A 53,920-nucleotide genomic window follows, 5' to 3' on the forward strand; every position below is an offset into this window, starting at 1 on the left:
GTCCCCTATTGTTTTGGCACGAACCATTATGGCGGCCTTGTCTTGGCCGTAGAAGACCTCAACGAGACCGTCGGATTCCAGCTCCTTCACGGTCCTGAAGACCGCGGGTGCGGGTGTTTCAAGTTCGGCGCTCAAGCTCTGGAGGGCGACGGCCCTCTTTTTTGTGGCGAGTACCTTATACACAGCATCCTTACGCCTGCCGAACATCCGGTGGCACCATTACTAGTTACGTCAACGAACTAAATAAACCTTCCGTGAGCATGGTTGGCAGGTATCCAAGGGCAGGTTTATAAAGCGTATCGGGGAGGGGGGAGTATGCGGGGAATCGTTGAGAGGCTCGATCATGAGGGACTGGGCGTTGTACGCGTCGGGAAGAGGGAAATCCACGTTCCTTTCACGGCACCCGGCGACGTTGTTGAAGTGAGGAAATGGCGGAAGAGAAAGCGAAAGCTAATTGCCACCGATTTTGAGGTCGTGGAGCCCTCCACCGGCAGAGTGGACCCTGTGTGTCCCAGCTTTGGGGTCTGCGGTGGGTGCCTTCTCCAGCACATCCCCTACGAGAGACAGGTTGAGTTCAAGGCTGAGAAGCTCTCGGCCCTTCTTGGTATGGACGTCGAAGTTATTCCCTCGCCCGTGATTTACGGTCATAGAAACCGCATCGATGTTGTCGTTTCGACAAACGGAATTGGGTTCAGGAGGCGCGGCACGTGGTGGGACGCGGTTGACATCGGGTGGTGCCCCGTCTTCGGCGAATCCAGCCGGAGGGTTCTCCGCTCCCTGAGGGAGTTTATAGAGGACCATGCGCCCAGTCTGTACGAGATACGGAAGAACGAAGGTTTTCTGCGCTACATCGTCATCCGCGAGGGCAAGTTCACGGGCGAGCTGATGGTGAACCTCGTCACTTCGGAGGGCAGTCTCCCCGACTCCTTCCCCGACTATTTTGACTACGCGGACTCGGTGTACTGGAGTGTGAACAGGACCCCGAGCGACGTCTCCTACGGGGAGATAGAGCGCTTCTGGGGCAGCGAGTTCATACGGGAGCGGCTCGACGACGTTACCTACCTGATACATCCAAACAGCTTCTTCCAGACGAACAGCCATCAGGCGGTCACCCTGGTGCGCAGGGTGGCGGAGCTCGTTGACGGGGAGAGGGTTCTTGACCTCTACTCCGGCGTGGGAACCTTCGGCATCTACCTGGCCAAGAGGGGATTCTCCGTTGAGGGAATCGAGGTAAATCCCTTCGCGGTGGGGATGGCCAACAGAAACGCCGAGCTCAACGGCGTTGACGCCGCGTTCAAGGTGGGGCAGGACAAGGATGTCGAAAATCTTTCGGAATACGATACGGTAATAGTTGATCCGCCAAGGGCGGGATTGCATCCCAAACTGATAAGGAAAATCTTAAAAGACAAACCGCAAAGCATCGTTTACGTCTCCTGCAATCCGAAGACCCTCCGGGCCAACCTCGACGAACTGGCAGGGGTTTACTCTCTAGAGACCGCGGTGGGAATCGATATGTTCCCACACACACCCCACGTGGAGACGGTTGTCAAACTTAAACTTGGGGTTTAGTTTTAGAACCCCTGGGTTCAAAAACTTAATATACTTGGTCAGCATAGAGGTAAACAGAGGTGGTAAAAATGCTTGACGAGAGAGATAACATCATAATCGAGATGCTCACCAAGGATGCCCGCACTCCGTTCACGGAGATAGCGAAGGTTCTGGGCATTAGTGAGACCGCAGTAAGGAAGCGCGTAAAGGCCCTGGAGGAGGCGGGGGTTATAAAGCAGTACACCGTCGTCGTTGACCCATCGAAGCTGGGCTACAACCTGGTCAGCCTCACGGGCGTTGACACGCTGCCCGAGAAGATATTTGACGTTGCCGAGAAGCTCAAGGAGTTCGATTTCGTGAGGGAGGTTTACCTGACCAGCGGCGACCACATGATAATGGCCGAGGTCTGGGCCAGGGACGGGGAGGACCTGTCCGACATAATCTCCAACAAGATAGGCAGGCTTGATGGCGTCACCAAGGTCTGCCCCGCGATAATCTTGGAGAAGCTTAAGTGAGCACGCCCCCGGCGTGCATTCCTCTGATTTTTGCTGGTTTTTTATGGGATTCGGTCGAAAAAGCTAGTTCTTGGTGGGAACGTCTTTGACTGCAGAGTTTTCTCCAAATCGGCGTCCGAAGGTGCTCAAAAACAAAAAACACTCCCAAAAACAGGCAAGTTAAAAGTGCAAACCTCACCCGAAACGCCCTCTCAAAAAGCATGCACTCTACGACAAAAGCCCGGGAGAACAGTCAGAAACATTCCGCCAGAAAAGTTTTAATGGTGGGGGCACGGGGATTTGAACCCCGGTCCGCGGGTTTCTCCGGGTCAGAGCTCCAAAGGCTCATCCCCAAATCAGCAAACCCGCAAGTCCTCATACCTCTGGAGCCCGCGATGATGGACCAGGCTACACCATGCCCCCGTCCAGCTTAACCTTAGCGGGAGTAGGTTTATAAGTTTTATGATTGGCGGAAGTTTTATTAACTTTGGCTTACAAAAATATTACGGTGATTGCCATGGAGGAGCCAGTGGTTATTGGAAAGGATAAGTTCAAGATAAGCGACGACGAGACAGCCAGGAGGGAGCTCCGCATAATCAAGGTCAGCGACGACGTGATTCAGGTTCAGGAAGAGGTTCACGGCATCATAGCCCTCGTCGGGGCGAGCTCCAGCGTCAACATCAAGAAGGAGGAGCTCAAGAACCTCATCAAGGTGGCCAGGGAGGAGTTCGGCTGGACCGATATCTGCGAGTGAGTCCCTTTCGTTTTGCTCCCGCGCCCTTAGACTCCCCGAATTTTGACTCCTTTTTGTGTATCATCGACGGTGATATTAACGTTTTATAAGCATAAAAGTGGTTAAAGCTATCGGTGGTTGCCAATGGCAGTTGGAGAAAAGATAACCCTCAGCGTGATCAAGGCAGACATCGGCGGCTGGCCGGGGCACTCGAGGGTGCACCCGCAGCTCGTCGAGACGGCCGAGGAAGTCCTCTCAAAGGCCGTCGAGGACGGAACCATCATCGACTTCTACGTCGCCACCTGCGGCGATGACCTTCAGCTCATCATGACCCACAGGAAGGGCGTTGACAGCTCCGAGATACACGGCCTGGCCTGGAAGGCCTTCGAGGAGGCCACCAAGGTTGCCAAGGAGCTCGGCCTCTACGGTGCCGGTCAGGACCTCCTCAAGGACGCCTTCAGCGGCAACATCCGTGGAATGGGTCCCGGAATAGCCGAGATGGAGATAACCCTCAGGAAGAGCGAGCCCGTTGTCACGTTCCACATGGACAAGACCGAGCCTGGGGCATTCAACCTGCCGATATTCAGGATGTTTGCCGACCCGTTCAACACCGCTGGCCTCGTCATCGACCCGAACATGCACATGGGCTTCCGCTTCGAGGTCTGGGACATAAAGGAGCACAAGCGCGTGATCCTCAACACCCCGGAGGAAGTCTACGACCTCCTCGCCCTCATCGGTGCCAAGAGCCGCTATGTCATCAAGCGCGTCTTCCCGAAGGAGGGCCACAAGATATCCAAGGACGAGCCGGTCGCGGTTGTGAGCACCGAGAAGCTCTTCGAGATAGCCGGTGAGTACATCGGAAAGGACGACCCAGTCGCGATAGTCCGCGCCCAGAGCGGACTGCCTGCCCTCGGTGAGGTCCTCGAGCCCTTCGCCTTCCCGCACCTGGTCAGCGGCTGGATGAGGGGTTCCCACAACGGCCCGATAATGCCGGTTCCGATGCACCAGGCCAACCCGACCAGGTTCGACGGTCCTCCAAGGGTCGTTGCCCTCGGCTGGCAGATAAGCCCAGAAGGAAAGCTCGTTGGCCCGGTTGACCTCTTCGACGACCCGGCCTTCGACGGCGCCAGGCAGAAGGCCGTTGAGGTCGCCGAGTACATGCGCAGGCACGGTCCGTTCGAGCCCCACAGGCTCCCGATGGAGGATATGGAGTACACCACCCTTCCGGGCGTCCTCAAGAGGCTCGAGGAGAGGTTCGAGAAGATCGAGTGATCCCCCGTCTTCTTTTTCTCCTTTGGTTTCCGCAGCGTTCCTTGCAATGGGATTGCTAAAGGTTTTTATAACCTCCCGCCCAACTTTCTTGATATGCCCATCGGAAGCCTTAAATATTCTTCAGCCCAAAACTAACACTCGGAGTGATACAAAGGGGTGGGAGTCATGAAGTTCACAGTTCTCAGGCTCAATCTGGACGAGAAGAAGGTGGAGAGTGAGGAGCTGGAGAGGAACGGGATATACGGGGTCATAGACTACGGCATAGAGATTCACGAGAACCTCGAAACCTACAAGGTTGAGCCATACGACCCCAAGAACGTCGTTATCATGGGTATGGGGCCCTTCTCAGGCTCGACCCTGCCCGGGGCCCACAGGCTCATGTTCTTCTTCCGCTCACCGCTCTACGGAACGCTCTTCCCCTCCGCAATGGGCGGTGCCGCTTATGCCTTCAAGAACGTCGGCGTTGATTTCGTGACCTTCGAGGGCAAGGCCGAGAAGCCCGTCGTGGTTCTCCTCTACAACGACGGCGAGAGCGTAAGGGTTGAACTCCACGAGATCGAGCTTGAGAAGGTCGTTGAAATCTGGAGGGGCTACAAGGATGAGGAAGGAGTCTATGCCCTCACGCAGTACCTCATCGATACATTTGGCGATAAGTTCGACTTCGAGTACCGCATAGCAGTCGTCGGCCCCTCCGCCCTAAACACCAACTACGGCGCAATATTCTCCCAGGCCCTCAGGAAGGGAGAGAGGCTCGTAGGCAGCGAGGACTGGGCCGCCCGCGGAGGCTCAGGAAGCGTTCTCCTCCGTGCCCACAACGTCGTTGGAATTATCTTCGGCGGAAAGCCGAGGAGGAGAACCTTCCCGGGCGAGGACATCTCATCGTTTAGAACCGCCAAGGGCATCGTCGAGGGCGTCCACAAGAAGCCCTACAACGAGATAATAGCCGAGAAGACGACCAAATACCGCTTCAACCCCAAGCTCAACACCGGCGGAACCTTCGGCGGCAACTACCCGGCCGAGGGGGACTTCGTTCCGATACTCAACTGGCAGATGCCCTACATTCCGAAGGAGGAGCGCATAAGGATTCACGAGAACATAATGAAGCACTACTGGGAGCCCTTCAACGAAGAGGCTATAAAGCCGAAGAACTGGACGACCTGCGGCGAGCCGTGCCCGGTGGTCTGCAAGAAGTACCGTCGCGGCCACCACGTCGAGTACGAGCCCTACGAGGCCAACGGTCCGCTCAGCGGGAGCATAAGTCTGAGGGCCAGCGACGTAAGCGTTCACGCCGCCGATGCGATGGGCTTCGACGCCATAGAGTTCGGTGGAACCGCAGCGTGGGTCCTTGAGCTCGTCCACCGCGGTCTGCTCAAGCCGGAGGAAGTGGGCATAAGTGGAAAGCCCGAGTTCACGAAGGAGGCACTCCTCGAGAGGCCGGTGGAGGCGAGCGAGGTCAACGCGAAGCTCGTGGCGGAGCTGGCCCACCGCGTCGCCTTCGGCGAGAACGAGATAGCAAGGATAATCGGCCTCGGCAAGAGGAAGGCGAGCGTAATCTTCGACGAGCGCTTTAAGGACAGGCTCAAGTACGGCGAGAGCTTCAAGGATTACGGCGTCTTCGTTCCGCTCGGCGAGAACGGCGAGATGACGCCGACGATGTACTGGGCGATAGGCAACTACATACCGCTCCCGATTCAGGGAAGATACTGGACGTTCTACCAGTTCGGCGTCTTCCTTGAGCCGGAGGAGCTCGCGCAGAAGATAATCGCCTCGGCCCTCTGGGAGTTCTGGTACGACAACGTCGGCTGGTGCCGCTTCCACAGGGGATGGATGAAGCCCGTCCTCAGGGCGCTCTTCATGGACACCTACGGGGAGAACGTTGACATGGAGGAGCACGCCAGGAAGCAGCTCAAGAGGCTCATCGAGTACGCGAGAAAGGCCGGCTACGCCCCGGCATTCTGGGACTCGATGCGCGTTATAGACCTCGTCGCCGCCGGAAGCGAGGAGTTCGGCAACGAGCGCTGGGCCGAGAGGTTCAGGGTCGACAAGGTCGGAACGGCAAAGGAGTACCTTAGCAGGGTCTTGGAGGCCTACAGCGAGATTCTGGGAGTGGAGTGGAGGCTGTGAGTTTTTTCTTCCTTCTGGGAACAACCCTTATATTCTCCTCTTTCCTCAGGTTCTCAGGTGAGAAAAATGAGGGCGGTTGTAATAGGCTCCGGAATCGGCGGCCTTCTGACGGCCTCGTTCCTGGCCAAAAACGGTTACGATGTCACCGTCATCGAAAGGTCGCCATACATCGGCGGCCGCTTCACGAATCTGGAGTACGGGGGCTTTGGCCTCTCGACGGGCGCCTTTCATATGCTCCCCCACGGTGAGGACGGGCCTCTGGCTTACCTCCTCAAGCTTCTCGGCGCAAACGTCCAGATAGTGAACTCAGACCCCAAGGGAATGATATTCTACGGAGGAAAGACCTTCCACTACCGCGATGGCTGGAAGTACCTGAGCTTCACGGAGAAGGCAAAGGCCACAAAGTTGCTACTCGATGTAAAGCGCGGAAAACTCCCGAAAGGTGAAGAGGCCGAGATGAGCGGCCGCGAGTGGATAAAGGAAAGGATAGGCGACAACGAGTTTGCTGACCTCTTCATCAAGAGCTTCCTCGGCTGGGCCGACAGCGTCTTGGACGTCCCTGCCGGAGAGCTGGCGAGGGAGATAAAGGCGGCCCTGAGGTGGGGCGGGCCCGGGCTTGTTAAGGGTGGCTGCAGGGCGATTCCCGAGGCGCTGAGCTCGATAATCCTCGGCAACGGCGGAAGGATAATCAAGAGGAAGAGGGCCGTTGAAATCGACGTCGAGGAAAAGAAAGTCATCACCGCTGACGGCGATGATCTGAATTACGACGTTCTCATCTCCAACGTTGGAATAAAGGAAACCGTCGAGCTCATAGGCAGGGACAACTTCGACCGCGATTACCTGAAGAGGGTGGATTCCCTAAAGCCGAGCGAGGGCATAAAGTACAACGTGGCGCTGAAGGGTGGGCCGAGGATAGGCAACACCGTCGTCTTCACCCTCGACACCGAGAGGATAAACGGCTACAACGAGCCTTCATCGCTGAGCCCGGAGCTCGCCAGGGAAGGCCACACCCTGATAATGCTCCACCACGCCCTCCAGAGCAGGAACGTCAAGGCAGAGCAGAGGAAGGGGATAGAGGACATATACCGCATCTTCCCGAACCTCGACGAGGAAGGGGAAATCCTGCTGATACAGACCTACCTCGATGGGAATCCCGTTAACAGGGTTGCCAGCGGCCAGACCGTTGAGGACTTCCCGATGGGCGATGTTTACATCGTCGGCGATGCGTACAAGCCGCCCGGAGGGATAGAGGTTGAGGGCATCGCCCTCGGCGTCATGAGAACCCTTGAGAGGCTCGGACTGGGAAGCTTCTCCGAGTGGTATCTCTGAGGGGAGCCCCTTCTTGGGCTGCTACTCTTTACCTTTGCCAACTTATTTTCCCGCCCCCCGAACCTTTTTCCAGTGAACAGCCCTGGCTCCTAACGAACGTTTTTATCCTCCCCCGCGTATCTATCCATCCCGGAGGTGATGCTCATGAAGAGGGTTGTAATAGCCTTGGGCGGTAACGCTATTCTTCAGCGAGGCCAGAAGGGAACCTACGAGGAGCAGATGGCCAACGTCATGAAGACGGCCAAACAGATAGTGGATATAATCCTAGACGGCGATTACGAGGTTGTAATCACCCACGGTAACGGTCCCCAGGTCGGTGCTTTGCTTCTCCACATGGACGCCGGTCAGGCCACCCACGGCATTCCGGCCCAGCCGATGGACGTTGCCGGCGCGATGACCCAGGGGCAGATAGGGTACATGATACAGCAGGCGATAAGGAACGAGCTGAAGAGGCGCGGAATAGACAGGCCTGTGGCGACGATAGTCACCCAAACCATCGTTGACAAGAACGATCCCGCCTTCCAGCACCCGAGCAAGCCGGTTGGGCCGTTCTACGACGAGGAGACCGCCAAAAAGCTCGCGGAGGAGAAGGGCTGGGTCGTCGTGGAGGACTCCGGCAGGGGCTGGAGGAGGGTTGTGCCGAGCCCGGACCCGATAGGGCACGTCGAGGCGGAGATCATCCAGGACCTCGTTGAGAAGGGCTTCATAGTGATCACCAGCGGTGGCGGTGGAGTCCCCGTCATCGAGGAGGACGGAAAGCTTAGGGGCGTTGAGGCGGTAATAGACAAGGATCTGGCCGGGGAGAGGCTGGCGGAGGAAGTCAAGGCGGATATATTCATGATCCTGACCGACGTAAACGGCGCGGCGGTGAACTTCGGCAAACCCGACGAGCGCTGGCTCGGAAAGGTCGCCGTCGAGGAGCTCAGGAAGTACTACGAGGAGGGCCACTTCAAGAAGGGCAGTATGGGACCGAAGGTTCTCGCCGCGATAAGGTTCGTCGAGTGGGGCGGCGAGAGGGCGGTCATAGCGGCGCTCGACAGGGCAGTTGAGGCCCTCGAAGGAAAGACCGGAACGCAGGTTATAAAGGGCTGAACCAAATTCTATAAATATCCTCCCTCCCTTCTTTCTCCGGTGATAACATGGGAGAGGCCGCTACCGGATTCTTCGGTTCACTGCTGTGGTGGCTGTTCTTCATGTACATCCTGTTGTGGCCCCAGATGCAGTACAGGAGCCTGCAGCTGGCCAGGGCCAAACTGCTCAAGAGGCTCTCGGAAAAGCGAAAATCAACGGTAATAACCATGATCCACAGGCAGGAGAGTATAGGACTCTTCGGAATACCGTTCTACAAGTTCATAAGCGTCGAGGACAGCGAGGAGGTCCTCAGGGCCATCCGCTCGGCCCCAAAGGACAAGCCGATTGATTTGATAATCCACACCCCAGGAGGCCTAGTACTTGCCGCGACGCAGATAGCGAAGGCGCTCCACGACCATCCTGCTGAAACGCGCGTCATAGTCCCCCACTACGCCATGAGCGGCGGAACTCTGATAGCACTCGCGGCCGACAAGATAATCATGGACCCGCACGCGGTTTTGGGGCCGGTTGACCCCCAGCTTGGCCAGTACCCTGGACCGAGCATCGTCAGGGCCGTCGAGAGGAAGGGCGTTGACAAGGTGGACGACCAGACCCTTATCCTGGCGGACGTTGCGGAGAAGGCCATCAACCAGGTCCGCGACTTCGTTTACAACCTGCTGAAGGACCGCTACGGCGATGAGAAGGCCAGGGAGCTTGCCCAGGTGCTCACCGAGGGCAGGTGGACGCACGACTACCCGATCACATACGAGCAGGCCAGGGAGCTGGGCCTTCACGTCAGCACGGACGTTCCGGAGGAGGTTTACGCCCTGATGGAGCTCTACAAGCAGCCGACGAAGCAGAGGGGCACGGTAGAGTTCATGCCGTACACGCAGGGGGGTGAGGTCGGCAAGTGAGGTCTTTTCCCTTTTGTGTTTCCATTTTTCTCCGGTTGAGGGAATTTTGGCCAAAAAGTTTTTATTTGCTCATTCCTTTTTGAGTCCAGAAATGTTTGAGCAGGTCAGCTGTTCTAAAAAGGGAGAGGGGTAAGAGCGATGCAGACGAAAGTGGACCCAGAGGAGATTAAGAGGATCAAGAGGGAGATAGAGGCCCTTGAAAAGGAGAGAAACGAGATAAGGGCCAAACTGGATGAGCTTGAAAAGGAGCTTCAAATCTGGATCCAGAAGAGGGACGAGAAGAACAACGAGGTCAAGGGACTCCGCCAGAAGGGCAGGGAGTACAAGGCCAAGCGCGATGAAATCAACGCGCAGATACAGGAGCTGAAGAAGAACCGTGAGGAGATAAACGCGAAGCTCGACCTCCTCTATCAGGAGATACTCGAGTACCGCACCAAGAGGGACGAGTACAACCAGCTCCGCAGGCTCAAGATGCCGCCGGCGAAGATCCAGGAGAGGATAGAGAAGCTCGAGTGGGAGCTCCAGACCAACCCGAACATAACCCCCGACAGGGAGAAGCAGATCGTAGACCAGATACAGGTTCTCGCCACCGAGCTTGAGATACTCCAGCAGGCCGAGCGCTTCCACAAGAAGCTCGTCGAGTCCAGGAAGAAGGTCGATCAGCTCAAGAAGGCCAGGAGGAACATCAGCCTCGAGATACAGAAGCTCGCCAACCAGAGCCAGCAGTTCCACGAGCAGATGATAGCGGCGTTCAACCAGGCCGACGAGGTCAAGAAGGAGGCCGACGAGTACCACGCCAAGGTCGTCGAGCTCCGCGACAAGATCAGGGAGGTCAGGAAGGAGCTCCGCAGCATCGAGAAGAAGATACGCGAGTACGACGAGAAGCACAAGGAGCTCATCGCCTACAGGCTCGTTGCCAGGATGCACGCCAAGAAGGACGCCAGCTTCGAGAAGGCCGTCGAGGCCCTTGAGAAGTTCAAGAAGGGCGAGAAGCTCACCCTCGACGAGCTGCTCCTCCTCCAGAGGTACAACCTTGTCTGAGGCCTGGCTATGGAAGTCATCAGGCACGAGGGGCCCGGGAGACTGGGTCTCGTCAGGACAGGGGAGCGCTCTTTCACGACCCCGGCACTGGCAGGGGTAGACTTTACGCTCTCCCCGTTCAACTCCTTCTTCCATCCCGTGGGGCAGGGGGGGTACGACTTCAACCTCGCCCCCGCGATACCCCTCGGCTTCTACACGCCGGACGAGGTTATAGAGAAGGCCCTCGGAAGGCTCTGGAGCGTGAACTACGAGGGCTTCAACGCCTTCTACCTGCCGGCTTTGAGGAGGACCTCCTACCTGGGTGAGTTCTTCAAGATAATCGAGCGCTACAACTTCGATGCCGTCTACCTCGGCAACTCCAAAATCCTCGTGAGGGAGTACCGCTACTTCGTGAGAATCCTGCGCGAGCTGCGCGAGAGGTTCCCCAACGTCATGATAATCGCCGATCTGGAACCGTTCTTCTATCCGCTCGCCGTTTACCTCGGCGTCGATGCCTTCGACACCCGCTCCCTCAAGCTCTACGACTTCGAGGGGAAGGGCTTCACCGGGTACAGTCCGTTCCTCTGGAAGGAAGAGGCCAACTCCCTCGACTTCGCCCGTGAGACGATCGCACTGGTCAGGAAGGCCCTCAAGGAGGGTAAACTCCGCTACCTCGTCGAGAACTTCTTCAACACTCAGTACCACGCGGGAATACTCCGCATAGCGGATTTGGAGCATCCCGACTACCTCGAGAAATACACGCCGATCCAGAAGGAGACGGTTTACTTCATCAGCGACGCCTCGATTAGAAGGCCTGAGGTCAGGAGATGGCATTCGAGGGTTGCCGAGCGCTTCGTTCCTCCGAAGAACACCGAGCTGGTTCTCCTCTTCCCGTGCTCCGCCAAGAAGCCCTACTCCTTCTCGAGGAGCCACACACTTTACAGGAGGGCGGTCAAGGAAGCCCTCGGCTCCGGAATAACCAAAGTCCACGAGCTCATCCTCACGTCCCCCTTCGGCGTTGTCCCAAGGGAGTGGGAGTGGCTTGCCAAGTACGATATAGTGGTCACCGGCCACTGGGGCGAGGAGGAGATTAAACCTGCGGCCGAACTCCTCGCCAAGACTCTCGAGAAGTACCCGAAGGACGTTCCGGTTATAGCTCACCTCGACGAGGCCTACGTTGAGATAGCTAAACTCGCTTCCGAGCTCTCGGGAAGGGAAATAACCTTCACCCGCGTGGAGAACGGCACCACGAGCAGGGAGAGCCTGAAGTCCCTCACCGAGACCCTGAGGGAGTTCGAGCTTGAAGCGACCAAGGAGGACAGGACCTACCGCTACTTCGAGAACATCAGGAAGGTCTTTGACTTCTACTTTGGCGCCGGCGCCGGGGAGGCCGTCCTTCCGGAGAACGGAAAGGTCAAGGGTTCAAAGATGCTCCGCCTCTTCGTTGATAATCAGCAGACCGGAACCTTCAAGGACGGCGTGATAAGCGTCACGCCCTATGGAATGCAGAGGATATACGATGCCCTCAATGCCTACTGTGTGAAGGTGGACTTCGAGCTCCGCGGCGACGTCTTCGCTGTCGGTGTTGACGAGGCCGATCCTGCAATAAGGCCGGACGACATAGTGGGCATAGTGAGGGACGGAAAGGTAATAGGCGTCGGTAAGGCGGTTTTGGCTGGAGAGGAGATGGTTAGAGTCAGGAAGGGCGTTGCGGTTAAGGTCAGGAAGAGGGCATGAGTATGAGAAGGGTTCTTGGCCTTCTCCTGGTTCTCCACGTTCTCCTCCTTTCTCTGCCATCGGGTTCCGCGGACTACCTCGGGGCAGAAAGCCTGGACTTTTACGTCGTTGCCACCTACGGGGACGCGGCGGTGCTGTCGCTTGAATACACCACCTACTCGCCCTCCATGAGCGGCGCACTCGTGCCATCTGCCTGCTGCGTTCACTACAACTTCTACATAAACTCCAGCGGGGCGTATTTCATGGGTAGGTCCTGGGAGGCCCCGGTGGTTTACCAGTACCGGGGGTTCTACTACCTGTTCGTGGCCTCGATGGACGGCTCGATTCGGGTTTACCGCATGGGGCGGGACTGCTTTGAGCCGGTCACTGCGGTGAAGTCAAACACCGATGGGGAGCCCAACTTCGCCGTTGCGGTCCCGTACCTCGTGGTCCAGACCGGGGAGAACGAACTGGTCGCGGTTAACGTCGCCAGGAACATTACCGCTGGGGTTCTCGACCTGAGGGAGGCCGAGAGCGGCACCTACTTCAAGGGGGTAACCGTTGTTAAAGGGGAGCACGGCGTTAGACTGACGGGGGATGCCCCCGAAGAGATGCCCAGGGGAGTGAGCGTTAGCGTGTCCGGGGGGCGGCTTATGGTTCCCGGGGCTGGCCTCGAACTGCCCCTGGATGCTGTGACTGCGCACCTTTGGGCCGCGGAGGAGGCGGGGCATCTCCAGGCGTACGAACTCGAGAACGCGGTTCTCCTGGTGCCCCCCAGCATCATGCACTACTTTGCCCCGGACTCCAACTCAAGCGGGGAGCTTCTGGAGTTTGGAAACGAGAGCGTTGGGATCCGGGGGATTTCCAGCCTCTCCGTTCTCTACTGCGACGGTGGGCTGAAAGCCTTTCCCCTGGGACAGCCCGTAGGAAGCGAGTTCAGGGTAACCTCGGAGAACGTGACCTACACAGAATGCACAGTACCGCGGGTCTACGCTCTTGAATTCTGGGCGGCGGTCGTTCTCCTGGCTCTAATAGGGTTCACCTGGTTCTTCATGGTCCGGCGGTGAGAAAACCCTAAAAAGCGCCGCTTCCCTTCTTAGACCATGCCCAGGCACTTCAAGAGAGGCGTCAAGAGGGAACACCACTTCCTGAAGGGCCTTGAGAAGCCCCTGGAGATGATAGCGGCTATACCAGGGGTCAAAAAGGTAATCCCCGGAAGGATATACGCGAGCGATTCAAGGGGCTTCGAGATAAAGGTCTCGAGGGAAACCAAGACGGGTCTCAAGCTCGTTGCCAAGAGCGATGGGAGCGTTCAGGACGTTTTTCTTGTGGTTGATAAAGCCGACAGGGAGAGGGTCTGGAGGGAAGTTGAGAGGCTAGTGGGGGAGTGGAGAGGTTAGATCTCCTCGATTTTTGGCACCACCTCCTCCGGGGTTCCCGTCATCACAACCTTTCCTGCGGCTATCACGACGATTCTGTCAGCGAACTCAACCAGCGGGCGCCAGATGTGAGAAACCACCACCATGTTGGTTCCCTTTTGGGCCTGCTCTCCGATTACCCTCGCCACTTCCTTTATTCCCTCCAGGTCAAGGTTTGCCAGGGGTTCGTCAAGGAGCACCAGCTCCGGCTTTCCGAGGAACGCCTGGGTGAGGCTGATTCTCTTGAGCATTCCGGCAGAGTACTCCCCCATCTTCCTGTCGAGGTAATTCACCGCAGAGAACAGCTCCGCGGCGTTGGTTACTTCTTCCTCCCTCAGACCCTTGACCTCCGCTATGTAACCGAGCCATTCCCTGGCCGTCCTGTGCTTCGGAAGAGCCGGCGGGTCGAAGGAGACCCCAATCCTTTTCCTCAGCCCATCGTTGCTCCAGGGGTTCTCCCCGAGGACCTTGATTTCCCCTTTGCTTGGCCGGTAGAGGCCGGCGCAGAGGTTCAGGAAGGTGCTCTTTCCTCCGCCGTTGGGACCGAGTATAAGCGTTAGTCCTCCGTCTATTTCAAGATTCACCGAATCCAGAGCCACGAGCTTTCCAAACCTCTTCGTGAGGTTTCTCGCGGTTATCATTTCTTCCTCCCCTCCACCAGCAGGATTGCCGCCAGAAGCAGGGCGCTCACTCCGCCCAGGCCGTACCTGATGTTGAGGACCGTTACGGAGGGGTACCTGTTTATGACCCTGACCGCCATCGTCACTGGTGCCATGGTCTGAACCGAGAAGTAGTAGGGGCCGGAGTGCTCCAGCATAACCCTTCCCCTGAAGCTCCCGGTCACGTTCCTCTCGAGGACCGCCCTCCCGGTTTCTGGATCGAAGACCCTAACGGCGTATTCGGTTCCCTCGTCGGCGCTGGAGCTAAGCATGACCATCCCCGAGGAAGGCACGATGATTCCCTGTCCCATAAGAACGACCTCGGAAATCGGCTGGGTCAGCGCGTTCTTCTCTATCGGAAACACCAGAACGGTCATGATTACCATAGACAGCAATATCGCCTTCAGGAGCCTCATGAGACGTCCCTCCACTCGCTGAGTATAAGGGCCATCCCCAGCATCGCCACCGGAAGGAGAAGCCCCACGTTGAAGGAACCGTCAAGAAACGCCGCTATCCTGTCGGAGGAGTAAAACTGGGTTGTGTAGGCCTTGAAGAACGCGTCGTCAATCACCGCGGGGGGAAGGCTCCTCAGTTTGAGCACGAGTGGCACGTAGAGGAGGGTGATGCTCCCCAGGAGGGAAGCGAAGGTGTTGGGTGAAAGCATCGCCACCAGGGCTGAGAGGGACACCACGTAGAGCACCATCATAGCCCAGTACAGGAGGTAGCCTACCAAAAAGCCCTCGTCGAAGAGTGCCCTTCCGATGAGGCCCGGTATGTCACCGTGAATGTATATGAAAGCCAGGAACGCAGGCAGGATTGAGGCGAGGAAGAGCAGTACCATCGCGGAGAGCGCCTTAGAGAGTACCACCGAGTGGTTCCTGACGGGCAGGCTGTAGACGCTCTTGGCAACCCTCGTATCCCTGTCGTACCTGAGCATCAGAGAAACCAGCAACGCTCCAGTGAGGGCAAATATCGTGTACTCCTCGACTCCCAGTCTCGGAAGGGTGAGGCCAATGTTCTTGGCCGATTCGGAGACTATTACACTGTCCGGTCCTGCTATCATGAACACCGTATCGTTGCTCGTCAGGCCGGAAAAGAAGGTGATGCCGAGCATGATGAAGCCAAAGATGAATACGATGAGGTTGTAGGGGTCCTCAAGCTCCCACTTTATCTGTGCCCTCATTCCCTCACCTCCCCAGTCTCAGGGCCAGGTAAACGGCCGCGACAACCCCGGCCAGGATAGCCAGCTTGACCCACAGGGAGCCGTTGTCCCTTCCTGGTGAGCCGGGAACATCACCTACAGAAGGTGCAGGGAGCGTCTGGGTGTCGTCGGGGGTGTCTTTCTCGTTGGTCTCGCTCATCTCCCCAGATTTTACGTCGTCCGCTCCGCTCGAGGGAGGTGAGATGACGATTTTCGAGTCCTCAGTTGCGAGCTTCTTCTCCAGGCTTATCTCGACGGTCTTTGACTCGTTAGGGGCCAGGATTACCTCCAGGCTCTTCGTTAGGTAGCCGGGAGCCTTTGCCGTGATGTTGTAGCGTCCGGGACTGAGGGTGAGGTTTTTGGCATTGACCTTCTCGCCGTTGATGAGCACCGTCGCGTTGGCCGGATACGTCACGACGTGGAGGGTCGCGCTGGCCGGGGAGAGCTTCAGGAAGACACTCGCGCTCTCCGCCAGAACCACGGATTCTCTGGCCGAAAGGTTGCCCCTTGAGGCTATGACCGTGTAGTTCCCGGGCGGAAGGAACAGCGTCGCCGGCGTGGTGGCGAAGGCTCTCAGAACCCCGTCGGTAACCACTATGGAAGCGTTGCCCGGCTCTGAATCTACTTCAAGGGGAACCGCTCTCACATCCTCCCTCTCCACAGTCAGCGCGGACTTCACCTTTTCCATGTCCACGTTGATGTGATGCATCTCGTGGGGGGCAACCTTCACGACGCTTTCTACGAGATAGTGATTCTCCGCTATCCCAACGACATGGGTATCGAGCCTGTGAATTACCGGAATCCGTATCTTTCCGTAGTAACCGGCGGCGGTGGCGTTGTAGACGTCGTGGGGGATTGCGGGGACGTAGAGGCCCATAGGAGTATAGAAGACGTACCTATTGTGGCCCCCGTTGATGTAGAACGTTAGACCCTCGGGAACAGAGGTTATCTCCAGCCGCGCCCAGGGGACGAGGTAAGTGGCGTTCCTGACGCTCTCCTGTCGTTCGCTTCCCCCTGGGTACACTTCGACGTAGAAAATACAGGGTTTCCCGTCATCGTCTCCAATGTGCATGAAGGTTCCATTGAGGGTTATGTACACCTCGTCCCTTCCCCGCACTGCGAGACCCATTGGGTAGGGATTCGATACGTTGAGATACCCGGAGTTGCTTCCACATCCCCCTGGAAATGCAAACGGATTAAAGGGCGGGTTGAGCTTTTCCCGGCTGTAATTGGCGCTCTCGTTGAAGATTGCCCTTACCGACGCGATTCCCTCCCCTGAAACTGCCTCTTTAATCTCCTCGAGGTTCACGCGAATTATTGTAGCCGTCTCGGCCACCACCGAAACCCGGGCAACCACCGTGACGTTTCCGGTTATCCTGACTGTGTAGTTCCCCGGCTTGAGCACCAGGCCAATGGGAGTGGCGTAAGAGCCTACCTCTCCTATCTCGGCCACGTTTCCAGGTGCCTCAACGAACAGATAGCCGGGCCTCTCCATCGTGTTTTCCCCGGTCGAATACGCGGGGGGAACGAGCAGACCGGCCATCAAAAACGCCAGAAAAATGAGCTTCCACCTCACCGCTTCCACCTCCTTTCCGTCCACAAAGCTGTCATAGCGAGAACAACGAGCGAGAGGACGAAGAAGTACTTAACCGGCGTCGAAGGTGAATGTCCGCTTCCATAGTCTGGGAGCTTGATGTTGGTGTCGTAGAGGTTGAACCCCTGTGCCCACCACTCCCTGTCGTCCTTTCCTTCCTTGAGGAGTCTCTCAAGTTTCCGGGAGTTTACCCGATCCAGGGGAGATGAGTCAATGACTCCGAGGCTGATGAGTTCCGGGGTTACATCGCAGAACAGCGTCGTTATTAAAATTCCAGTATCGATATCGTAGACCAGTTGGGTTATGGTTTCCACTCTGCCCCCTGTGCTCAGGTCGTAGACTAGGTACTTGCTTCTGCCCTCAACGTAGAGGTAAGGCGGCAGAAAGTCCCTATAGTGAGTGTGGAGGATTTTGTCCTCCATCCACGTGAACGAGACGTTAGTTAGGACGATATCATCTCCCAGCAGGCGATATTTTTTCATGAATGCTCTGGAAAGAATTTGTTCCCCTTTTCTTGGAGGGTTGGTGGGGTCTATGAAGAAGGTTGGGGGACCTATGGGGGTTCCATCTTCTTCATAGTAGGTCATATCGCTCAGATTGAGGTGGAGAACTTTCGAAAGAACCAGACGGGGAAGGGTTTCCTCGGGGCTCACGCTCACGTTGTTCATTTCAAGCGTAACCCTCACGAGAGCCGTTTCGTTGGTAACGTTGAGGATTTCAAAAGTCAGGTACGAATCTCCCCGCACTAACAGGGGCACTATGGAGTTGTTATCCATTTTAACCAGGCCCGAAGTTCCCTCGTAGGCCTCTTTTATCTTAGCGTATGCATCCTTCGGGAGAAGTAGTGGCCATACTGGGAATACGTTAACTTCGTGCTTACCTGGGTGTTCCGGCATTTTTGTGACGTATTTGATGTGGGTTCCTTCTTTGAGCCAGTACGGGAGCGAGTGAACGGGGTGTGTGGTTGCTGAGACTGTCAGGAGTGCCAGGATAAGGGCGACGGTTTTTCTCATTCCCTCTTCCACCTCCAGTTGAGAACTGCAGTGATGACCAGGAGTGCAAGTGAAGCTGCAAAGAAGTACTTCATTCCTGTGATCGGAGTTTTTGATGACGACGTTTCAGGGAATTTGATGTTAGTATCGTAGAGATTGAAGCCAGGTTCCCACCACTCCCTATCAGCTTTGCCCTCATCGAAAAGTTCCTTCATTCTTCTGCCGGCAAGGTAGTCGTAGCTGTCTCCGTTTATAATTCCAATTGTAAGCAACTCGGGAGAAAGCCCCATCAGTGGAGCCGTAAGCATGACTCCCGTATCTGAATCATAAACCCTACTTGAAGCAACTGAGACCCATATCCCACCTCCCTCTCGCGACCATATCAGAGGTACCTCGTTGCTCTCAACAAGGATATATGGCGGATTAAAATCTCCATAGTAAGTGTGAAGAATCTTTTTGTCCATCCAGGTGAACGAGACGTTATTTACCCTTAAGTCGGAAGTCCTGAAATTGGACTCTCTGAGGATACTCAAACGAACGAGCAGGGCTCCTTTGTCTGGTAATTTGGCGGGATCCATGAAGAAAGCGGGCATTCCCAGAGCCCTGCCGTTTTGATAGTACATCATGTCCGTCAGGTTGAGGTGTATTGTTCTCGAGAGGATTAACCTGTTGAGGGGTTTGTGAAAGTTGACCAGCACTTTGCTCATATCTAAAGTGACCCTGATTGAGGCAGTATCGTCGGAAATATCAACGATTTCAAAGGTTAAGAAGACGTTCCCCTTCACCACCAGGGTTATGAAGGAGCCATTATCGATTTTCTCCACGGTGGATATGTTCTTATAAGCATCTTTCGGGAGAAGTCCTGGCCATACTTGAAACGCGTTCCATTCATGTTCGTCGTTATTCTTCGGCATCAGAAGAGCGTATCTAACGTAGGTTCCCTCCTTGAACCAGTACGGGAGAGAGTATATGGGAGGGGTTAAAAGAAGTAAAAAAAGGAAGGATATGAAAATGTGTCTGTAGTTCACTGTTTGTCCCCCCCAGTTTATGCTGGGTCACCTAAAGTAGTTGGGTATCAGGGCCTTAGCACGTCCTTTCTCCCCATTGTATCTCCTGTAATAAACGTAGGAATAGGCATACATACCATGTGGATCCGTTATAATGCCCTTGTCTAGTATCTTAACTCCTTTACCCTCAGTAGTGCCCCAGACTGTGTCAGTGAGAACCTTCTGGAATTTTCCGTTGCAGACTAAGACCTGTCCGTGTATGCCGGCCCAGACCCACTCGTCCTGACTCCACTCTCTAACGTCGCTGTTGTGGTCCCAGGGCGTCCAGCAGCTTTGGGTGGAAACGCTACCTGCCGCGTTCACAAGACCTACAAACAACCCCCCAACTAGGAGGACTCCAAGTAATATCCTATGCTTCATGGTAGCACCCCTCAGGAGGCATTAATAATAACATGTCAGGTCTTATAAGTCTTACGTTTTGAAATTGTGCTTAATACACTTGGTTCAGCGAATTTAAAAACAGCCAATACATGTTATATAATAATAAATCCAGAATTAAGTAACAACGCGTCTGATTTCCAAAAAGTCCTGGATTAAACCGTCAATTAACTCAAAATGTTAAAGTGGGAGTGACTCTAAATCTCCCCCTTCCCCTCGAAAAACGCCTCAAGCTCCTCGTCGCTTATCTCGTCGTCGGCTTCCGTGTAGCCGAGTTCCCTCTTCTGGAGTTCTATCAGTCCTGGTGTGAGGAGAAGCCTCCCATCCAGCTTCGGCACGGCGTAGTGGAGGGTTATCTCGCTGAACTCGTCCAGCTTTATCGTGGGGTTCAGCTCGTACTCAATCTCGTCAAGCCTCTTCCCCTCCGCGATGAGCTTCGCCACTATCGCCGAGCCGTCTATGGAGAACTGCACGCTCCCTATGTGCCTGGCCTTCGCCCCTTCGATCTTCTCGGTTATGAACTTCTTGGTCTTCCCTGTGAACTCGAAGTCGCCGAGGATTCCGCCGACGACTATTATGCTGTCCTCCTCGATGTCCTCGGGCTTCAGCTCCTCTTCCGCGAAGGGGTCGAGGATTATCAGCTTTGAGCGGTCGAAGGGGAACTCCGTAACGCTCTGGGCCAAAACGCTCCCCAGCTTCGCCAGCTCTTCCCTCTCGTGCGGCTCCACGTTGGTGAATATCAGCTTTTCTCCCCACCACTCGCTCGCGTGCCTGTACTCGAGCAGAACCCAGTCGCGCAGTTCCTCCAGGTGTTCTATGAGCAGGTACGGCATGAGCATCACCGGGTCGGCTTTGGACTGAGACCTTAAAAGCCTGCCGACTTCCCGGAACTGCCCAGTTAGAGTTTTAACGGAAAAGGCCAACCTTGGAGTATGGGCTTCAGGGAGAAGTACGCGAGGCTTGGAGAGCGCTACAACGACCTGGAAAAGCCGCTGGACAGGTTTTTCTGTCCGCTCAGGGAAAAGGCCGCAGAGTTCGTCCGGGGAAAAGTCCTCGAGGTCGGTGTGGGCGTCGGGAAGATGCTCCCCTACTACCCGCCCAGCGTTGAGCTGCACGCCGTTGATGCGGTCCCAGAGATGGTCGAGATAGCCAGAAGGAGGGCCGATGAACTGGGTCTAAACGTCCGCTTTTACGTCATGGACGCAGAGGACCTGGAGTTTCCGGACGGGAGCTTCGACACCGTGGTCTCGGCCTTCGTCTTCTGCACCGTTCCCAACCCGGAGAGGGCGATGGAGGAAATTCACCGCGTCCTCAAGCCCGGTGGAATGCTGGTCCTTCTGGAGCACACGAGGAGCGACTGCCGGCTTTTGAACTGGCTTTTCCTGAAGCCCCTCGACGTTCTCCTCGGCCTTTTGCTGGATGACAACACGCTGAGGGAGACGCACCTTTTGGCCAGAAAGTACTTCGAAATCGAGCACGAGGAGAGCCACTACCGTGGAATAGTGCGGTTGATTGTGGGCAGGAAGGTGTAATAACGTCCGTGAGAAGAAGGTGGTGCGGTGGCCGGGATTCGAACCCGGGTTACCGGCTTGGGAGGCCGGTGTCCTGGACCAGGCTAGACTACCACCGCGCTGGCCCGCTATAATTAAGCCGTTCCCCATTTAAAAGCTTTATTGTTCCCTTCCGAGGATTATGCCCCCTACTATCATCGCCAGCCCCAGGACGGTCGCCGTTGCGATGCCCTCCCCTACAATGGCCGAGATAAAGAACAGGCTCAGGAAAGGCACCAGGTAGGCCAGGTTTGATGCAAACGCCATGTCCCCCTCAACCGCCCTGTACCAGAGGAGGAAAGTAACCCCCATCTCGAAGAGGCCGACGTAGATTGCCCCTGCCAGGCCTTCCACGGGAGGAACTGCGAAGTTACCGGTGGCGACGACGGCGATTGAAACGTAGGCGAAGCCGAAGAGGAAGTTCCAGAACATCTTTTCGACGAGGGGCCTCCCATCCCGGAGGTTCAGCAGCCAGTAGCTCGCCCAGATGACCGCGCTTCCAAGGCCGAGGGCCACTCCTAGGGGATCTGTGAAGTTCAAACCCGCAACGTCGCCTTTCGTGGCAACGACAATGGCCCCGAGGAATCCGAGGAACAGGCCGAGCACAGTTCTCGCACTGGGTCTCTTTCCGAGGAGGGGAATCGAGAGGAGAACGAGCATCAGAGGCCAGGTGTAGTTGAGCGCCTGAGCCTCCTGGGCGGGTAAGCGGTCGTAGGCCGAGAAGAGCACTGTGTAGTAGAGGAGCGGATTTATTAGGCCGAGGTATGCCGAGCGGAGGTTTTCCCTTCTGGGGCTGAACTCCTGGGCGTAGAGGATTCCGAAGAGGACGAGCGAGGTTAGGGAGGCGTAGAACAGAAGCTGAAGAGGGCTCATGTAGCGGAGCGAGAGCTTGAAGGCACTCGCGACGGTTGACCACAGGAGAACTGCACCGATAGCGTGCTTGCGGGGCATGACTCCAACTCATTTTTTGGGAATATAAATTCAGCGATTTTGGCTCTCCGAATAAAATTTGGTTCTGCCCCCGTTACCGGGTAACGCCCCCATTACCTAAAAGGTTTTTGGAGAAAAGAAGAGGAAGGATCACTCCTCCCTGAAGGCTCCGTACTTCTTGGGGTCGTAGAAGGGCGGAGCAACGGTCACGGCCTTCTTGGGCTTGCCCCTTATCTCTATCTCCAGCTCGACGCCTGGCTTGGCATACTCCTCCTTAACGAAGGCTATTCCGATGCCGATTCCGAGGAGCGGGGAGCTGGTTCCGCTGGTGACCTCTCCTATGAGCTCACCGTCCGCGTAGACCTTGTAGCCCTCCCTCGGGATGCCCTTGTCGACCATCTTGAAGTGCACCATCTTCCTGCCGAGACCGCGCTCCCTCTGCTTGAGGAGTGCCTCCTTGCCGATGAACTCCTTGTCCCAGAAGATGGCGAAGTCGAGGTTGGCCTGGAGCGGGGTAACCTCGTCGATGTCGGTGCTGAGGAGCTGGAGCTCCTTGGTCTCGTTGCCGTAGAGCGTGTAGCCCGCCTCAAGCCTGAGGGTGTCCCTCGCTCCGAGTCCGGCCGGCTTTATGCCGTACTTCTCGCCGGCCTCGAGGATTCTCTCCCAGACGTGGAGGGCCTTCTCCGGCTCTCCGCGCTTGCTCTCGTCCGGGTGGTACGGGTTGGCGTCCTCAAAGTAGACCTCCCAGCCGTTCTCGCCGGTGTAGCCGCTCCTCGAGAGGAGCATCTTGATTCCGTCGAGTTCAACCTCCTTGGCCTGGAACCACCAGAGCTCGTTGATGTCGATGCCGAAGAGGTCCTTGGCAAGGTCCCTGGCCTTTGGACCCTGGATTGAGAACATGACCATATCGTAGGTCTTGTTTTCAATTTCGAGGTCGAGCTCACCGAACTTCTCGATTCCGCGCTTTATCGCGTTGAACCAGGCCTCGAGCTTCTCGAAGGCATCTGAATCGCAGACCATCATGTAGGTGTCGTTCCCCATGTTGAAGACCAGCGTCTCGTCCTTAACAGCTCCCCTCTCGTTGAGGACGAGGGTGTAGGTTCCGCTTATGGCGGGGGGCTTGCTTATGTCGTTGGTGGTCACGTACTGGAGGAACTCGAGGGCGTCCTTACCGCGGAAGATGAACTCGCCCATGTGGGAGACGTCGAAGATTGCGACGCCGTTTCTAACAGCCAGGTGCTCCTCCTTTATGCTGGAGTACCAGATTGGCATCTCCCAGCCCGCGAACTCCTCAACCTTCTTGGCGTGCTCCTTATGCCAGTCGAAAATGTGGACCCTCTTGACCATAGCTATCACCGTTCAAACTTCAATCGGGGCGTTATAACCCTTTCCAATACATGGGCAACGATAATAAACATCGACGTACAAATTAATACTGAGGTGTTCGAGATGTTTGAGAAGGTGTTGTACCCGACCGACTTTTCGGACGTGTCCATACACGCCCTGCGCACCTGCATCCCCAAGCTCATCCCCATGGGTGTTAGGGAGCTCTACCTCATCCACGTCGTCGATATCACCATAGCCGAGTTCGAGGCCTTTGAACTCGAGGACGTGTATCGCGAGAGGCTGGAGGGGCTGGCTGAGGGGCTCAGAGCGGACGGTGTGAAGGTTGAGGCGATCGTGAGGATAGGAATCCCCTCGATGGAGATAGCCGAGGCCGCCGAGGAGAAAGGAGTGGATCTGGTGGTCATCCCCAGCATGGGGGAGAACATATGGAGGACGATGTTCGTAGGAAGCACCGCCTCGAACCTTGCGAGGGCCACGAAGCGCCCGGTCCTGCTCCTCAAGTACATCAACAGGGACGGTAAATTTGAGCTGTCAGGAGACTGTTCCGAGGTCTTCAGACGCCCGCTGGTGACTTTGGACTTCTCAAACTGCTCTATAAAGGTCCTCAAGACCGTCCGGAAGTTTGAGGAGCTGGTGGAGAGCGGGCTCCTTCTGCACTCGGTTGACTACGGGGGCATGGATGAGCTGGAGCACAACATAGAGCTGGCGAAGAAGAACCTCGAGAAGTCCGTGAGGGGACTGAGGGCGAGGTTCGAGGCCGAGGTGATGGTGGGCTCGGCGAGCCAGGCGATAATAGGGACGTCGCTCGCCAAGAACTCCACCCTCATAGTCATCGGCAAGAAGGGAAGGAGCTTCATCAAGGACCTGCTCATCGGCAGCACTGCGGAGCGGGTCATAAGGGACTCAAAAGTTCCTGTGCTGCTGGTTCCGTGCGATTGACCTCAGTCTGGAACGGCTTCCACATCAGGATTCGGTAGCTACCCTGTTGCCATCATCGGTCGTTCTTTTCTCCAATTTTCGCCTTATAAACCTACTCCCTCTTGCTCTCGCCCGTCATCACCGCGGAGGCTATCATGTGCGCCAGCCGGAGGGGTTCGGGGGTTAGGCCGGTTCTCGTGGTGGCCCGGATTATCTCGACCGCGGTCTTCTCGTTCACACCCGTGGCCTGGAAGTAGAGCTTTTCTGGTATCATCTCAACCAGCGGGGGCGCCTTTTTAAGAAGCCTGAGCCTCTCCTCCGCATCGAGGAAGTGCTTCCTGAGCGCGACCTCCATTGCCCTCAGGTCAGGCATTTTCCTCACGACTACGATGACTGGGAGGCCGGTCTCATGGTGGAGCCTCTCCAGGTCAACGACGTTGAAGCCGGCGTAGGTTATTCCTTTCAGCATTATCACGCGCAGATCTTTGAATCTGGAGGTGTTGACAGCGTCTATCATGGCCTCCGTGGCGTCGTTTCCGTCGATGGTTATCCAGCGCGAGAGAACGCCGACGACCTCCTGGGAGCCCTTCATGACGACGCCTATCAGAATCGTTTTCTCCCGCTGGAGTTTTGAAGAGAAGGAGAACGTCCCGTCGTCAAATCCAACAGCACGTATCTGGGGCTTGACCTTCCGTATCATCCGAACAGCACCCGGGCCATCCATTCAGAATACTCGCGATTGAGCTTGTCGAGGTCTATCCTGGCTATCATCGGTATCTCATGGGGGTGAAGCTCCTTTATGGTCTCCCTGAGCTCCTTCCACTTGCCCACCTCGGTTTTCAAGAGTGCCCCGACCTCGGTGCCTTCCTCTATCTTCTCATCCCACCAGTACATGGCCTGATGTTCCCTGAGGTTGGCACAGACTATGAGCTTTCTTTCCAGGAGCTCCCTGACTATTCTCTTGGCGCTCTCCCAGTCCGGGAACGTTGTGTAAACGAAGATTGCCTCCATACTCTCACCATTCGGACTTCGATGGATAAGCTTAAATCGGTTGCGGGAGTAGTAGGGACGGGATGTGGTATGGAACGGGTGAGGGCGCACCTTAGAATCCACGGGCGCGTTCAGGGGGTTGGTTTCCGCTGGAGCATGCAGCGGGAGGCGAGGAAGCTCGGCGTCAGCGGGTGGGTGAGGAACCTGCCCGACGGCACCGTTGAGGCCGTTGTGGAGGGAGAGGAGGAGAGGGTCGAGGCCCTGATAGGATGGGCGCACCAGGGGCCGGCCCTCGCGAGGGTAACCCGTGTGGAGGTAAAATGGGAAGAACCGGAGGGGCTTGAGGGGTTCAGGGTCACTGGGTAGAGGCGAGGCGCTCCATCAGGACCCTCTTGGGGCAGTACTTGACCTCGCAGTAGTTGCAGACGTACTTCTCCTTATCCTTCTCGGGCGTGTGGAGTATGAGTTTCTTGAAGCCCTCCATCTCCTTGATCCTCACGAAGACCTCGACTGGGAGCGTTCCGTCGATGACTATGTAGAGCTTCGTCGGCTCCTCGCGCAGGTTCCTGCTGAAGACCTCCATGACCGGAACCCCGTTCTGGTGGAGGAGCCCGAGCACCTGGGAGAACCCCTGGAGGTACTTCTCCTTGTCCAGCTCTATCTCGAGGACTTCCCATCCCATCAGCGGGGCAACGTCGATGAGGCTCGGCAGCGGGTTGAGCTTCTCGAATATCAGCTTGAGGGGGTAGGTCTTCTCTATGTATTCGATGGTGTGGTAGACTATCTTCCTGTTGACCCCGATTATCCTGGCGAGCTCGCTTATTGGAACCTCGACGTTCCGGAGGTATATCTTACCGTTCTTTACGCTGAGGCCGTTCTCGAACAGGAACTCGGCCACCTTTCTCCTGGCGGGGTAGTTCTTGAAGTAGGCCTCGAGTATGAGCATCATTTTTGTTCACCTCTTACCCATATATGAGTAGGAATGGATATTTAAATCTTTCCCCCTCGGCGCAAGGTTATTAACGGATGCCCCGTAGCTTCCACCGCAGGGGTGAGAGGATGGCGGAGTTCGATGTGGTGGGAATCGGCAACCTTAACTACGACATCATAATGCTCATCGAGCGTTTTCCGGAATTCCACGAGAAGATCAACGCGGAGGAAGCTTTCTTCGGCCTCGGCGGCGCCGCCGCGAATACCATAAGCTGGCTCGCGCACTTCGGCCTGAGAACCGGTTACGTAGGCGCCGTCGGGAGAGACGAGATAGGTGAGGCGCACCTCTCGTACTTCAGGAGGATAGGCGTTGATACGGGCGGGATAAGGGTCGTCGATGTCCCATCGGGTGTGGCCATAGCTATGATACGCGGGGAGGACAAGAGGATAGTGAAGTACCCCGGTGCGAACCTCCTCAAGGAGGTCGATTTTGACTACCTCTCCAGGGCGCGGCACGTTCACCTCTCGTCGAACCCGATGGAGACGATAGAGAGGGTGGTGGAGTTCGCGAACGAGGGGGGGATAACCGTTTCCCTGGACATAGGGGAGGCCCCGCTGTCGAGGGAAATCGAGGAGAAGGTCGATTACCTGATGATGAACGAGGACGAGTACCGGAGGAAGTTCGGTTCCCTCGACCTTTCCCTTTCCGGGGCCAAAAACCTCGTGGTCACCCTGAACGGGGGAGGGGCGCTGGTCAGGGACGCCTCCGGAAACGTTCACGAAATCCGAGGGCTCAGCGCGGAGGTCGTTGATTCCACCGGCGCGGGTGACTCGTTTGACGCGGGCGTTATCTACGGAGTCCTCAACGGATGGGGGCTGGACGACGCCGCGAGGCTCGGGATGCTCCTGGCGTACCTCACCGTCCAGAAGGTTGGGGCCAGAAGCGCGGTGATGTCCCTTGCAGAGGTCATAGCCGTTGCCCGCGAGGTGGGTCTCAGCCTGCCCTTCGGCAGGGACTGAGCGGGCTCTTTTTCCTCCCATGGGCGGGGCCGTTTCATAACGTTTAAATACCTGTCGATGTACTCCTTTTAAGCTTCCTGTTAAGAAACCCTTAAAAATCCGTGCCCTAAAAGTCTTAGAGGGGCCAAAAGTCCTTAGAGTGGAGGTGGCGCGCTTGGAAATCATAATCGACAACTTCAAGCCCAAGATCACCCGCCCGTTCAAGAGGAAGAACGAGTACTGGGTCAAGCTCATTCTCTCTGAGGGAGAGGAGTACATAATGAAGTTCAAGACTCCCCTGGAGGCGGAGGATGCCATATACGGCATGCTTGATGACCTTCAGGTTTACGGCGGGAAGGTCAGGCTTCAGCTCCGCGAGGGAAACGTCATAGAACACATAGAGGTTATAGAGCTCTACAAGCCCTCGGCGAAGGAGCTCCTCAACGAGTACTTCACCGAGTGACCCCTCATCTGATGTTCTTTTCTGTTCATTGTGGTTGGAAATATGACAAAAACCTATATATAGTCCAGCCCACATAGTTTAATATTGGACAGCTCTGTGGGCGTGAAGTCAGGGGATCGAATATTCTCTGGAGGTCGTTACTGTGGCAAGGCGGAAGAACAAGGAGCTCCTCGAACTTGCAATGGACATGGGCGGCGAGGAGGCCGTTGAGGTAATCAAAGCCCTAGAGAAGAAGAAGGAAGCCACGGACGAGGAACTCGCGGAGATGACGGAGATACGCGTTAATACCGTGAGAAAAGTTCTCTACATGCTCTACGACCAGGGGCTGGCTGAGTTCAAGCGCATCCGCGACAAGGAGACCGGCTGGTATTACTACTACTGGCGCCTCGAGACCAAGCGCCTCCCCGAGATAATCCGCTCCAAGAAGATGGCGGAGCTCAAGAAGCTCAGGGAGATGCTGGAGGAGGAGACCAGCGAGATATACTACCACTGCGGCACGCCGGGTCATCCAAAGCTTACCTTCGACGAGGCCATGGAGTACGAGTTCCAGTGCCCGATATGCGGGGCCATGCTCATGCAGTACGACAACACCGAGGTCGTGGAGGAGCTCAAGAGACGCATCGAGGAGCTCGAGATAGAACTCGGCCTCAGGAAGAAGCCTAGAAAGAAGTCCAACTGAATGGCTTTCCTTTAATGAACTTCGGGGATGGTGAGGATGGAAGAAGTGGTTATTCTGGAGAAAGTTTACGGTGACAGGAGCGGTTTTCTTAAACTCGACAGGAGGCTGAAGGCCCTTCTGGGCGATCTGGAAGTTGAGTGGAAGCTCTCCGCCGTCAAGAAGAACTGGGTGAAGGTCTCCATTACCGGAGAGGACGAGGAGATAAGCGCGAACCTGGTGCGCGATGAGTTCGGCGAGGTTCCGTACAGGCTGAGCGCGGTTACGGAGGGAGAGACCTACCGCGGCCGCTTCATAGACCTGGGGAAGGTTGGTTACGGGGCCTACGTTGACATTGGAATCTTCAGCCCGAGGCCGAAGGACGCCCTCCTGCCCCTCTACTACCTGAAGGAGACCTTCGGTGAGATTCCGGTTCGGGAGATGATAAGGGACTTCGGCTGGGTGGACAACCTCCCCGTCGAGGTGACCGTCAGGGATGTGGAGTTCGGTGCCCGGGAGGTTGAGCTGGCCTTCAGCGACTCCCAGCTGAAGCGCATCAAGCGCTGGCTCGAGGACGGCCACGACAAGCTCTTCATAACCGGGACGGTTAGCGAGAACGTTGAGAAGGCCCTCATCCAGACCGGCCACGGCAGGGACGTGAAGCGCATAGAGGAGCTGGGCCTCATGGAGACGCTCCTCATACTCAAGAAGGGCACCCAGGCGCCGGGCATAATCAAGGAGATAGGGCCACACCTGAAGGGAACCCTCATTGGCGCCATCAAGTTCGAGGAGTGAGTCCGTGGATCAGGCGGACCGCGAGGGCCGCCAGCAGGACGAAGCAGTAGGGGAACATGGCCGGCACGAAGAGCGCCACGGGGATGTAGACCAGGGTCATCAGGAGCAGAAATGCGGTCTGTCCCTTCATTCTTATGCTCTTTTCTCTTTCGGCTATTGCATAAACGGCAGTTGCGAGGGTGAGGGAGCCGTTCAGCAGGAAGTCCCTGAGGTGTGCGGGCGCGTTGGGGTCCATGTTCGATGGTATTCCCGACGGCAGTCCAAAGGCCTCATAGAGCAGGAAGACGCCGATTCCCGTTATGAGGAGGTACGCGTAGTTTCTGAGGTGCCTCTTGGGGAAGGCTATCACGAATATCAGCGGCATCAGGGCGAGGTAGGGGTTTATCGCCACTGCCAGGAGGGTGAACAGGGACAGCACGCCCGTCTGGAGGAGCGCCTTCCACCTCTCGGGCGAGAACGTCACGTTGCTCACTATCGCGAGGGCTATCATGAAACCCGCGAGGCCCAGGGCACCGCCGCTTACCTCACTGAAGCTCTCCCTGAACATCGGGGCGACGAAGGTCAGCCCGAAGACCAGAAAGCCCAGCTCGCGGGACCTCCTCGGCGCCAGGTAGAACGCGAAGGACATTATCAGGAGTACGAGGAGCCAGTGGACGAAGATTATGTTCTCCTCGATGGGGGGCACCGTTCTGAAGACCGCCCCCATAATGGCGCTCAGGGGGGAGTCGGGGGAGCCGCCGACCGCGAATTTTAAGGCGGACGAGAGGTATGCCAGAAACCCGTCGGTGAGTCCCGGCCTTTCCGCCGTGAGGTACCAGAGGATGAAGAGGGAAGCCGCCAGGGCGTAGAACCTTCCTGCGTGGCTGTCGTCGCTGCTGAGGAGGACGAGGAACACGGTGATTATGGTGAGCACCAGTGTCAGAAATGTGGCCACGGAGCCGCGGGGAGGGTTCCACAGCCCCTCAAATGCCCTCTCGGTGAGGTATATACTGTTCTCCGAACCCGTTATGAGAACGGTGCCGTTGAGGACGACGATGGAGGGGAGAAGGGAGGCGTTCTCGGGGAGTCCCGTCCGGTTCCAGACGGAGGCCATGAGCCCGTTGTTGTAAACGTTGCCGACGAGAACCAGGGTGTCGTTTCCGTGACGCTTGACTGTGTAGAGCTTTTCGTCCACGTAGTACGCCCATCCCCTCGCCCATGTCTCGTTGCCCGGGACGACGGTGTATGTGGAATTTGAGCTCAGAAACGCCTGGAACGCCTCGGGGTTTGGATAATATGCCAGCTCGCCGGCAGAAACGAATGGAACCGCCAGCAGGAGGATGAGCGCGATTAGAACGGGAACCCTCTTCATGCTCTCCCTCCCGATGAGATACCCGGAGGTGGTTAAAAAGTTAATGCAGGGAAACCCAATAAAGAAGGAGGGGATAACAGGGGGATTACTCCTCCTTGGATTCGTTCGGGGCTTCCTTCCCGCCCCTCATCTCTTCGAGCTTCTCGACGAGCTTGTCCACTATCTCCATGAAGGCCTTGGCGGCAACAGTGTCCTCGTAGAGGACTATGGGTATGCCGGCGTCGCTTGCCTCCCTGGCCTTGAGGTCTATGGGTATGCCGCCGAGGAAGTCAACGCCCTCCTTCTCGGCGAGCTTCTTTCCGCCGCCCTTGCCGAAGATGTCTATCTCGCCGCCGCAGTGCGGGCAGATGAGGTAGCTCATGTTCTCAACGACCGCAACGTAGGGCACTTCCATCTTCTTCATCATGTTGACCGCCTTGCCCGTGTCGAGCAAAGCGACCTCCTGCGGGGTGGTGACGATAACCGCGGCGTCGAGCTTGAGGGTCTGGGTGACGGTCAGTATCTCGTCGCCGGTTCCGGGCGGGAAGTCGATTATCATGAAGTCGAGGGAACCCCAGTTGACGTCGCCGAGGAGCTGCTTGATGGCCTTGGTCACGAGGGCCCCGCGCCAGATTATCGGCTGGTCGTCCGGAACGAGGAAGCCCATGCTCATAACCTTTATCGGGGTCGTCTGGCCGAGGAAGTCGTTCATCGGTGGTATCATCTCGAACCTGCCGTCCTCCATCTTCTCGGCCAGAACCTCTGCCCTGTCAACGCCGAGCATCTTGGCGACGTTCGGTCCGTGTATGTCCGCGTCGAGTATTCCAACGAAGTAGCCCTTCTTTGCCAGGGCGGCGGCGATGTTGACCGCGACGGTACTCTTTCCAACGCCGCCCTTGCCGCTCAGGACGGCTATCTTGTACGTCCACTTCTCCTGCTTCTCGTTTATCCTCTGGGTGAGCGGGTCAGCGCCCAGTCCACCTATGTTGAGTGTGGGAGCCTTGATCGTCATCTCATCCACCTCCGGCTTAGGTTGCCCTAAGGAGCTTAAAAGTTTTGTCCAAAACTTTGACAGTATTACCCAGGTTTGGGTACTCTAGAGGGGGACGACGGCGGGTATGCCCCGTATCTCTCCAATCTCAACGTCCACGCCGTAAACCTCTCTGAAGAGCCCACCGTCGAGAACCTCAAGACCCCCGTCCGCCACAACCATACCCCCCTTCATGAAGATGAACCTCTTCGCGAAGCGCAGCGCCAGATTGACGTCGTGCATCACAACTATCGCGGTTCCACCCTCCCTGGAGAACTTCCTGGCGAGTCTCATAACCTCAAGCTGGCTTCTTATGTCCAGGTTGTTCGTTGGCTCGTCCATGATGAGTATTCTGGGCTCCTGGGCGAGGGCCCGGGCTATCCCCACCTTCTGAAGCTCGCCGCCGCTCAGTCTGTTCGTGGTTTTGGCGGCCAGGCTCTCTATCCCGAGCGTCCTCAGGGCCGTTCTAACGGCTTCTATGTCCCTCTTTGATGGTCTCAGCCCCATGTGGGGCCTTCTCCCAAGGAGCACCGTGTCGAAGACCGTCATGAACCCGGGCTCTGTTCTCTGCGGGACGTAGGCGATGATGCGCGCGAGCTCGTCCCTCGAGTACTCGCGGAGGGGCCGTCCAAAGGCTTCCACTCCCCCGCAGTTAAGTATCCCCGCCAGGCACTTCACGAGGGTGCTCTTGCCGGCACCGTTGGGCCCGAGCACCGCCACGAACTCGCCCTCCTTAATGTCCAGGTTGATTCCCCTGAGCACCTCGGAACCGTTGTACGAGAACCGCAGGTTTCTGGCGCTCAGGACGATCTTTTCGGATGACGGCTTCATCTCCTTCCCTCCATCCTCACCAGCAGGTAGATGAACGTCGGCGCGCCGAGGAAGGACGTCACTATGCCAACCGGGAGTATCATCGGCGACAGGATGAGCCTCGCGATGGTGTCAGCAGTTACAAGGAGGAGCGCCCCCGCCAGCGCCGATAGGGGAATCAGGAAGCGGTGGTCCCCGCCCGCCACCAGCCTCACCGCATGGGGGGCTATCAGGCCGACGAAGCCGATGACTCCGACGAAGGCAACACTGACTGCGGTTATCAGGGCCGCGAGGAACGTGGAGATCAGCCTCACCCGCTCAACATCAACGCCAACGCTCTTCGCCACCTCGTCGCCCATGGCTGCGGCGTTCAGGTCCCAGCGCTTGACGATGAAGTACCCGAGGACCGGGATGAAGAGGGCCGCCATTATGGCGTCTTCCCTCCATGTGGCCCTGCCGAGGTCCCCAAAGCTCCAGTAAACCATGGCGGCGAGCTGTAGCTCGTCGGCGAAGTACTGGGCGAGGGTTGTCAGGGCCACGAACAGGGAGCTCATGGCGACGCCCGCTAGGATTATTGCCTCAGGGCTCAGTCCCCTAAGCTTCGCGAGGAGCAGTATCACCGCCGTGGCGCTTATGGCCCCCACGAAGGCGAAGAGTACGACCACGTAGGGGTTGTCGAGGGATATCCTGCCGGAGCTCTCGGCGTAGCCGGCTCCGAGGAGTATCGCGAGGGAGGCCCCGAACATCGCACCGTGGGAAACCCCCATCGTGAAGGGCGTGGCCAGCGGGTTCCTGAGGAAGCCCTGCATGACGGCGCCGGCCACCGCCAGGGTGGCCCCCACGAGGAGGCCCGCGGCTATGCGGGGGAGCCTGACTTTCCAGACGACGAGACCAGCGCCCTCGCTCCCTCCCCCGAGGAGCGCCTCCAGAACCTCGCGGGGCGTGAGTTCATACGAGCCGTGGGAGAGGGAGTACAGGCTAACCAAGACGGTGAGGAGAAAGAGGAAAAGACCAATGGAGAGCTTTTTGGCGGTGTACCTCTCGTAGTCCATGGTGATCACGGCGACGTCGGTAGTGAGTGCTTCACGGTTCCGTTGGAGAGGTCTACCCTCCCGAAACCTCCGAACTGGTCCGCCATGACGGCGTAAACTGGCTTTCCGAGGAGGAACCGGTATATCTCGTCCGCCTTCTCGGCCGGGTCTACGTCTTTAAAGCGCTCGGGATAGAGGACTTTTCCTATGAAGTAGGCATCCGCCAGGGCCGTGCCTATGTTGGTGGTGTAGAAGTTGTACGGCAGTATGCCGTAAACGTTGCCCTCCTTCACGGCGCTGAGGGAGTTGTAGAAGTCGGGGTTCTTTTTATAGTCGTCGAGGACGAGTTTTAGGCCGCCTTCGTCTATGAAGATGTACTCTGGCTGCCATTCGAGGAGCTTCTCCACGTCGATGGATTTGTGGCCGCTCCCCAGCTCATTGGCGACGTTCTTTGCATGAACCGCCGCAAACGGCGGATACCCTGCCTCCGTACTCTCTATCCCGTGGGCGCCCTTGTAGCCGATGCCACCCACGTATGCGCTCTTCGGCTCGACGCCTTCCGTGCGCTTCAGGAGGTCCTCCTGCGCGGATTTGAGGAAGGCTATGACCTCCCCGGCGCGCTCCTCCCTGTTGAGAATCTTGCCCGCCAGCTCGAGCGATTTGAACAGCTCCTCGTTATCGAAAGTTGCCAGCTCCCCGTAGCTGAGCACGACGACAGGTATTCCCGTCTTCTCCTCTACCTCGTCCGCGGTCTTGACATCGACATAGGTGATGAACATCACGTCCGGTTCGAGCTTTATCAGGGCCTCGAAATCCGGCAGCTTTCCGGGGCCGCCAGGACCTATACTGGGAAGCTCTTTAAGCTCCGGATGGGCGATGATGTACGGCCTCCCGAAACTGTAGCGCTTTTCGAAGTCCTCCACCCCAACGACCATGTCGCTTGCGTTGAGGTAGACGACCAGCCTGAGCGCACCCGGCCCCGCCGCAACGACCCTTTCAACGTGGGCCGGAACCTCTACTGTCCTTCCCAGCGCATCGGTGACGGTTATGGTTCCAGTCGCGGTTTCTGATCCGCTTTTCTCGGCGGTATTTCCAATGCACCCGCTCAGAGAGACGGTCAGCAGTATGAGGAAAACCGCGAGCAGCCGTTTCATAGCTTTCCCCATGTCAGCACCCCCTTGGAGCGGTTTGGTTGATCTCCACTATGCCCTTACCGATGACCCCCAGGTACGCCTCGCCGGCGCAGCGGAGGCAGAAGGGTTCGCCGTTTATGTAAACCGCCTTCGACTCCATTAACAGCTCGCCGCACTTCGAGCAGCGGACGCTCTCAACTATTGGCGCCTGTTCTATGGGAGGAATCTTTACGCCCTCGATTTTGAATTCTTCCTTGGGGAGGTGGAGCATGGTTCTCGCCGCCCTCTCCCACAGCTCCCACAGGCGCTTTCTCTCATCCTCGGTTCCCCTCCGCTCCCTGACGACTTTGTTGAACAGCTCGAGGGCCCCGGGTGGGTAGTACCTCCTCAGCTTTTCTCCGTCTGCGTAAACCCTGACGCCCTCCCATGTGGAGCGCTTTACGAGTGTCAGGGCGGTTTTTCCAAGGTCGATGTACACCAGCGAATTGTTGCCGAGGGTGCAGCCCGTGGCTACTTGAACGCCGTCTGTGAAGCAGCTGTTGATCTCGACTATCGCGAGTATGGACTCATCGACGCTGCCCGAGTAGTCGAGCCTCCCAACCCCGAGCTCCTCCATCGCTATCAGCGACGCTCTTATTCCCAGCGCGAGGTAGGGGCAAACGTGGCCGTGGAACTCTCTCGCGTGTTCCAGTATCGCATCAGCGTTTCCCTCCGCCACCAACCTGTTGAGCTCAAGCATTGTATCACCAATTTTGGGTTGAGTGGCACGATTTTTAACACTTTTTTGATATTAGTGTTATGAACAAAAGGTTGAATAGCCGGGTTTCCGGCAAGAGGCAGGACACCGGGGTCTAAACGTTTCTCCCCTTCAGCTTTCCAACGTCCCCGCGGGTGTTCACGTTGAAGAAGCTCTCCCGCCATTCCTCCGGCAGTTCCTCGATGTCCACGTAACAGGCGTCGCTTTCCCGCACGGCCCTGTTTATAGCGTAGTTTCCCGCCTCAATCTTTTCCCAGAGAAGCGGGAGGAACTCCTGAGAATACGCCGCATGGAGCGGTTCGAGGTAGCCGTTGCTCCAGCGCGGCACGCAGGCGATTTTTCCACTCTTCCTGAATTTAGAGACGATGAAATCAACGAACTCGGGGACGATGAGAGGCATGTCCCCGGCCACCACGAAGGCATCGCCGAGGCCCAGCGCGGTGTAGATGCCGCCTATCGGGCCGATCATGAGTGTATCGACGAGGACGTCGTAGCCGAGCGCTCGAATCCTGTCGGCGTTCTCCCTGGATGGAATTACGACTATCCCATCTATTCCCCTCGCCAGCTCAAGCCTCTCAATCGTGTGGAGGATGAGGGGCTTCCCGTCGATTCTGACCAGGAGCTTGTCGCCCCCGAAGCGCCTGCTCCTGCCCCCAGCCAGAACCGCCGCGATCACGCCTCGCACCTCGGAACGGGCTGCTTTGAGGATACCTCACTAAAAGAACCGCCGGCTGACGTTGCATCTCTTTTAACTGCATCAAAATGGGGAAACAAAAGGGGAGGAGCTCACTCCTCCGGCTTCGGGAGGGTGACCTCGACGCCGATGGTCCTCCACATGGCCTTGATCTGCTCGCGCATGACGTCTATAGCCTCGGGCTGCTTGAAGAGGTGCTTGAACCTGCCCTGGAGCTTGAGGTACTCCTCGATGGGCTTCTTGAACTCGATGGCAACAACCCTGCCGCCCTCGCGCTTGACCTTGGCGCCTCCTCCCGGAGCCTGTATCTTGATGTTCCAGATGTCGCCGTTCTCGATCTCGAAGAGCGGCCAGACACCGGTCTCGATGGCGAGCCTGGCTATCTCGACACCCTTCTCGAGCGGGCTCTTCCATCCGGTCGGGCAGGTACACTGGACCTGGACGAAGGCCGGGCCGTCCACCTTGGCGGCCTTCTTCATCTTCTTGACGAAGTCGAACGGGTTGCCTATGCTGGCGGTCGCGACATAGGGAACCTGGTGGGCGGCGGCGATGAGGGCGACCCACTTCTTGGGCTTGTCCTCACCGATGGAGTACTTGCCCGGCGGGCTGGTGGTGGTCCAGGCACCGTAGGGGGTGGAGCTTGACCTCTGGATTCCGGTGTTCATGTAGGCCTCGTTGTCGTACATGAGGTAAACGACGTTGTGCCAGCGCTCGAGCATACCGCTGAGGGCCTGCATACCGATGTCAGCTGTACCGCCGTCACCGCCTATGGCGAGTATCTTGCCCTTCCTGCCGAGCTTCTTCCAGGCGGCCTCGACACCGCTGGCTGCAGCAGCGGCGTTCTCGAAGGCGACGTGGACCCACGGGGCCTTCCAAGCGGTGTACGGGAAGACGGCTGAAACGACCTCCATACATCCGGTGGCCTGGGCTATGGCAAAGGCGTTCGGGTCGCCGTACTTCTCCTCCATGGCCTCGCTGAAGGCCTTGGTTGCAAGCCTGAGAGCGGTGGCACAGCCACAGCCGGCACAGGCGGCGTGACCGGGTGCCCAGTACTCGCGAGTGGTAATCGGGGGTTTTCTAACGGCCATCTTCATCACCTCACAGAATCTCCTTCCTCAGGCCGATCCAGTTGACCTCATCAACGGCCTCTCCGTTGAGGGCCTTCTGGGCAATCGCGAGGGCCTCGTCGAGGTCCTTGAAGGTGACGTCCCTTCCTCCAAGGCCGAGGATGAAGTCAACGATCTTCGGCTTCTCGCTCTCGTTGATGAGCGCCCTGCTGAAGTCCTGGAAGAGGGCTCCACCGACGCTGAAGGTGACATTCTTCTCGAGGAGCGCGAGAACCTTCGCCTTCTTGGCGAGCGCGCGAACCTCCTCGATCGGGAACGGTCTGTAAACGGTCATCTTGGCCGCGCCGACCTTGATGCCCTGCTCGCGGAGGTGGTCGACGTACTCCTTAACGGTTCCGGCGAGTGAACCCATGGTGACAAAGATTATCTCGGCGTCCTCGGTCCTGTACTCCTCTATCTTCTGGTACTTCCTGCCGAACTTCTTCTCGAACTCCGCGAACGCCTCGTCTATGACCTTCCTGGCGTTCTCGTTGGCCTCCCAGACGGTGTACCTGGCCTCCATGTAGTGGGCCGGGAAGGCGAGGGTGCCCTGGGTTATCGGCCTGGCCGGGTCGAGGTAGGCGTACTTCGGCTCGTACTCGCCGAGGAACTCGTCGACGAGCTCCTGGTCCGGTATCTCGACCGGCTCAACGGTGTGGGTCAGGATGAAGGCGTCGAATCCAACCATCGCCGGAAGAAGGACCTTCTCGTTCTCGGCGACCTTGTATGCGATGAGTATGAGGTCAAGGGCCTCCTGGTTGTTCTCGGCGTAGAACTGAAGCCAGCCGGTGTCGCGCTCGCTGATGGTGTCCTGCCAGTCGTTCCAGATGTTGATCGGAGCGCTCAGGGAGCGGTTTCCGACGGCGATGACTATCGGAAGCCTCATGCCTGCGGCTATGAAGAGTATCTCGTGCATGAGTGCCAGACCCTGGGAAGCGGTCGCGGTGAAGGTTCTGACTCCAGCCGCTGATGCACCGACACAGGCTGAAATCGCCGAGTGCTCGCTCTCGACCTTGATGAACTCGGCGTCGAGCTCTCCGTCGGCGACGAACTCACTGATCTTCTCCGGAACGAGCGTTGACGGGGTAATCGGGAACGCCGCTATGACCTTCGGCTTGGCGAGCTTGGCCGCCCAGGCGGCAGCCTCGTTGGCCTTCATAACCTTTCTTATCGGCATCTTTCACCACCTCACTTGCTCTCCCTAACCATTATGATAGCGTCGGTCGGGCACTCGTTCGCGCAAACTCCACAGCCCTTACAGTAGTCGTAGTCGAAGACCGGGTAGTTCTCCTCGTCGAGGTAGATAGCCGGCTCCGGGCAGTAGATGTAGCAGAGGTAGCAGCGGACGCACTTGTCCCGGTTGAACTCGGGCATGAAAACACGCCAGGAACCGGTCTTGTTTATGACGCTGCTCCCAGGGATGGTGGCTATCGCTCCAGGGGTCATCTTTTCGCTATACTCCTTCTGAACCCTCTCTATGTCGGCCTTAAACGGACTCTCGGCCATGCTTATCACCTCGGGTGAATTATCAGATGGAAACTTAAACCTTGGGGTAAAGATGGAAAGCTCAGCCGAAGATCTCGGCGAGCTTCTTGAGCTTCTCCCACTCGTGGTTGACCCACTGCTGGAGGATCTCAATGTCCTCCTTGGTCATGTACTTGAACCTGCCCTGGTACTTGAGGAACTCCTCTATCGGCTTCGGCTCCTTCTTCGGTGAGGGCATGTTGATCTTGTACTTTCCGTTCTCGTACTCGAAGAGCGGGAAGTATGCGGTCTGAACGGCGAGCCTCGCGAGCTCGATGCTCTTGTCGGTCGGTGAGCGCCAGCCCGTTGGGCATGGACTGAAGAGCTGTATGAAGCTCGGTCCCGGGGTGTCCCTGGCCTTCTTGAGCTTCCTTATGAAGTCCTCCGGATAGGCGACGCTTGCGGTGGCAGCGTAGGGTATCTCGTGGGCGATGACGATGTCGATGACCTTCTTCTTGTGCCTCTTCTCGAGGAAGTGCTTCTTTCCGCCAGGGGTGTTGGTGGTCCAGGCACCGTAGGGAGTCGAACCGGACCTCTGGATTCCGGTGTTCATGTAGGCCTCGTTGTCGTACATGATGTAGAGCGCGTCGTGGCCCCTCTCGAGGAATCCGCTGAGGGCCTGGAGACCTATGTCCGCGGTACCGCCGTCGCCGGCCCAGCCGACGACCATGACGCCGTCCTCACCTTTAACCTTGTAGCCCTTGACCTTGAGGGCCGCCTCGATACCGCTCATAACCGCACCGGTGGTCTCAAAGGCCGTGTGGAAGAGCGGGGCGTCGAGGGTTGAGTACGGCCACGCACCGGCTATGATGGTCGAACAGCACGCGGGGATTGTGAAGATGGTCTTCTTGCCGTAGGTCTTGAGCACGTAGCGAAGACCCAGGGAAGCGCCACATCCCTGGCAGGCGGTGTGGCCTGCGTAAAAGTGCTCATCAGCTGGAATGCTCAACCTCTTCTTAACGTTCTCGGGAATCTCCATCTTTCTCACCTCTTAAGGTGGTACCAGTCCACCTCTACATCAAGCTCTCCCTTATCGATGATTGCCTTCATGTTCTCGGCGATCTTCCTGACGTCGTTTACGGTGAAGTCCCTTCCTCCAAGGCCGACGATGTAGTTCTTCATGAGCGGCTTTGCGTCGGTGTTGTAGAGCACTCCCTTGGCCTCGTTGAAGAGTATGCCCTCCTGGCCGAAGGAGAAGTTCCTGTCGAGGACCGCTATGGCCTGGACGTCCTTGGCGAGCTCGTAGAGCTCCTCGCTCGGGAACGGCCTGAACCAGCGCACCTTGGCCGCGCCGACCTTGTAGCCCTCCTCGCGGAGAACATCGACGGCCTGCTTGACGGTTCCCATGAGCGAGCCCATACCCATGAAGACGAAGTCGGCATCCTCTGTCCTGTAGAGCTCGATCATCTGGCTGTAGTCCCTTCCAAAGCGCTCGCCGAACTCCTTGCCGACCTCGTGGATGACCTTCTTGGCGTCTTCCATGGCCTTGGCGAGCTTGTAGCGGAACTCGTAGTAGTCGTTCGGGGTTCCGAGGGCACCCACTGATATCGGGTTGTCGAAGTCGGTGAGGGTGTAGAGCGGCTTCCTTGGCGGGAGGAACTCATCAACGAGCTCCTGGGGAATCATCTCGACGACGTCGTAGGTGTGGCTCAGTATGAAGGCGCTCTCGATGACCATGGCCGGGAGGTTGACGGTCTCGGCTATCTTGAAGGCCATCAGAACGCCGTCGTAAACCTCCTGGTTGTTCTCGGCGTAGAACTGCATCCAGCCGGTGTCTCTCTGGGAGAGGCTGTCGGTCTGGTCATCCCAGACGCTCCACGGCGGGGCCATGGCACGGTTGACGTCGACCATGACTATCGGGAGCCTCGCGCCGGCGGCCCAGTGGAGCATCTCGTGCATGAGTGCCAGACCCTGGGCGGAGGTTGCCGTGAACGCCCTTGCGCCGGTTGCGGAGGCGCCTATGCTGGCCGCCATGGCGGAGTGCTCGCTCTCGACGGGGACGTACTGGATGTTGTCAATCTCTCCGTTGGCTATGAACTCGGCTATCTTCTCAATGATGCTGGTCTGAGGGGTGATCGGGTAAGCCGCGACGACCTCAACGCGCGCGTGCTTAACGGCGTAAGCGGCCGCGTAGTTACCGCTCACGACCTTCCTAACGGGTTTGTACTCCATAACCAACACCTCACTTCTCCTCTTTCTCCATGGTTATTGCCTTGGTCGGGCACTCGTTCGCACAGATGCCGCAGCCCTTACAGTAGTCGTAATCAACTCCCACGTAGCCGTCCTCGCGGATGAATATGGCCGGCTCCGGGCAGAACTTCCAGCAGATGTAGCACTTGACGCACTTGTCGTCATCGATGACCGGGATGAATGTCCTCCAGTCTCCAGTGAAGTTGCTGAGGGTTGTTCCCAGACTCACCGGGGCCTCTGGATACTCGTCCACGCTCTTGAGGACGATCTTGGTGGCCCCTTCTTTCTTTTCACCGAACAGCGTGTTCAACCTTATCACCACCTTGTTTGGGTTAAGGGTAAGGAAAGAAGATCAGAGCTCGTAGATGACGGTCTTGTTAAAGGCTTCCTCTGCGGCCTTGGCGTTCTTCTCTCCGAGGGCGCCGGAGAAGACGTCCTGGATGGCCTTCTGGACGTGCTCGAGGCTGACGACACCGGTGGCCTTGGAGACCGCACCGAGGATCGAGGTGTTGGTGATCGGCAGTCCAAGGACGTCGAGGGCTATGGTGGTGGCGTCAACGAGCGCGAGCTTGGCCGGCTTCTTCTTGAGCTTCTCAAGGACTTCCTCCTTGCTCTTCTCTGTGTTGATGATGACTATTCCGCCGTCCTTGAGACCGGCGGTGACATCGACGGTGTCGAGAAGGCTCGGGTCGAGGACGACCACGATGTCCGGCTCGTAGATCTGGGTCTTGATCCTTATCGGCTTCTCGTCGATCCTGGTGAAAGCGGTAACTGGCGCTCCACGCCTCTCAACACCGAAGAACGGGAACGCCTGGACGTACTTGCCCTCAAGGAAAGCAGCCGAGGCTAGTATGTTGGCAGCGGTAACGGCACCCTGTCCACCTCTACCGTGAAAACGAATCTCGATCATCTTCTCTGCCTCCTTAAATTTGTCAAAGTTTATTCATCCAATGCATTTATTTAAGTTTCGGTATTGGCTTAAGCTCCCTTCGGCAGCTGTCTTTGGGTAGGCGTGAACGTTGTCAGTCGTCAATGGTAAAAAGCGGTCATCGTTTCCCGAAAAAAGTTCGCCCGCTAAATTTTTAAATCCATAAACTACAGGCTGGTATATAGACTATATAGCGGTGGTTAAAATGGATGGCCTGGCGGTAGCGGCGATAGCAGTAGCGTTTTACATTGCATGGAACATAGGCTCCAACGATTCGGCCAACGCCATGGGCACCGCGGTTGGGGCCGGAATACTGAGCTTCCGCCAGGCCACGCTCACGATAGCGATTTTCGTCCTCATGGGGGCCTACCTCAGGGGATACAAGGTCATGAAGACCGTCGGGAAGGGCATAGTGCCCGAGGGCTACCTCACGATGGAGATGGCGGTTATAGCGCTCCTCGCTGCGGGGGTCTGGGTCACGATAGCGACGGTCAAGGGGCTTCCCGTTTCCACGACCCAGGCCATAGTTGGAGGCGTCATCGGAGTTGGCCTGGCCACCCACGCCCCCGTGAACTGGTACACCCTCACCAAAATCGCCGCCGCATGGGTTGTTTCTCCCGTGCTCTCGGGCCTGCTTGCGATAGTCCTGTACAGGTTCTACTCCCTCGTGGTGTCGAGAATCGGCAGAGTCTCTACCATCGAATCCCTCTACAAGGCCCTGGCGATACTCGGCGGTTCGTACATGGCCTTCAACTTCGGAACCAACGAGGTGGCCAACGCCTCCGGACCCCTCGTCGGCGCGGGCTTCATGGAGCCGAAGGTGGCCGGAATCTTCGGGGCGATAGCGCTCTCCCTCGGCGCCCTCACCTTCAGCTACGCGGTGATGCACACCGTCGGGAAGAAGATAACTGCCCTCGGCCCGATCTCGGCCTTCGCGGCCCAGTTCGGCTCGGCCATCGCCGTCAGCCTCGCCAACTTCTTCGGCCTCCCTGTAAGCTCGAGCCAGTCCATAGTCGGGGGCGTGGTTGGTGTGGGCCTCCTCGCTGGCCAGGGCGTTGAGAAATCTGTTATCAGGGATATAGTCTTCGGCTGGGTCGCGACGCCGCTAACGGCGGTTATACTCTCACTGGCCATCTTCAAGGCCTTCTCCCTTGTGGGGCTGGTTTAACCGCCGTATCCCCACGCCGAGCCTCGTCAGCTCCTTTATCATCCCAGTCTGTATGTAGGCCTCTATCCTGGTTTCCTCTCCGTATTCCACGTCCAAAACCTCGCCGATGGCGTTTATCAGGGCCATGACCCCCGGCACCTTCTCGGGCTCGCTCACGGTTATCTCGAAGGCACCGTACTTCGGCAGGGTCAGCACGGCGTCCTCGAGCGCACCGTAAAGCTCCTCAAGCTCCCCCAGCTTCGCGGAGATCGACACCACTCGGCGGAGGTTTATGCCCCTCTCCTCCGCTATCTCCCTAACCCTCTCGGCCTTGTCGCGGACGTCTTCCCCGCTGGTCAGGTCCATCTTGTTGAGTGCAACCACCATAGGCCTGTCCAGGGTTTTTAACTCCCTCAGGACGCCAAGGGACGCCAGGAATTTTCTTCTTATCTCCCCCCAGGGTTCGCTGGCATCCAGGACGAGCAGGATTATGTCCGCCTTCACTATCTCCTCGAGGGTCGAGTGGAAGGCCTCGACTATGAACGGCGGCAGGCCGTCGATGAAGCCAACTGTATCTGTCACGAGAACCCTCTTCCCGCCGAGCTTGAAGCGCCTCGTCGTCGTGTCCAGGGTGGTGAACATCTGGTTCCTCGCCTCTATATCCTCCCCCGCGAGGGCGTTGAGAAGGGTAGATTTCCCGGCGTTGGTGTAGCCGGCGAGGGCGATGAGTATGAAGCCAACCTCCTCGCGGCGCTTCCGCTTCACCTCTCTGTCGGCTTTGACCCTCTCCAGCTCCCGCCTTATCCTGCCCATTCGGTAGCGGATGTGCTTGAGGTACTGCTGGGTCTGATACTCACCCATTCCCTTGAAACCCGCCCTGTCGCCAAGCTTGATTCTCCTAATCGCCTCCTTCACGAGCGGAACCTCGTACTGGAGGCTCGCCAGCTCCACCTGAAGCTTGGCCTCCTTTGAGTGGGCGCGTTTCTCGAAGATTTCGAGAACAAGCTGCCAGCGGTCGATTACTTCAACGCGGAGCTCCTTCCAGAGGTTGTACGCCTGGCTCGGGCTGAGCTTGTTAGCGAACACAACCTTGTCCGGTTCCAGCTCCCGAACCAGCTCCTTGAGCTCCTCCAGCTTTCCCTTTCCGATGTTGTACTTCGGGTGCTCCTCCCTGTTCTGCTCGAGTATCGCCACTACCTCATAGCCGGCGCTTCTCAGCAGCTCCTCGAACTCCTCGCGGCTAACCCTGTCCCGCCTGGATTTTCTTATTACGCCTATGGCCCTCATCGGTCATACCTCTCCCCAGGGGTTTATAGTCTTTTGGAACGGCCGGTTTTTAACCTAAAGTTTGAGATACGCCTTTAAACTTAAAACGCGAGTTACTGATGGTGGTTACCATGGATTACGACGATGTTAACGTCAAGCTTGGGGAGATAGAGGAGCTCCTCGACAGGCTCGGGAAGGAGCACCCAAAGGAGATATCGGCCTTCTCCCGCTTCCTGCGTGAGACCCTCGACAACAAGGCCCTGACGACGCGCGAGAAGGAGCTCATAGCCCTCGCCCTCGGCATATCCGCGGGCTGCGAGTGGTGCATCTACCTCCACACCCAGAAGGCCCTCGCCGCCGGTGCAAAGCCAGAAGAACTCATCGAGGCCGGTCTCGTCGCGGTTCTCATGGCCGGCGGCCCCGCCCTGATGCACCTCATACCCCTTATGAAGGCTATAGAGACCTTCCAGAAGGAGAAGGGAGAGGAGTGAACCTCAACGTTTTCGTTTTATTTTCCTCTTTGTTCTGCATCATTCCTCGGTCAGCTTCAGTATTGCCTCCGCGAGGTCGCCGTTTGCCTCTTCCAGGGCCTTCTTTGCAGTCTCGTAATCGACGCCTGTCTGCTCCATGACGAGCTGGACGTCCTCCTCCGATACCTTCACGATGGCCCTGACCTCCTCACTTCCCGGGACGATCTGATAGCTCTTCTCGCCCTGCGCGGTTATTATCGTGATGACCGGCTCCTTAAGGACTATCTCCTTGTTCTCCATCCTGATTATGACTTCCTCAACCCCATCGAGCTCCTCCATTTTGATGCCCATCTGGCGCATGAGCTTCTTCATCTGCCGCGGGTTCATCCCCATCATCGCTACCACCTGGGGAGAGTTCCACTCTGATTTTAAAAAGGTTGGCAAGGTTTTTCAGGTGCTCCGCAAAATCCCCTTCGGTGGGAGCATGGCTTACATCCCCCGGACCGTTCCCACGGATTTCCAGGTTGTATTCGGCTTCCTGGCGGTAGCCCTGATTCTCCTGGCGGCCTGGCTCTTCTTCCGCTGGATGAAGCGGTACGCTGAGAGAAAGGAGAGGGAAATCGAGAAGGAACTCGAGGAATTGGAGGAAACGGGGGAAGTGTATTAGTCTGGAACTACTCCACATTCTCCTCCGGGAAATTCGAGGTCTCCTCGTTGGCCCTCATTATCTTTGCCCTGTACTCCTCGTACCTCTTCCTGGCCTCTTCCGCCTTCTCCGTCTCGCCCAGGTAGTCGTAGGCCTCGGCGACGTGCTTCCACCACATGGGGTCCTGCTCGGCCTCCTTCAGGCAGTACTCGAGGAACTTCTCGTAGGCTTCCCTTGCGAGCTCCTCCTTCCCGAGCTTGCGCGCTATGTTGCCGACGTCCTCGTAAAAGACACCCTCCTCTTCTGCCTCCTTCTGGTAGTACTTGAGGGCCCTTTCCCAGGCCTCCCTGGCCTTCTCCTCGTTGCCCAGCTCCTCGTAGAGCTTTGCAACGTCCTCCCAGAACCAGGGCTCCTCCTCGGCGTAGCGCTCGAGGGCTTTAGCGGCCCTCTCCATGTTCCCGGCTTTCTTCCAGTACTCGTGGGCCTCCTTCAGGTAGTAGGTGTCCTTTTCCTTGTCGTAGAGAGCCTCGTATATCTCGGCGGCCCTCTCGTACTTCTCGGCCTTCTCGTAGGCCCAGGCGGCGCTCTCCATCCAGCCGAGCTTCTCGTACATCTCCGCCGCCTTCAGGTAGTTCCCGGCCTTCTCGTACTTCCTTGCCGCGGCTTTGTACTTGCCCGCCCTCTCCAGATTCTCGGCCGAACGGAAGCGGTCCGCGAGACCGAGGTCGGGCTCGCTGATGTACCAGATTCCAAAGGCGACGATCGCTATGAAGAAGACGATTATCCCGGCGACGACGTTGAGGCTCCGCCAGGTGGCGCTCAGGTAGAGGCCGTAGCCGCTTATGGCCGTGAAGATTGCCAGTATCGTCCCGTACTTCCAGCTCTCGGCGTAGAACGTCAGTCCCGTGAAGAAGAGCAACATCAACGTGACGCCGAGGAAGCCGAGGGTGAGTATCACCTGGAGCAGCAGCTTCCAGCCGCCGTACCAGACTATTCCAGCGGCTATTGCTAGGATTGCTATCATGAAACCGATCAGGTACGCTTTGAGCTTGTCCATCCTTCCACCCCCTCGATTTCGAGCAGGAAGACCTTTTCGTCCAGTCGCGGAGTGTAGTAGCCGATGCCGTCGTGGGCAACGACGCGATGACAGGGAACAACGATGGGATAGGGGTTCCTCCTCATCGCCCCGCCTATGGCCCGCGGTGACGTGCCAATGGCCCTGGCAAGGCCACCATACGTTATAACACTCCCTCTTTTAACGTTTTTCGTGAGCCACTCGTAAACCCTCCTTTCAAAGGCCGTTACGCCCTCAAAGGAGAGCTCCGGCAGAATTTCGGAGTTGCTCACCCTGCCGATGATGACGTCCCTGACGAGGGCCGGGTAGTCCGACCTTTCGCGTTCGATACTGACGTCCACACCCCGTTTCCTTAGAAAGCCCGTGAGGCGGTCGAGGTTCCTCTCGAACTGCTCCCCGTCCAGCGCGAAGGTTATTCCCTGAACCCCGCCCTCAAAAAGCACGGCTATCCAGACGTCTCTGTTTGCTATCCGAAACTTCTCAACGCTCAGCATAATACCATCGGTAACGCTTTAAGGGTAGCGCTTTAAACGGTTGCGGTGGTGGGATGAAGATTTACGTGCTCGGGGCCGGAAGCATAGGCTCGCTTTTTGGCGCGCTCCTCTCGAGGGCGGGGAACGAGGTCACCCTGATAGGAAGGGAAAACCAAGTGAGGGCGATAAACGAGAACGGTCTGCACGTCTCGGGGGTTGAGGAGTTCACGGTTCATCCCCGGGCCAGCCTCACCGCCCCGGATGAGCCGCCGGACCTGCTGATTCTGGCCACGAAGTCGTACTCTACGAAGACCGCCCTGGAGTGTGCCGGGGGATGCATAGGGCCGGATACGTGGATACTCAGCGTGCAGAACGGCCTCGGCAACGAGGAGCTGGCCCTTAAGGTGACCGGAAAGGTCATCGGCGGGGTGACCACGAACGGTGCCATGCTCGTTGAGTGGGGCCACGTGCGCTGGACCGGGCGCGGACTCACGGTTATCGGGATGTATCCGACGGGTACAGACCCCTTCGTGGAAAGGGTGGCCGAAGTTTTCAGAACTGCTGGCCTTGAAACGTCCGTTACGGAGCACGTTATCGGCTGGAAGTGGGCGAAGGCCATAGTCAACTCCGTCATCAACGGTCTTGGAACCGTTCTTGGAGTGAAAAACGGTGTGCTGAAGGACGACCCCTATCTCGAAGCGGTGTCCGTGGACCTGGCGCGCGAGGGCTGCCTCGTGGCCCAGAAGCTGGGTGTGGAGTTCGAAATACACCCCCTTGAGCTCCTCTGGGATACGATAGAGCGAACGCGGGAGAACTACAACTCAACGCTCCAGGATATACGGCGCGGTAAGCGGACCGAGGTGGACTACATCCACGGAAAGATAGTGGAGTACGCCCACTCGGTGGGCCTGGAGGCGCCCAGAAACGAGCTTTTGTGGGCCCTGATCAAGGCCAGGGAAAATCTAAATAAACCGAATGGTGAAGTATAGACTGGAGGGGTCGAAGATGCCCATATTCGGGGGTAAGGAGAGCAGCGTTTTTGAGGCCATAGACGAGCACCTTGAGGTCGTCAGCGAGTCTCTTGTCGCCTTCAGGGAGCTGGTTGATGCCTACCTCGATGGAGATTTTGAGAGGGCAAGGGCCTTTGAGAGGGAGGTTGACCAGCTGGAGAGCAAGGCCGACACCCTCAGGAGGGGCATAGAGACGATGCTCTACGAGGGGGCCTTCCTGCCTGCCAACAGGGGAGATTACGTGAGGCTGAGCGAGCTCATTGACCAGGTCGCCGATGCCGCGGAGAGCGCGGCCCACACCCTCATACTGGCCAAGCCGAAGGTTCCGAAGGAGCTGAGGGCCGAGATCCTGAGGCTCGTGGAGTCCGCCGTTGAGACCTACGGGGTTCTCGTTCAGGCGGTGAACGCCATGAACTCGGACGTTGACAGGGCGATAGAGCTTGCCAAGGCCGTGGAGGATGCCGAGGAGATGGCCGATGAGGTCGAGTACGACGTCAAGGGCAAGGTTTTTGAGAGCGAGACCATTACAACCTACGCAAAACTCGTCTGGAACCAGATACTGACGAAGATAGGCGACATAGCAGACAGGGCGGAGGATGCATCCGATCAGGTCATGCTCATGGCGATAAAGAGAAGGGGATGAGGTGATGGAAATGGTGAAGGTTTTGGTTGCGGCGCCGCTGCACGAGAAGGCAATCGACGTTTTGAAGAACGCCGGTTTTGAGATTGTTTACGAGGAGTATCCCGATGAGGCCCGCCTTCTGGAGCTCGTCGGGGACGTTGAGGCTATAATAGTCAGGAGCAAGCCGAAGGTGACCCGGAAGGTCATCGAGGCCGCCCCGAAGCTCAAGGTCATCGGAAGGGCCGGCGTCGGTCTGGACAACATCGACCTTGAGGCCGCCAAGGAGCGCGGAATAAAGGTCGTGAACAGCCCGGGCGCCTCGAGCAGAAGCGTTGCCGAGCTCGCCGTTGCGCTCACCTTCAACGTGGCCAGGAAGGTCGCCTTCGCCGACAGGAAGATGCGCGAGGGAACCTGGGCCAAGAAGCAGGCCATGGGAATCGAGCTTGAAGGCAAGACCCTTGGAGTCGTCGGCTTCGGAAGGATAGGCTACGAGGTCGCCAGGATAGCCCACGCCCTCGGCATGAAAGTCCTGCTCTACGACCCCTACCCGAACGAGGAGAGGGCTAAAGAAGTCGGTGGAACCTTCGTCTCCCTTGAGGACCTCCTCAGGGAGAGCGACGTCGTCACGCTCCACGTTCCGTTAATAGAGCAAACCTACCACCTCATAAACGAGGAGCGCCTTAAGCTCATGAAGCCGACGGCGATACTCATAAACGCGGCCAGGGGAGCGGTTGTCGACACAAACGCCCTCGTCAGGGCACTCAAAGAAGGCTGGATTGCCGGTGCCGGCCTGGACGTCTTCGAGGAGGAGCCGCTCCCGGCCGACCACCCGCTCACCAAGCTCGACAACGTTGTCCTGACCCCGCACATCGGCGCCTCCACCGTCGAGGCCCAGATGCGCGCTGGAGTCCAGGTTGCGGAGCAGATAGTAGAGGCTCTGAAGGGCTGATGCCCTTCTTTTCTTAGTTCATCTTGGGTTCTCGCAAACCTTTACCAGTATACTGGTAAAGTTCGCCGGAAAAGTTTGCCAGTATGGTGGTAAACTTTTGCAGTCCTTTCTATAACCATTCCCACGTCAAACTTTTTAATCAAAACCCCAACCTTTAGACAGGTGAGTGCCGATTGCTTGTCGATGCCATCGTCGAGGCGATAAGACTGGCCGTTACGAGGATTCCTGATGACGTTGTTTTAGCTCTCAGAAAAGCCTACGGGTTTGAGAAGAGCGAGATAGCGCGCTTCAACCTCGAAAACATCCTGAAGGCGGTGGAAATCGGGAGGGATGGCTCAATCCCCGTCTGTCAGGACACGGGAACGCTCACGTTCTTCGTGAGGGCAGGTGTTGAGAGTCCTTACCTTCGCGGGCTGGAGGGGGCGATAGTCGAGGCGGCGAGGAAGGCGACGCGGGAGGTTCCGCTCAGGCCCAACGCCGTCGATGTTCTGAACGGGAAGAACTCCGGGGACAACACCGGTCGGTTTGTCCCGGTGGTCCACTGGGAGCTCGCTGAGGGGAGCGAAATCGAGATGGCAGTTCTCCCCAAGGGGGGCGGCAGCGAGAACTGCTCCGCCCTCGCCATGCTGACCCCTGGCGAGGGATGGGAAGGGGTGAGGCGCTTCGTCCTCGAACGGGTCAGGGAGTGCGGCGGCAAGCCGTGTCCGCCGGTGATACTGGGGATAGGTGTGGGCGGGGGCGCGGACCTCTCGCTGAGTCTGGCCAGGAGGGCCCTGCTCAGGAGGGTTGGGGAGAGGAATCCCGACGGTAGAATAGCGGAAATCGAGGCTGAGCTCCTGGAGGAGGTCAACTCCCTCGGGATAGGCCCCATGGGCATGGGGGGCAAAACCACCGCGCTGGACGTTAAAATCGAAACAGCGCACAGGCACCCCGCGAGCTTTCCTGTCGGTTTGGTGGTCCAGTGCTGGGCCAACAGGAGGGCTTTCCTCAGGATAAAGCCGGACGGGAGGGCTGAGATTTGGCAGTGAGGCTGAGAACTCCCCTGGGTGAAGAGGACATCCTGACTCTCAGGGCCGGCGACGTGGTTCACCTCTCCGGGACGGTTTACACGGCCAGGGATTCGGCACACAGGAAAATCCTTGAGCTGGCTGGGAAAGGGGAGCTTCCCCTCGACCTTGAGGGTGCTGTGATATACCACTGCGGGCCCGTGGTGAGGAAAGGCTGTGGGGGCTATGAGGTCGTCTCTGCCGGCCCCACGACCAGCGCGAGGATGAACCGCTACCTGGAGGGGATTCTCCCCCTCGGCGTCAGAGGGATAATCGGAAAGGGAGGAATGAATCCGGCGCCCTTTAAAGGCCGCGCCGTTTACTTCGCCTTCACAGGTGGGGCTGGCTCCCTCGCGGCGAAGAGCATAAAGAAAGTCAGGGAGGTGCTCTGGCTCGACGAGCTTGGCACGCCGGAGGCGGTGTGGGTTCTCGAAGTCGAGGATTTCCCGCTGCTGGTGGCGATAGACGCTAACGGTAGCTCCCTCTACGGTCGTTGAGGGGCGCTATCTCCCGCTCGTAGAACTCCCTCCAGCGCCTCAGCCTCTCCTCCACCTCTTCCCCGCGCACGCGTATCCCTGCAATGTTTTCGCGCATCGCTTCCTCGGCAACCGCCCTCGCGACCCTCGGGTGGACGTCGGGGTGGAACGGGGAGGGGATTATCTCTTCCTCGTTCGGTTCGATGGTTTCCGCCATGGCCATTGCGGCCGCGATGACCATCCCGTCCGTTATGGTTCTGGCCCTCACGTCAAGGGCTCCCCTGAAAATCGCCGGAAAGCCCAGGAGGTTGTTCACCTGGTTCGGGTAGTCGCTCCTGCCGGTGGCCACTATCCTTGCACCTGCCTTTTTGGCCTCCTCGGGGAGTATCTCGGGCGTTGGATTGGCGAGCGGGAATACTATCGCGTCGTCGGCCATCCTCTCAATCCACTCCGGCTTTATGACGCCCGGTCCGGGCCTCGTGAAGGAGATGAGAACGTCCGCACCCTTCAGCGCCTCCGCCGGGCCGCCCTCAATTCCCTCGGCGTTGGTCCTTTCAAGAAGCCCGCCGCGGTAGGGGAAGAGCTCCTCAAGCGGAAGGTCCGGTGTCAGAATCCTCGGCTCCCCGTTCACAAGCTCGACAACGCGGACGTTTCCTGCTGGTATTCCTGCCTTCGTGATCAGTTTGAGGGTGGCGAAACCCGCTGCCCCAGCCCCGAAGAGCGCGACCGTGATTTCGCCGGGCTTCTTTCCGACCACCTTCAGCGAATTTATGAGCGCCGCTAGGACGACGCTCGCGGTTCCCTGCTGGTCGTCGTGGAAGACGGGGATTTCGAGCTCTTCCCTCAGCCTCTCAAGGACGTAGAAGCATTTCGGGGAGGAGATGTCCTCGAGGTTGATTCCCCCGAAGGAGGGCGAGACTGCCTTAACGACTTCTATGAAGCGCTCGGGGTCTTTTTCTGCTAAAACAAGCGGAAAGGCATCAACTCCCCCGAAGGCCTTGAAGAGCAAAGCCTTACCCTCCATGACGGGGAGCGCCCCGAGGGGCCCTATGTCTCCAAGGCCAAGGACACGCGTCCCATCGCTCACGACTGCTATCGTGTTTCCCCGGTTGGTGTATTCAAAGGCGTCCTCGGGATTTTCCCGTATCCTTAGCGAGACCTCCGCCACACCCGGTGTGTAAGCGAGGCTGAGGCTCTCCCCCGTGAGGGGAACCTTGGGTATCACCTCTACCTTTCCGTTCCCTATGAAGTTGTTCCTGTGAAACGTTAGGGGGTCCATCTCACCACCGGAGTTTGTTGGCATGTACAAGTTAAAAGGGCTTTGGTGGTTTTAGGTCTTTGACATAAATATGGAAACGAAAGGGGCTGGGGGAACCAAAAGCTTTTAAACCCAGGGCCGGTTCCTAATACCGGGTGTGGGCCGGTAGCTCAGCCTGGTATGAGCGCCGCCCTCGCAAGGCGGAGGCCGCGGGTTCAAATCCCGCCCGGTCCACCAGAAAACAAACCTTCCTGTTCTTGGTACATCCACTGTTTCTGGTTTCACCTGCCGCATCACATTCTACTCGATGGCATATTGGCTGAAATACATCCGTTCGTGAGTGCTGTGGGCTTAGTACTCGCCTTGATAGATGTATACTCCTTTCCCGTGAAATTCAGGGATTCCTTTGGCATTTATTGAAAAAAACTGGGGCTTTGGTCAAATTTTGTTCAATGTGATTAGGGAAAATTACTTAAGCACTTTGTCGTTTTTATTACATGGTGATGGTTATATGGAATTTGACCTCCTGAAGGAGCTGGTGTCCATCAGCTCCCCGTTTGGGAAAGAGGAGGAAATCTCCCGGTTCATCGCTTCGTTTCTCGAGGAGCACGGCTTTGACGTGGAGCTCCTTCCCGTTGAGGGCTTTGGGAGTGACGTGATAGCTTACCTTCCCGGGAGGAGCTACACCGTCGTTCTGAACGGCCACATGGACACCGTCAACCTGTCATCCGGCTGGACAAAGAACCCCAAGGGCGAGCTGGAGGGCGACCGCTTCTACGGCCTGGGAAGTGCGGACATGAAGGCGGGCCTCGCGGCGCTCCTGTCTGCGTTCGTTGAGATCGCGGAGCTTCCCCGAAAGGAGCGGCCCACCGTGATCTTCACCGCGGTCGTCGATGAGGAGGGCTACTCCAGGGGTGCCTGGGAGCTGATACGAAGCGGGAAGCTGGACAAGGCCGACGTTGTTCTCGTCGCTGAACCGACGAACGAGCGGCTCATGCTCGGTGCTAGGGGGCGCTTCGTTGTTCGGGTGGAGGTCTTTGGGAAGAAGGCCCATGCGGCGAGGCCGCACGAGGGGCTCAACGCCATAGAGGAGCTGGGGAGGTTCGTCGGCTCACTCTGGAAGATACGCTTCAGGAACCACAGAAAGCTTGGGGTGGGCTCTTACTGCACCCTCCGCATTGAAGGCTCCGCCGACGGCCTGAGCGTCCCGGACTACGCCCGGGCGATAATAGACAGGCACATAGTCGTCGGCGAGGACTGGGAGAGGGTCAGCTCCGAGCTTCTAAACCTTGCTGAGAGGATAAAGCTGAAGGGGGACATCAGGGTCTCGAAGTTTGAGAGGCCGACGCCCGATATGCTTCCCTACGTCGTCAGGGAGAACGACCGCTTTGTGAACATCTTCAAGTCCGCCCACAGAACCGTCCTTGGCGGGGAGCCGGAGATAATCTACGGCCGGAGCGTGGGGGACTTCAACTACTTTGGAACATACCTCAACAAGCCGACGCTGGTTTACGGGCCGGTCGGCGGCAACTGGCACAGGAGCGACGAGTGGGTGAGCGTTGAATCCCTGAGGAGGGTGAAGCGCGTCTACGTTGAATTCCTGAAGGCGCTGGTTTAAAGACATAAAAAGAGTGGGACAAAAACATCCTGAGCGAACTCAGAGCTTTCTTCCAACCAGGGCACCGACCAGGAACGCCCCCACCGCCGCTGCCGCCAGGGCCGCGGCAGGGAGTCCCCCGGACGTCCCCTCCGAGCGGTCACTGGGGGAGCCATTCGCCGGAGCGGACGTGCCTGTGGGTATGATTATCTGCGGCACATCGGTCGAGTTGTCCTGGGGCATTG

General features: G+C 57.6%; 62 protein-coding genes and 3 tRNA genes (2 of these 65 running past the window's edge). 29 read left to right on the forward strand and 36 right to left on the reverse strand.

The window, feature by feature from the left end; genetic code table 11:
- Positions 1–207, reverse strand: partial view of a helix-turn-helix domain-containing protein gene (locus GQS_RS07895; RefSeq protein WP_014013160.1) — the 5' portion only. The gene continues 9 nt to the left of window position 1, outside the view; the window shows 207 of its 216 coding nt (coding positions 1–207); the start codon lies at positions 205–207; its stop codon lies beyond the left edge, outside the window.
- 108 nt (positions 208–315) lie between these two features.
- Between GQS_RS07895 and rlmD the strand changes: the two genes are divergently transcribed.
- On the forward strand, positions 316–1,569 hold the full coding sequence (gene rlmD, locus GQS_RS07900; RefSeq protein WP_014013161.1) for a 23S rRNA (uracil(1939)-C(5))-methyltransferase RlmD: 1,254 nt from the start codon (positions 316–318) through the stop codon (positions 1,567–1,569).
- A 68-nt stretch (positions 1,570–1,637) separates the two neighbouring features.
- Positions 1,638–2,063, forward strand: a complete 426-nt coding sequence (gene lrpA, locus GQS_RS07905) for an HTH-type transcriptional regulator LrpA (RefSeq protein ID WP_014013162.1) — start codon at positions 1,638–1,640, stop codon at positions 2,061–2,063.
- 261 nt (positions 2,064–2,324) lie between these two features.
- Here lrpA and GQS_RS10905 read toward each other — a convergent pair.
- Positions 2,325–2,465, reverse strand: a tRNA-Trp gene (locus tag GQS_RS10905).
- A 94-nt stretch (positions 2,466–2,559) separates the two neighbouring features.
- Between GQS_RS10905 and GQS_RS07910 the strand changes: the two genes are divergently transcribed.
- From GQS_RS07910 to GQS_RS07955, 10 genes are all read left to right on the forward strand, one after another.
- Entirely contained in the window at positions 2,560–2,796 is a 237-nt protein-coding gene (locus GQS_RS07910) for a hypothetical protein (protein ID WP_014013163.1), read from the forward strand.
- A gap of 123 nt (positions 2,797–2,919) precedes the next feature.
- Positions 2,920–4,047 (forward strand): fructose-1,6-bisphosphate aldolase/phosphatase, encoded by a 1,128-nt coding sequence (fbp, locus tag GQS_RS07915; RefSeq protein ID WP_014013164.1) that lies wholly within the window; start codon positions 2,920–2,922, stop codon positions 4,045–4,047.
- A gap of 165 nt (positions 4,048–4,212) precedes the next feature.
- Complete coding sequence (gene gor, locus GQS_RS07920) at positions 4,213–6,171, forward strand: glyceraldehyde-3-phosphate:ferredoxin oxidoreductase (RefSeq protein WP_014013165.1); 1,959 nt, start codon at positions 4,213–4,215, stop codon at positions 6,169–6,171.
- A gap of 66 nt (positions 6,172–6,237) precedes the next feature.
- Positions 6,238–7,500, forward strand: coding sequence for an NAD(P)/FAD-dependent oxidoreductase (locus tag GQS_RS07925; protein ID WP_014013166.1), 1,263 nt, complete (start codon positions 6,238–6,240; stop codon positions 7,498–7,500).
- 144 nt (positions 7,501–7,644) lie between these two features.
- Complete coding sequence (gene arcC / locus GQS_RS07930) at positions 7,645–8,592, forward strand: carbamate kinase (protein ID WP_014013167.1); 948 nt, start codon at positions 7,645–7,647, stop codon at positions 8,590–8,592.
- Positions 8,593–8,639: 47 nt separating this feature from the next.
- Positions 8,640–9,485, forward strand: a complete 846-nt coding sequence (locus tag GQS_RS07935) for an ATP-dependent Clp protease proteolytic subunit (protein ID WP_014013168.1) — start codon at positions 8,640–8,642, stop codon at positions 9,483–9,485.
- Positions 9,486–9,623: 138 nt separating this feature from the next.
- Positions 9,624–10,526: a coiled-coil protein gene (locus GQS_RS07940; protein WP_014013169.1), complete on the forward strand. Its 903-nt coding sequence runs from the start codon at positions 9,624–9,626 to the stop codon at positions 10,524–10,526.
- A gap of 9 nt (positions 10,527–10,535) precedes the next feature.
- Positions 10,536–12,242: an archaeosine synthase subunit alpha gene (gene arcS / locus GQS_RS07945; RefSeq protein ID WP_014013170.1), complete on the forward strand. Its 1,707-nt coding sequence runs from the start codon at positions 10,536–10,538 to the stop codon at positions 12,240–12,242.
- Positions 12,239–13,288 carry a hypothetical protein gene (locus tag GQS_RS07950; RefSeq protein ID WP_238515738.1) on the forward strand — a complete coding sequence of 350 codons (1,050 nt, stop codon included), beginning with the start codon at positions 12,239–12,241 and terminating at the stop codon, positions 13,286–13,288. Before arcS ends, GQS_RS07950 begins: the two co-directional genes overlap by 4 nt.
- 36 nt (positions 13,289–13,324) lie before the next feature.
- On the forward strand, positions 13,325–13,621 hold the full coding sequence (locus tag GQS_RS07955) for a DUF2103 domain-containing protein (RefSeq protein WP_014013172.1): 297 nt from the start codon (positions 13,325–13,327) through the stop codon (positions 13,619–13,621).
- Here the strand turns inward: GQS_RS07955 and GQS_RS07960 are convergent.
- The 8 genes from GQS_RS07960 to GQS_RS07995 all read right to left on the reverse strand — a co-directional run bounded on the left by GQS_RS07960 (position 13,618) and on the right by GQS_RS07995 (position 20,363).
- Positions 13,618–14,280, reverse strand: coding sequence for an ABC transporter ATP-binding protein (locus GQS_RS07960; RefSeq protein WP_014013173.1), 663 nt, complete (start codon positions 14,278–14,280; stop codon positions 13,618–13,620). The two genes, GQS_RS07955 and GQS_RS07960, sit on opposite strands and share 4 nt — an antisense overlap.
- The gene (locus GQS_RS07965) at positions 14,277–14,714 is read right to left on the reverse strand and encodes a hypothetical protein (protein WP_014013174.1); all 438 of its coding nucleotides are present in this window, start codon (positions 14,712–14,714) and stop codon (positions 14,277–14,279) included. The genes GQS_RS07960 and GQS_RS07965 overlap by 4 nt, the downstream gene beginning before the upstream one ends.
- Positions 14,711–15,481, reverse strand: coding sequence for a hypothetical protein (locus GQS_RS07970; RefSeq protein ID WP_014013175.1), 771 nt, complete (start codon positions 15,479–15,481; stop codon positions 14,711–14,713). Before GQS_RS07970 ends, GQS_RS07965 begins: the two co-directional genes overlap by 4 nt.
- A 4-nt stretch (positions 15,482–15,485) precedes the next feature.
- The gene (locus GQS_RS07975) at positions 15,486–17,075 is read right to left on the reverse strand and encodes a PEGA domain-containing protein (protein WP_014013176.1); all 1,590 of its coding nucleotides are present in this window, start codon (positions 17,073–17,075) and stop codon (positions 15,486–15,488) included.
- Positions 17,072–18,106: a hypothetical protein gene (locus tag GQS_RS07980; protein ID WP_014013177.1), complete on the reverse strand. Its 1,035-nt coding sequence runs from the start codon at positions 18,104–18,106 to the stop codon at positions 17,072–17,074. Before GQS_RS07980 ends, GQS_RS07975 begins: the two co-directional genes overlap by 4 nt.
- Positions 18,103–19,113, reverse strand: a complete 1,011-nt coding sequence (locus GQS_RS07985; protein ID WP_014013178.1) for a hypothetical protein — start codon at positions 19,111–19,113, stop codon at positions 18,103–18,105. Before GQS_RS07985 ends, GQS_RS07980 begins: the two co-directional genes overlap by 4 nt.
- Positions 19,114–19,140: 27 nt before the next feature.
- Complete coding sequence (locus GQS_RS07990; RefSeq protein ID WP_014013179.1) at positions 19,141–19,512, reverse strand: hypothetical protein; 372 nt, start codon at positions 19,510–19,512, stop codon at positions 19,141–19,143.
- A gap of 215 nt (positions 19,513–19,727) precedes the next feature.
- On the reverse strand, positions 19,728–20,363 hold the full coding sequence (locus tag GQS_RS07995) for a hypothetical protein (protein WP_014013180.1): 636 nt from the start codon (positions 20,361–20,363) through the stop codon (positions 19,728–19,730).
- 99 nt (positions 20,364–20,462) lie between these two features.
- On the opposite strand from GQS_RS07995, the gene GQS_RS08000 reads away from it, so the two are divergent.
- Positions 20,463–21,062 (forward strand): class I SAM-dependent methyltransferase, encoded by a 600-nt coding sequence (locus tag GQS_RS08000; RefSeq protein ID WP_014013181.1) that lies wholly within the window; start codon positions 20,463–20,465, stop codon positions 21,060–21,062.
- Between the two features lie 20 nt (positions 21,063–21,082).
- Here the strand turns inward: GQS_RS08000 and GQS_RS08005 are convergent.
- The 3 genes from GQS_RS08005 to gcvT all read right to left on the reverse strand — a co-directional run bounded on the left by GQS_RS08005 (position 21,083) and on the right by gcvT (position 23,357).
- Positions 21,083–21,160: transfer RNA gene (locus tag GQS_RS08005), tRNA-Gly, on the reverse strand.
- Between the two features lie 40 nt (positions 21,161–21,200).
- Positions 21,201–22,031: a DMT family transporter gene (locus tag GQS_RS08010; RefSeq protein ID WP_014013182.1), complete on the reverse strand. Its 831-nt coding sequence runs from the start codon at positions 22,029–22,031 to the stop codon at positions 21,201–21,203.
- Between the two features lie 129 nt (positions 22,032–22,160).
- Entirely contained in the window at positions 22,161–23,357 is a 1,197-nt protein-coding gene (gene gcvT, locus GQS_RS08015; RefSeq protein ID WP_014013183.1) for a glycine cleavage system aminomethyltransferase GcvT, read from the reverse strand.
- 102 nt (positions 23,358–23,459) lie between these two features.
- On the opposite strand from gcvT, the gene GQS_RS08020 reads away from it, so the two are divergent.
- Entirely contained in the window at positions 23,460–24,296 is an 837-nt protein-coding gene (locus GQS_RS08020; RefSeq protein ID WP_014013184.1) for a universal stress protein, read from the forward strand.
- Between the two features lie 91 nt (positions 24,297–24,387).
- On the opposite strand, the gene GQS_RS08025 is transcribed toward GQS_RS08020, so the two are convergent.
- Together GQS_RS08025 and cutA are read right to left on the reverse strand one after the other, a co-directional pair.
- Positions 24,388–24,975, reverse strand: coding sequence for a DUF99 family protein (locus GQS_RS08025; protein ID WP_014013185.1), 588 nt, complete (start codon positions 24,973–24,975; stop codon positions 24,388–24,390).
- Complete coding sequence (gene cutA / locus GQS_RS08030; protein ID WP_014013186.1) at positions 24,972–25,286, reverse strand: divalent-cation tolerance protein CutA; 315 nt, start codon at positions 25,284–25,286, stop codon at positions 24,972–24,974. Before cutA ends, GQS_RS08025 begins: the two co-directional genes overlap by 4 nt.
- 69 nt (positions 25,287–25,355) lie before the next feature.
- Here cutA and GQS_RS08035 point away from each other — a divergent pair, with 69 nt between their 5' ends.
- The gene (locus GQS_RS08035; protein WP_014013187.1) at positions 25,356–25,631 is read left to right on the forward strand and encodes an acylphosphatase; all 276 of its coding nucleotides are present in this window, start codon (positions 25,356–25,358) and stop codon (positions 25,629–25,631) included.
- Here GQS_RS08035 and GQS_RS08040 read toward each other — a convergent pair.
- Positions 25,621–26,214 (reverse strand): hypothetical protein, encoded by a 594-nt coding sequence (locus GQS_RS08040; protein WP_014013188.1) that lies wholly within the window; start codon positions 26,212–26,214, stop codon positions 25,621–25,623. The genes GQS_RS08035 and GQS_RS08040 overlap by 11 nt on opposite strands.
- A 110-nt stretch (positions 26,215–26,324) precedes the next feature.
- On the opposite strand from GQS_RS08040, the gene GQS_RS08045 reads away from it, so the two are divergent.
- The 4 genes from GQS_RS08045 to GQS_RS08060 all read left to right on the forward strand — a co-directional run bounded on the left by GQS_RS08045 (position 26,325) and on the right by GQS_RS08060 (position 29,107).
- Positions 26,325–27,215 carry an ADP-dependent ribose-1-phosphate kinase gene (locus GQS_RS08045; protein WP_048056554.1) on the forward strand — a complete coding sequence of 297 codons (891 nt, stop codon included), beginning with the start codon at positions 26,325–26,327 and terminating at the stop codon, positions 27,213–27,215.
- Between the two features lie 154 nt (positions 27,216–27,369).
- A complete protein-coding gene (locus GQS_RS08050; protein ID WP_014013190.1) occupies positions 27,370–27,657 on the forward strand; it encodes a hypothetical protein in 288 nt (95 codons plus the stop codon).
- A gap of 142 nt (positions 27,658–27,799) precedes the next feature.
- Positions 27,800–28,336 (forward strand): transcription factor E, encoded by a 537-nt coding sequence (gene tfe, locus GQS_RS08055; protein ID WP_014013191.1) that lies wholly within the window; start codon positions 27,800–27,802, stop codon positions 28,334–28,336.
- Positions 28,337–28,372: 36 nt separating this feature from the next.
- Positions 28,373–29,107, forward strand: a complete 735-nt coding sequence (locus tag GQS_RS08060; protein ID WP_014013192.1) for a DUF2110 family protein — start codon at positions 28,373–28,375, stop codon at positions 29,105–29,107.
- Here the strand turns inward: GQS_RS08060 and GQS_RS08065 are convergent.
- The 14 genes from GQS_RS08065 to GQS_RS08130 all read right to left on the reverse strand — a co-directional run bounded on the left by GQS_RS08065 (position 29,091) and on the right by GQS_RS08130 (position 41,622).
- Complete coding sequence (locus GQS_RS08065) at positions 29,091–30,458, reverse strand: hypothetical protein (RefSeq protein ID WP_014013193.1); 1,368 nt, start codon at positions 30,456–30,458, stop codon at positions 29,091–29,093. The two genes, GQS_RS08060 and GQS_RS08065, sit on opposite strands and share 17 nt — an antisense overlap.
- A gap of 85 nt (positions 30,459–30,543) precedes the next feature.
- Positions 30,544–31,449: an Mrp/NBP35 family ATP-binding protein gene (locus GQS_RS08070; protein WP_014013194.1), complete on the reverse strand. Its 906-nt coding sequence runs from the start codon at positions 31,447–31,449 to the stop codon at positions 30,544–30,546.
- An 84-nt stretch (positions 31,450–31,533) separates the two neighbouring features.
- A complete protein-coding gene (locus tag GQS_RS08075; protein WP_014013195.1) occupies positions 31,534–32,298 on the reverse strand; it encodes an ABC transporter ATP-binding protein in 765 nt (254 codons plus the stop codon).
- A complete protein-coding gene (locus tag GQS_RS08080; protein WP_014013196.1) occupies positions 32,295–33,329 on the reverse strand; it encodes an iron ABC transporter permease in 1,035 nt (344 codons plus the stop codon). Before GQS_RS08080 ends, GQS_RS08075 begins: the two co-directional genes overlap by 4 nt.
- Before the next feature lie 5 nt (positions 33,330–33,334).
- Complete coding sequence (locus tag GQS_RS08085) at positions 33,335–34,462, reverse strand: iron ABC transporter substrate-binding protein (RefSeq protein WP_014013197.1); 1,128 nt, start codon at positions 34,460–34,462, stop codon at positions 33,335–33,337.
- 13 nt (positions 34,463–34,475) lie between these two features.
- Complete coding sequence (locus GQS_RS08090; RefSeq protein WP_014013198.1) at positions 34,476–35,180, reverse strand: FmdE family protein; 705 nt, start codon at positions 35,178–35,180, stop codon at positions 34,476–34,478.
- A 112-nt stretch (positions 35,181–35,292) separates the two neighbouring features.
- On the reverse strand, positions 35,293–35,874 hold the full coding sequence (gene mobA, locus GQS_RS08095) for a molybdenum cofactor guanylyltransferase MobA (protein ID WP_014013199.1): 582 nt from the start codon (positions 35,872–35,874) through the stop codon (positions 35,293–35,295).
- 110 nt (positions 35,875–35,984) lie between these two features.
- Positions 35,985–36,980: a pyruvate synthase subunit PorB gene (gene porB, locus GQS_RS08100; RefSeq protein ID WP_014013200.1), complete on the reverse strand. Its 996-nt coding sequence runs from the start codon at positions 36,978–36,980 to the stop codon at positions 35,985–35,987.
- A gap of 10 nt (positions 36,981–36,990) precedes the next feature.
- Positions 36,991–38,175 (reverse strand): pyruvate synthase subunit PorA, encoded by a 1,185-nt coding sequence (gene porA / locus GQS_RS08105; protein ID WP_014013201.1) that lies wholly within the window; start codon positions 38,173–38,175, stop codon positions 36,991–36,993.
- 11 nt (positions 38,176–38,186) lie between these two features.
- Complete coding sequence (porD, locus tag GQS_RS08110) at positions 38,187–38,504, reverse strand: pyruvate synthase subunit PorD (RefSeq protein ID WP_014013202.1); 318 nt, start codon at positions 38,502–38,504, stop codon at positions 38,187–38,189.
- Positions 38,505–38,565: 61 nt separating this feature from the next.
- Positions 38,566–39,501, reverse strand: coding sequence for a 3-methyl-2-oxobutanoate dehydrogenase subunit beta (locus GQS_RS08115; protein WP_014013203.1), 936 nt, complete (start codon positions 39,499–39,501; stop codon positions 38,566–38,568).
- 5 nt (positions 39,502–39,506) lie between these two features.
- Positions 39,507–40,694, reverse strand: a complete 1,188-nt coding sequence (gene porA / locus GQS_RS08120) for a 2-ketoisovalerate ferredoxin oxidoreductase subunit alpha (protein WP_014013204.1) — start codon at positions 40,692–40,694, stop codon at positions 39,507–39,509.
- A gap of 10 nt (positions 40,695–40,704) precedes the next feature.
- The gene (locus GQS_RS08125) at positions 40,705–41,022 is read right to left on the reverse strand and encodes a 3-methyl-2-oxobutanoate dehydrogenase subunit delta (RefSeq protein ID WP_014013205.1); all 318 of its coding nucleotides are present in this window, start codon (positions 41,020–41,022) and stop codon (positions 40,705–40,707) included.
- A 42-nt stretch (positions 41,023–41,064) separates the two neighbouring features.
- Positions 41,065–41,622, reverse strand: coding sequence for a pyruvate/ketoisovalerate ferredoxin oxidoreductase subunit gamma (locus GQS_RS08130; protein WP_014013206.1), 558 nt, complete (start codon positions 41,620–41,622; stop codon positions 41,065–41,067).
- A 223-nt stretch (positions 41,623–41,845) separates the two neighbouring features.
- Here GQS_RS08130 and GQS_RS08135 point away from each other — a divergent pair, with 223 nt between their 5' ends.
- Positions 41,846–42,808 carry an inorganic phosphate transporter gene (locus GQS_RS08135; RefSeq protein ID WP_014013207.1) on the forward strand — a complete coding sequence of 321 codons (963 nt, stop codon included), beginning with the start codon at positions 41,846–41,848 and terminating at the stop codon, positions 42,806–42,808.
- On the opposite strand, the gene hflX is transcribed toward GQS_RS08135, so the two are convergent.
- Positions 42,764–44,074 (reverse strand): GTPase HflX, encoded by a 1,311-nt coding sequence (hflX, locus tag GQS_RS08140; RefSeq protein WP_014013208.1) that lies wholly within the window; start codon positions 44,072–44,074, stop codon positions 42,764–42,766. The two genes, GQS_RS08135 and hflX, sit on opposite strands and share 45 nt — an antisense overlap.
- A gap of 98 nt (positions 44,075–44,172) precedes the next feature.
- Here hflX and GQS_RS08145 point away from each other — a divergent pair, with 98 nt between their 5' ends.
- Positions 44,173–44,544 (forward strand): carboxymuconolactone decarboxylase family protein, encoded by a 372-nt coding sequence (locus GQS_RS08145; protein WP_238515740.1) that lies wholly within the window; start codon positions 44,173–44,175, stop codon positions 44,542–44,544.
- Between the two features lie 39 nt (positions 44,545–44,583).
- Here the strand turns inward: GQS_RS08145 and GQS_RS08150 are convergent, their stop codons facing one another.
- Complete coding sequence (locus GQS_RS08150; protein ID WP_014013210.1) at positions 44,584–44,919, reverse strand: nascent polypeptide-associated complex protein; 336 nt, start codon at positions 44,917–44,919, stop codon at positions 44,584–44,586.
- A gap of 58 nt (positions 44,920–44,977) precedes the next feature.
- Between GQS_RS08150 and GQS_RS08155 the strand changes: the two genes are divergently transcribed.
- Positions 44,978–45,190, forward strand: a complete 213-nt coding sequence (locus GQS_RS08155) for a hypothetical protein (protein WP_148236385.1) — start codon at positions 44,978–44,980, stop codon at positions 45,188–45,190.
- A gap of 7 nt (positions 45,191–45,197) precedes the next feature.
- Here GQS_RS08155 and GQS_RS08160 read toward each other — a convergent pair whose 3' ends face one another.
- Entirely contained in the window at positions 45,198–46,226 is a 1,029-nt protein-coding gene (locus GQS_RS08160) for a lipopolysaccharide assembly protein LapB (RefSeq protein ID WP_014013212.1), read from the reverse strand.
- Positions 46,202–46,738 (reverse strand): methylated-DNA--protein-cysteine methyltransferase, encoded by a 537-nt coding sequence (otg, locus tag GQS_RS08165; RefSeq protein ID WP_014013213.1) that lies wholly within the window; start codon positions 46,736–46,738, stop codon positions 46,202–46,204. Before otg ends, GQS_RS08160 begins: the two co-directional genes overlap by 25 nt.
- A 53-nt stretch (positions 46,739–46,791) precedes the next feature.
- On the opposite strand from otg, the gene GQS_RS08170 reads away from it, so the two are divergent.
- From GQS_RS08170 to GQS_RS08190, 5 genes are all read left to right on the forward strand, one after another.
- A complete protein-coding gene (locus GQS_RS08170; RefSeq protein WP_014013214.1) occupies positions 46,792–47,706 on the forward strand; it encodes a 2-dehydropantoate 2-reductase in 915 nt (304 codons plus the stop codon).
- A gap of 16 nt (positions 47,707–47,722) precedes the next feature.
- Complete coding sequence (locus GQS_RS08175; RefSeq protein WP_014013215.1) at positions 47,723–48,370, forward strand: TIGR00153 family protein; 648 nt, start codon at positions 47,723–47,725, stop codon at positions 48,368–48,370.
- Between the two features lie 13 nt (positions 48,371–48,383).
- On the forward strand, positions 48,384–49,298 hold the full coding sequence (locus GQS_RS08180) for a hydroxyacid dehydrogenase (protein ID WP_014013216.1): 915 nt from the start codon (positions 48,384–48,386) through the stop codon (positions 49,296–49,298).
- A gap of 173 nt (positions 49,299–49,471) precedes the next feature.
- Entirely contained in the window at positions 49,472–50,326 is an 855-nt protein-coding gene (locus GQS_RS08185; protein WP_014013217.1) for a fumarate hydratase, read from the forward strand.
- Positions 50,317–50,841, forward strand: coding sequence for a FumA C-terminus/TtdB family hydratase beta subunit (locus GQS_RS08190; RefSeq protein ID WP_014013218.1), 525 nt, complete (start codon positions 50,317–50,319; stop codon positions 50,839–50,841). Before GQS_RS08185 ends, GQS_RS08190 begins: the two co-directional genes overlap by 10 nt.
- Here GQS_RS08190 and GQS_RS08195 read toward each other — a convergent pair.
- Positions 50,813–52,099, reverse strand: a complete 1,287-nt coding sequence (locus GQS_RS08195; RefSeq protein WP_014013219.1) for an NADP-dependent malic enzyme — start codon at positions 52,097–52,099, stop codon at positions 50,813–50,815. The two genes, GQS_RS08190 and GQS_RS08195, sit on opposite strands and share 29 nt — an antisense overlap.
- 138 nt (positions 52,100–52,237) lie before the next feature.
- Here GQS_RS08195 and GQS_RS08200 point away from each other — a divergent pair.
- A tRNA-Ala gene (locus GQS_RS08200) sits at positions 52,238–52,315 on the forward strand.
- A gap of 274 nt (positions 52,316–52,589) precedes the next feature.
- Entirely contained in the window at positions 52,590–53,696 is a 1,107-nt protein-coding gene (locus GQS_RS08205) for a M20 family metallopeptidase (protein WP_014013220.1), read from the forward strand.
- A gap of 39 nt (positions 53,697–53,735) precedes the next feature.
- Here the strand turns inward: GQS_RS08205 and GQS_RS08210 are convergent, their stop codons facing one another.
- Positions 53,736–53,920, reverse strand: partial view of a S16 family serine protease gene (locus GQS_RS08210; protein WP_014013221.1) — the 3' end only. The gene runs 1,753 nt beyond the window's last position; 185 of the gene's 1,938 nt are visible here — the last part of the coding sequence; its start codon lies off the right edge, out of view — the gene reads right to left on this strand; it ends in the stop codon at positions 53,736–53,738.

It is taken from the genome of Thermococcus sp. 4557, assembly GCF_000221185.1.
GTDB lineage: Archaea > Methanobacteriota_B > Thermococci > Thermococcales > Thermococcaceae > Thermococcus.

Bases quoted from the DNA above. Each gene is read 5' to 3' on its own strand.
- rlmD (WP_014013161.1), top strand. From the start codon at position 316: ATGCGGGGAATCGTTGAGAGGCTCGATCATGAGGGACTGGGCGTTGTA.
- lrpA (WP_014013162.1), top strand. From the start codon at position 1,638: ATGCTTGACGAGAGAGATAACATCATAATCGAGATGCTCACCAAGGAT.
- GQS_RS07910 (WP_014013163.1), top strand. From the start codon at position 2,560: ATGGAGGAGCCAGTGGTTATTGGAAAGGATAAGTTCAAGATAAGCGAC.
- fbp (WP_014013164.1), top strand. From the start codon at position 2,920: ATGGCAGTTGGAGAAAAGATAACCCTCAGCGTGATCAAGGCAGACATC.
- gor (WP_014013165.1), top strand. From the start codon at position 4,213: ATGAAGTTCACAGTTCTCAGGCTCAATCTGGACGAGAAGAAGGTGGAG.
- GQS_RS07925 (WP_014013166.1), top strand. From the start codon at position 6,238: ATGAGGGCGGTTGTAATAGGCTCCGGAATCGGCGGCCTTCTGACGGCC.
- arcC (WP_014013167.1), top strand. From the start codon at position 7,645: ATGAAGAGGGTTGTAATAGCCTTGGGCGGTAACGCTATTCTTCAGCGA.
- GQS_RS07935 (WP_014013168.1), top strand. From the start codon at position 8,640: ATGGGAGAGGCCGCTACCGGATTCTTCGGTTCACTGCTGTGGTGGCTG.
- GQS_RS07940 (WP_014013169.1), top strand. From the start codon at position 9,624: ATGCAGACGAAAGTGGACCCAGAGGAGATTAAGAGGATCAAGAGGGAG.
- arcS (WP_014013170.1), top strand. From the start codon at position 10,536: ATGGAAGTCATCAGGCACGAGGGGCCCGGGAGACTGGGTCTCGTCAGG.
- GQS_RS07950 (WP_238515738.1), top strand. From the start codon at position 12,239: ATGAGTATGAGAAGGGTTCTTGGCCTTCTCCTGGTTCTCCACGTTCTC.
- GQS_RS07955 (WP_014013172.1), top strand. From the start codon at position 13,325: ATGCCCAGGCACTTCAAGAGAGGCGTCAAGAGGGAACACCACTTCCTG.
- GQS_RS07960 (WP_014013173.1), bottom strand. From the start codon at position 14,280: ATGATAACCGCGAGAAACCTCACGAAGAGGTTTGGAAAGCTCGTGGCT.
- GQS_RS07965 (WP_014013174.1), bottom strand. From the start codon at position 14,714: ATGAGGCTCCTGAAGGCGATATTGCTGTCTATGGTAATCATGACCGTT.
- GQS_RS07970 (WP_014013175.1), bottom strand. From the start codon at position 15,481: ATGAGGGCACAGATAAAGTGGGAGCTTGAGGACCCCTACAACCTCATC.
- GQS_RS07980 (WP_014013177.1), bottom strand. From the start codon at position 18,106: ATGAGAAAAACCGTCGCCCTTATCCTGGCACTCCTGACAGTCTCAGCA.
- GQS_RS07990 (WP_014013179.1), bottom strand. From the start codon at position 19,512: ATGAAGCATAGGATATTACTTGGAGTCCTCCTAGTTGGGGGGTTGTTT.
- GQS_RS07995 (WP_014013180.1), bottom strand. From the start codon at position 20,363: ATGCCGTACCTGCTCATAGAACACCTGGAGGAACTGCGCGACTGGGTT.
- GQS_RS08000 (WP_014013181.1), top strand. From the start codon at position 20,463: ATGGGCTTCAGGGAGAAGTACGCGAGGCTTGGAGAGCGCTACAACGAC.
- GQS_RS08010 (WP_014013182.1), bottom strand. From the start codon at position 22,031: ATGCCCCGCAAGCACGCTATCGGTGCAGTTCTCCTGTGGTCAACCGTC.
- gcvT (WP_014013183.1), bottom strand. From the start codon at position 23,357: ATGGTCAAGAGGGTCCACATTTTCGACTGGCATAAGGAGCACGCCAAG.
- GQS_RS08020 (WP_014013184.1), top strand. From the start codon at position 23,460: ATGTTTGAGAAGGTGTTGTACCCGACCGACTTTTCGGACGTGTCCATA.
- GQS_RS08025 (WP_014013185.1), bottom strand. From the start codon at position 24,975: ATGATACGGAAGGTCAAGCCCCAGATACGTGCTGTTGGATTTGACGAC.
- cutA (WP_014013186.1), bottom strand. From the start codon at position 25,286: ATGGAGGCAATCTTCGTTTACACAACGTTCCCGGACTGGGAGAGCGCC.
- GQS_RS08035 (WP_014013187.1), top strand. From the start codon at position 25,356: ATGGAACGGGTGAGGGCGCACCTTAGAATCCACGGGCGCGTTCAGGGG.
- GQS_RS08040 (WP_014013188.1), bottom strand. From the start codon at position 26,214: ATGATGCTCATACTCGAGGCCTACTTCAAGAACTACCCCGCCAGGAGA.
- GQS_RS08045 (WP_048056554.1), top strand. From the start codon at position 26,325: ATGGCGGAGTTCGATGTGGTGGGAATCGGCAACCTTAACTACGACATC.
- GQS_RS08060 (WP_014013192.1), top strand. From the start codon at position 28,373: ATGGAAGAAGTGGTTATTCTGGAGAAAGTTTACGGTGACAGGAGCGGT.
- GQS_RS08065 (WP_014013193.1), bottom strand. From the start codon at position 30,458: ATGAAGAGGGTTCCCGTTCTAATCGCGCTCATCCTCCTGCTGGCGGTT.
- GQS_RS08070 (WP_014013194.1), bottom strand. From the start codon at position 31,449: ATGACGATCAAGGCTCCCACACTCAACATAGGTGGACTGGGCGCTGAC.
- GQS_RS08075 (WP_014013195.1), bottom strand. From the start codon at position 32,298: ATGAAGCCGTCATCCGAAAAGATCGTCCTGAGCGCCAGAAACCTGCGG.
- GQS_RS08080 (WP_014013196.1), bottom strand. From the start codon at position 33,329: ATGGACTACGAGAGGTACACCGCCAAAAAGCTCTCCATTGGTCTTTTC.
- GQS_RS08085 (WP_014013197.1), bottom strand. From the start codon at position 34,462: ATGAAACGGCTGCTCGCGGTTTTCCTCATACTGCTGACCGTCTCTCTG.
- GQS_RS08090 (WP_014013198.1), bottom strand. From the start codon at position 35,180: ATGCTTGAGCTCAACAGGTTGGTGGCGGAGGGAAACGCTGATGCGATA.
- porB (WP_014013200.1), bottom strand. From the start codon at position 36,980: ATGGCCGTTAGAAAACCCCCGATTACCACTCGCGAGTACTGGGCACCC.
- porA (WP_014013201.1), bottom strand. From the start codon at position 38,175: ATGCCGATAAGAAAGGTTATGAAGGCCAACGAGGCTGCCGCCTGGGCG.
- porD (WP_014013202.1), bottom strand. From the start codon at position 38,504: ATGGCCGAGAGTCCGTTTAAGGCCGACATAGAGAGGGTTCAGAAGGAG.
- GQS_RS08115 (WP_014013203.1), bottom strand. From the start codon at position 39,501: ATGGAGATTCCCGAGAACGTTAAGAAGAGGTTGAGCATTCCAGCTGAT.
- porA (WP_014013204.1), bottom strand. From the start codon at position 40,694: ATGGAGTACAAACCCGTTAGGAAGGTCGTGAGCGGTAACTACGCGGCC.
- GQS_RS08130 (WP_014013206.1), bottom strand. From the start codon at position 41,622: ATGATCGAGATTCGTTTTCACGGTAGAGGTGGACAGGGTGCCGTTACC.
- GQS_RS08135 (WP_014013207.1), top strand. From the start codon at position 41,846: ATGGATGGCCTGGCGGTAGCGGCGATAGCAGTAGCGTTTTACATTGCA.
- hflX (WP_014013208.1), bottom strand. From the start codon at position 44,074: ATGAGGGCCATAGGCGTAATAAGAAAATCCAGGCGGGACAGGGTTAGC.
- GQS_RS08145 (WP_238515740.1), top strand. From the start codon at position 44,173: ATGGTGGTTACCATGGATTACGACGATGTTAACGTCAAGCTTGGGGAG.
- GQS_RS08150 (WP_014013210.1), bottom strand. From the start codon at position 44,919: ATGATGGGGATGAACCCGCGGCAGATGAAGAAGCTCATGCGCCAGATG.
- GQS_RS08160 (WP_014013212.1), bottom strand. From the start codon at position 46,226: ATGGACAAGCTCAAAGCGTACCTGATCGGTTTCATGATAGCAATCCTA.
- otg (WP_014013213.1), bottom strand. From the start codon at position 46,738: ATGCTGAGCGTTGAGAAGTTTCGGATAGCAAACAGAGACGTCTGGATA.
- GQS_RS08170 (WP_014013214.1), top strand. From the start codon at position 46,792: ATGAAGATTTACGTGCTCGGGGCCGGAAGCATAGGCTCGCTTTTTGGC.
- GQS_RS08175 (WP_014013215.1), top strand. From the start codon at position 47,723: ATGCCCATATTCGGGGGTAAGGAGAGCAGCGTTTTTGAGGCCATAGAC.
- GQS_RS08195 (WP_014013219.1), bottom strand. From the start codon at position 52,099: ATGGACCCCCTAACGTTTCACAGGAACAACTTCATAGGGAACGGAAAG.
- GQS_RS08205 (WP_014013220.1), top strand. From the start codon at position 52,590: ATGGAATTTGACCTCCTGAAGGAGCTGGTGTCCATCAGCTCCCCGTTT.